Annotated in this window: 43 protein-coding genes (1 of these 43 running past the window's edge); 24 read left to right on the forward strand and 19 right to left on the reverse strand. The window is 64.1% G+C overall.

The window, feature by feature from the left end; all coding sequences use genetic code 11:
* The coding region (locus tag F6X61_RS08980) for a type 1 glutamine amidotransferase domain-containing protein (RefSeq protein WP_153786305.1) at positions 1-687 on the reverse strand (687 nt) is incomplete at its 3' end.
* 144 nt (positions 688-831) lie between these two features.
* On the opposite strand from F6X61_RS08980, the gene F6X61_RS08985 reads away from it, so the two are divergent.
* Positions 832-1,275, forward strand: coding sequence for a nucleoside deaminase (locus F6X61_RS08985; protein ID WP_153786306.1), 444 nt, complete (start codon positions 832-834; stop codon positions 1,273-1,275).
* Positions 1,276-1,300: 25 nt separating this feature from the next.
* A complete protein-coding gene (locus F6X61_RS08990) occupies positions 1,301-3,316 on the forward strand; it encodes an ATP-binding protein (RefSeq protein ID WP_153786398.1) in 2,016 nt (671 codons plus the stop codon).
* Positions 3,317-3,322: 6 nt separating this feature from the next.
* Here the strand turns inward: F6X61_RS08990 and F6X61_RS08995 are convergent, their stop codons facing one another.
* Together F6X61_RS08995 and F6X61_RS09000 are read right to left on the reverse strand one after the other, a co-directional pair.
* Complete coding sequence (locus F6X61_RS08995) at positions 3,323-4,903, reverse strand: response regulator (RefSeq protein WP_153786307.1); 1,581 nt, start codon at positions 4,901-4,903, stop codon at positions 3,323-3,325.
* Between the two features lie 108 nt (positions 4,904-5,011).
* A complete protein-coding gene (locus F6X61_RS09000; RefSeq protein ID WP_153786308.1) occupies positions 5,012-6,067 on the reverse strand; it encodes a HEAT repeat domain-containing protein in 1,056 nt (351 codons plus the stop codon).
* Positions 6,068-6,178: 111 nt separating this feature from the next.
* Here F6X61_RS09000 and hisN point away from each other — a divergent pair, with 111 nt between their 5' ends.
* The 3 genes from hisN (at position 6,179) to F6X61_RS09015 (ending at position 8,995) form a co-directional block, all read left to right on the forward strand.
* Positions 6,179-6,970, forward strand: coding sequence for a histidinol-phosphatase (gene hisN / locus F6X61_RS09005; protein ID WP_153786309.1), 792 nt, complete (start codon positions 6,179-6,181; stop codon positions 6,968-6,970).
* Between the two features lie 96 nt (positions 6,971-7,066).
* Entirely contained in the window at positions 7,067-7,801 is a 735-nt protein-coding gene (locus tag F6X61_RS09010; protein ID WP_153786310.1) for a hypothetical protein, read from the forward strand.
* A 237-nt stretch (positions 7,802-8,038) separates the two neighbouring features.
* A complete protein-coding gene (locus F6X61_RS09015) occupies positions 8,039-8,995 on the forward strand; it encodes an AraC family transcriptional regulator (protein WP_153786311.1) in 957 nt (318 codons plus the stop codon).
* A gap of 46 nt (positions 8,996-9,041) precedes the next feature.
* On the opposite strand, the gene F6X61_RS09020 is transcribed toward F6X61_RS09015, so the two are convergent.
* Positions 9,042-9,740, reverse strand: a complete 699-nt coding sequence (locus F6X61_RS09020; protein ID WP_153786312.1) for a pirin family protein — start codon at positions 9,738-9,740, stop codon at positions 9,042-9,044.
* Positions 9,741-9,927: 187 nt separating this feature from the next.
* Here F6X61_RS09020 and F6X61_RS09025 point away from each other — a divergent pair, with 187 nt between their 5' ends.
* Positions 9,928-12,432, forward strand: a complete 2,505-nt coding sequence (locus tag F6X61_RS09025) for a UvrD-helicase domain-containing protein (RefSeq protein WP_153786313.1) — start codon at positions 9,928-9,930, stop codon at positions 12,430-12,432.
* Between the two features lie 3 nt (positions 12,433-12,435).
* Here F6X61_RS09025 and F6X61_RS09030 read toward each other — a convergent pair whose 3' ends face one another.
* On the reverse strand, positions 12,436-17,403 hold the full coding sequence (locus F6X61_RS09030; protein ID WP_178125793.1) for a dermonecrotic toxin domain-containing protein: 4,968 nt from the start codon (positions 17,401-17,403) through the stop codon (positions 12,436-12,438).
* Between the two features lie 231 nt (positions 17,404-17,634).
* Between F6X61_RS09030 and F6X61_RS09035 the strand changes: the two genes are divergently transcribed.
* The 4 genes from F6X61_RS09035 to F6X61_RS09050 all read left to right on the forward strand — a co-directional run bounded on the left by F6X61_RS09035 (position 17,635) and on the right by F6X61_RS09050 (position 21,816).
* Positions 17,635-18,561, forward strand: coding sequence for an alpha/beta fold hydrolase (locus F6X61_RS09035; RefSeq protein WP_153786315.1), 927 nt, complete (start codon positions 17,635-17,637; stop codon positions 18,559-18,561).
* A gap of 48 nt (positions 18,562-18,609) precedes the next feature.
* Positions 18,610-19,032 carry a VOC family protein gene (locus F6X61_RS09040; RefSeq protein WP_153786316.1) on the forward strand — a complete coding sequence of 141 codons (423 nt, stop codon included), beginning with the start codon at positions 18,610-18,612 and terminating at the stop codon, positions 19,030-19,032.
* Between the two features lie 91 nt (positions 19,033-19,123).
* Positions 19,124-19,903, forward strand: a complete 780-nt coding sequence (locus F6X61_RS09045; protein ID WP_153786317.1) for an alpha/beta fold hydrolase — start codon at positions 19,124-19,126, stop codon at positions 19,901-19,903.
* 227 nt (positions 19,904-20,130) lie between these two features.
* Positions 20,131-21,816 (forward strand): MFS transporter, encoded by a 1,686-nt coding sequence (locus F6X61_RS09050; protein WP_153786318.1) that lies wholly within the window; start codon positions 20,131-20,133, stop codon positions 21,814-21,816.
* A 109-nt stretch (positions 21,817-21,925) separates the two neighbouring features.
* On the opposite strand, the gene F6X61_RS09055 is transcribed toward F6X61_RS09050, so the two are convergent.
* From F6X61_RS09055 to F6X61_RS09100, 10 genes are all read right to left on the reverse strand, one after another.
* Positions 21,926-22,495 (reverse strand): hypothetical protein, encoded by a 570-nt coding sequence (locus F6X61_RS09055; RefSeq protein ID WP_153786319.1) that lies wholly within the window; start codon positions 22,493-22,495, stop codon positions 21,926-21,928.
* 96 nt (positions 22,496-22,591) lie between these two features.
* On the reverse strand, positions 22,592-22,978 hold the full coding sequence (locus F6X61_RS09060; RefSeq protein ID WP_153786320.1) for a VOC family protein: 387 nt from the start codon (positions 22,976-22,978) through the stop codon (positions 22,592-22,594).
* 82 nt (positions 22,979-23,060) lie between these two features.
* A complete protein-coding gene (gene alkB, locus F6X61_RS09065; protein WP_153786321.1) occupies positions 23,061-23,705 on the reverse strand; it encodes a DNA oxidative demethylase AlkB in 645 nt (214 codons plus the stop codon).
* Positions 23,706-23,819: 114 nt separating this feature from the next.
* A complete protein-coding gene (locus F6X61_RS09070) occupies positions 23,820-25,265 on the reverse strand; it encodes a curlin (protein WP_153786322.1) in 1,446 nt (481 codons plus the stop codon).
* 28 nt (positions 25,266-25,293) lie between these two features.
* A complete protein-coding gene (locus F6X61_RS09075; protein ID WP_153786323.1) occupies positions 25,294-25,764 on the reverse strand; it encodes a curlin in 471 nt (156 codons plus the stop codon).
* 16 nt (positions 25,765-25,780) lie between these two features.
* Positions 25,781-28,021 carry an Ig-like domain-containing protein gene (locus F6X61_RS09080; protein WP_153786324.1) on the reverse strand — a complete coding sequence of 747 codons (2,241 nt, stop codon included), beginning with the start codon at positions 28,019-28,021 and terminating at the stop codon, positions 25,781-25,783.
* A 20-nt stretch (positions 28,022-28,041) separates the two neighbouring features.
* On the reverse strand, positions 28,042-29,391 hold the full coding sequence (locus F6X61_RS09085) for a hypothetical protein (protein ID WP_153786325.1): 1,350 nt from the start codon (positions 29,389-29,391) through the stop codon (positions 28,042-28,044).
* Positions 29,392-29,793: 402 nt separating this feature from the next.
* A complete protein-coding gene (locus tag F6X61_RS09090) occupies positions 29,794-30,990 on the reverse strand; it encodes a hypothetical protein (RefSeq protein WP_153786326.1) in 1,197 nt (398 codons plus the stop codon).
* A gap of 87 nt (positions 30,991-31,077) precedes the next feature.
* Positions 31,078-31,545: a VOC family protein gene (locus F6X61_RS09095; RefSeq protein ID WP_153786327.1), complete on the reverse strand. Its 468-nt coding sequence runs from the start codon at positions 31,543-31,545 to the stop codon at positions 31,078-31,080.
* Positions 31,546-31,705: 160 nt separating this feature from the next.
* On the reverse strand, positions 31,706-33,325 hold the full coding sequence (locus tag F6X61_RS09100; RefSeq protein ID WP_153786328.1) for an NADP-dependent glyceraldehyde-3-phosphate dehydrogenase: 1,620 nt from the start codon (positions 33,323-33,325) through the stop codon (positions 31,706-31,708).
* A 139-nt stretch (positions 33,326-33,464) separates the two neighbouring features.
* Here F6X61_RS09100 and F6X61_RS09105 point away from each other — a divergent pair, with 139 nt between their 5' ends.
* Positions 33,465-35,708 (forward strand): bifunctional diguanylate cyclase/phosphodiesterase, encoded by a 2,244-nt coding sequence (locus tag F6X61_RS09105; protein WP_153786329.1) that lies wholly within the window; start codon positions 33,465-33,467, stop codon positions 35,706-35,708.
* A gap of 21 nt (positions 35,709-35,729) precedes the next feature.
* Here F6X61_RS09105 and F6X61_RS09110 read toward each other — a convergent pair whose 3' ends face one another.
* A complete protein-coding gene (locus F6X61_RS09110; RefSeq protein ID WP_153786330.1) occupies positions 35,730-39,569 on the reverse strand; it encodes a leucine-rich repeat domain-containing protein in 3,840 nt (1,279 codons plus the stop codon).
* 324 nt (positions 39,570-39,893) lie between these two features.
* On the opposite strand from F6X61_RS09110, the gene F6X61_RS09115 reads away from it, so the two are divergent.
* The 7 genes from F6X61_RS09115 (at position 39,894) to F6X61_RS09140 (ending at position 47,222) form a co-directional block, all read left to right on the forward strand.
* Positions 39,894-41,048, forward strand: coding sequence for a hypothetical protein (locus tag F6X61_RS09115; protein ID WP_153786331.1), 1,155 nt, complete (start codon positions 39,894-39,896; stop codon positions 41,046-41,048).
* A 63-nt stretch (positions 41,049-41,111) separates the two neighbouring features.
* Entirely contained in the window at positions 41,112-42,227 is a 1,116-nt protein-coding gene (locus F6X61_RS09120) for a glycosyltransferase 61 family protein (RefSeq protein WP_153786332.1), read from the forward strand.
* Between the two features lie 395 nt (positions 42,228-42,622).
* Positions 42,623-42,799, forward strand: a complete 177-nt coding sequence (gene eppA, locus F6X61_RS26965; RefSeq protein WP_178125794.1) for an EPS-associated small membrane protein EppA — start codon at positions 42,623-42,625, stop codon at positions 42,797-42,799.
* A 323-nt stretch (positions 42,800-43,122) separates the two neighbouring features.
* Complete coding sequence (locus F6X61_RS09125) at positions 43,123-43,683, forward strand: polysaccharide biosynthesis/export family protein (protein ID WP_153786333.1); 561 nt, start codon at positions 43,123-43,125, stop codon at positions 43,681-43,683.
* Between the two features lie 74 nt (positions 43,684-43,757).
* On the forward strand, positions 43,758-44,828 hold the full coding sequence (locus tag F6X61_RS09130; protein WP_371923681.1) for a hypothetical protein: 1,071 nt from the start codon (positions 43,758-43,760) through the stop codon (positions 44,826-44,828).
* 19 nt (positions 44,829-44,847) lie between these two features.
* Positions 44,848-46,413, forward strand: coding sequence for a lipopolysaccharide biosynthesis protein (locus F6X61_RS09135; protein WP_153786335.1), 1,566 nt, complete (start codon positions 44,848-44,850; stop codon positions 46,411-46,413).
* An 11-nt stretch (positions 46,414-46,424) separates the two neighbouring features.
* The gene (locus tag F6X61_RS09140) at positions 46,425-47,222 is read left to right on the forward strand and encodes a CpsD/CapB family tyrosine-protein kinase (RefSeq protein ID WP_153786336.1); all 798 of its coding nucleotides are present in this window, start codon (positions 46,425-46,427) and stop codon (positions 47,220-47,222) included.
* A 27-nt stretch (positions 47,223-47,249) separates the two neighbouring features.
* On the opposite strand, the gene galE is transcribed toward F6X61_RS09140, so the two are convergent.
* From galE to F6X61_RS09155, 3 genes are all read right to left on the reverse strand, one after another.
* Positions 47,250-48,212: a UDP-glucose 4-epimerase GalE gene (galE, locus tag F6X61_RS09145; protein WP_153786337.1), complete on the reverse strand. Its 963-nt coding sequence runs from the start codon at positions 48,210-48,212 to the stop codon at positions 47,250-47,252.
* Between the two features lie 94 nt (positions 48,213-48,306).
* Positions 48,307-50,907: a cellulase family glycosylhydrolase gene (locus F6X61_RS09150; RefSeq protein WP_153786338.1), complete on the reverse strand. Its 2,601-nt coding sequence runs from the start codon at positions 50,905-50,907 to the stop codon at positions 48,307-48,309.
* 5 nt (positions 50,908-50,912) lie between these two features.
* Complete coding sequence (locus F6X61_RS09155; RefSeq protein ID WP_153786339.1) at positions 50,913-52,439, reverse strand: O-antigen ligase; 1,527 nt, start codon at positions 52,437-52,439, stop codon at positions 50,913-50,915.
* Positions 52,440-52,534: 95 nt separating this feature from the next.
* Here F6X61_RS09155 and F6X61_RS09160 point away from each other — a divergent pair, with 95 nt between their 5' ends.
* From F6X61_RS09160 to F6X61_RS09185, 6 genes are all read left to right on the forward strand, one after another.
* Positions 52,535-53,911: an oligosaccharide flippase family protein gene (locus F6X61_RS09160; RefSeq protein ID WP_153786340.1), complete on the forward strand. Its 1,377-nt coding sequence runs from the start codon at positions 52,535-52,537 to the stop codon at positions 53,909-53,911.
* Positions 53,912-53,993: 82 nt separating this feature from the next.
* Positions 53,994-54,212, forward strand: coding sequence for a hypothetical protein (locus F6X61_RS09165; RefSeq protein ID WP_153786341.1), 219 nt, complete (start codon positions 53,994-53,996; stop codon positions 54,210-54,212).
* Positions 54,209-55,675, forward strand: coding sequence for an FAD-dependent oxidoreductase (locus F6X61_RS09170; protein ID WP_153786342.1), 1,467 nt, complete (start codon positions 54,209-54,211; stop codon positions 55,673-55,675). Before F6X61_RS09165 ends, F6X61_RS09170 begins: the two co-directional genes overlap by 4 nt.
* A 132-nt stretch (positions 55,676-55,807) precedes the next feature.
* Complete coding sequence (locus F6X61_RS09175; protein WP_153786343.1) at positions 55,808-56,425, forward strand: DapH/DapD/GlmU-related protein; 618 nt, start codon at positions 55,808-55,810, stop codon at positions 56,423-56,425.
* Positions 56,418-57,374, forward strand: a complete 957-nt coding sequence (locus F6X61_RS09180) for a glycosyltransferase family 2 protein (RefSeq protein ID WP_153786344.1) — start codon at positions 56,418-56,420, stop codon at positions 57,372-57,374. Before F6X61_RS09175 ends, F6X61_RS09180 begins: the two co-directional genes overlap by 8 nt.
* 8 nt (positions 57,375-57,382) lie before the next feature.
* Positions 57,383-57,671, forward strand: the 5' portion of a protein-coding gene (locus F6X61_RS09185; RefSeq protein ID WP_153786345.1) for a serine O-acetyltransferase. It continues 236 nt past the right edge of the window; only the first 289 of its 525 coding nucleotides appear in the window; the start codon lies at positions 57,383-57,385; its stop codon lies beyond the right edge, outside the window.

The raw sequence follows: 57,671 nt of genomic DNA on the forward strand, positions 1-57,671 counted from the left end.
CTTCGCTTTGCCCAGGAACTTGAGCACCGCCTGAGCCACGCCCGCAGTGGACGCCGGGTTCTGCCCGGTGATCAGGCCTTTGTCTTCAACCACGAAGGGTGCCCACACATCCTCCGCTTTCTGGTACTCACCACCTCGTGCGCCGAGTTCGTTCTCGGTGAGGAACGGCACCTCCTTGTCCAGCTCTGCCAGTTTCTCTTCGGTATTGGAGAAGCCAGTCACCTTCCGACCTCTGAGCAGCAGGGTGTTGTCGCTGAGTTTCACATTCAGCAGCCCCACGGCACCGTGGCAGACCGATGCCACAACCCCGCCACGTTCGTGAATGCGCCGCGCCAGGTCCTGCAGCGGCTGGTTGTCGGGGAAGTCCCACATCACGCCATGACCACCGGTGTAATAGATGGCGCTGTACTGCTCGGCCTTGACTTCGCCGGGGCTGAGGGTGGCGCCCAGGCGCTTCATGAAGGCCTTGTCGTCGTACCATTGCCAGTCAAGGTCCGGGGCCATTTGCAGGCTGTGCGGGTCGATTGGTACGTAGCCGCCCGCCGGGCTGACATAGTCGACCGTGAAGCCAGCCTGCTGCACGGGGTCGACGAAATGCACGGCTTCACCCAGCCACAGGCCTGTGGCGCGTTTGATGTTGGGGTACTTGGCGGTATTGGTCAGCACGACCAGGATCTTCTTGTTCATGTGCGCATGCCCATCCAACCCGAGGGGGCCGGTTGCCCGGCGAAGGGGAAAAACCCTCTGAGCATAGCCGTCGCTGGGCGTGGCGCCATCGCCGGCTGGCACTGTGCTAGTCTCGATCCAATCATGTGCAGCCAGGAAGTCACCATGACAACGGACAAATTCATGCAAGCGGCCATCGACGAAGCCCGCAAGGGGCTGGCGGAAGGCGGCATTCCAATTGGCTCGGTGCTGGTGCACGACGGCAAGATCATCGGCCGTGGCCACAACCGCCGGGTACAACAAGGCAGCGCCATCCTGCATGGTGAAATGGATGCCCTGGAAAACGCCGGTCGGCAGCCTGCCAGTGTCTATAAGGAGGCCACGCTTTATACCACCCTGTCGCCCTGTGCCATGTGCAGTGGCGCGATCCTGCTGTATGGGATAAAGCAGGTGATCATCGGCGAAAACACCACTTTTCTTGGCGAAGAGCAGTTGCTGGCCAGCCGAGGCGTAGCGCTGGACGTGCGCCACGATGAGGACTGCCAAAAGATGATGCGTGATTTCATCGAGGCCAAGCCGCAACTGTGGAATGAAGACATTGGCCGCTGACCATGCTGCGCAAGGGGATGCGCAGATGATTCACCTGGCGCCGATTTCGAGCGCCGAAAGCGTGGGACGTTCCCAGATCAGTAGCTTCAACTGGGAAGCAACGCCTTTGGGGCCCCTGACACGATGGCCGCCGGCCTTGCGCATCGCCGTCGACATGCTGCTGCTTTCTGCTTACCCCTGTGCCCTGGTCTGGGGCCCGGCGCTGACGGTGATTCACAACGAGGCCTATCCCGTCCCCCTGGGCGAGCGCGCCCATGCCCTGGGCGACAGTTTCGACACGCTCTGGGCGACGGCCTGGGACGAGATGGGGGCTGCTGTTTTCCAGGCATTGGAAGGGCACGGCAGCCTGGCCGAGAACAGCCTGCTGACGGTCAACCGCGACGGGCGCCCCTTCCAGGCCTGGTTCACCTGCAGCTATTCGCCCATCCGCGACGACCAGGGCGCGGTGGCGGGGTTCCTGCACGCGCTGGTCGAAACCACCGCCAGTGTCGAACGCACCCGCGAATGGCGCGAGCTGGCGCAATCTTTCGAGGCACAACTTTCGCGCTACATGGCCGAGAGTGAGCACACCTGGCAGTTGTCGCCCGACGTGATGTTGATGCTCGACACCGAGTTGCGCGTGCGCCTGGCCAATCCGGCCTGGCATCGGTTGTCGGGTTGGACGGATGAGCAGCAAACACCGGTCCCGCTGCTGGAGCTGATCCACCCAGCCGAGCGTACCGAGGCCAGGTTGGCCCTGATGGCACTGATGCAGGGGCATGACACCCCGGCCTTCGAGGCCCGCGTGCGCCAGGGTGAAGGGCATTATTGCTGGTTACGCTGGCATGCTGTATCGGGCCAGGCGCTGCCGATCCTGATTGGCCACAACATCACCGAGGAGCGCCACTCCGTCCAGCGCATGGCCGAAGCAGCAGTGCGCGACAGCCAGCGCATGGAGTCGGTGATCAAGGTGGCAGGCGGCCTGGCCCATGAAATGAACAACGTCCTGTCCGGGGTCGGCAGCAGCCTGGAGCTGCTTGAGCGGCGCCTGGCCCAGGGGCGGCTTGAGCGCTTGGACAGCTACGTGCAGATGGCCCGCGAATGCGCCCAGCGGGCCATCGGCCTGACCCAGAACTTGCTGGCATTCGCCCGCAGCCAGCCGTTGTCGCCCAACCCACTGGACATCAACCAGCTGATACGCAAGGCACAACCGATGCTCGAGCAGTGCACCGGCGCCGAGATGCACCTGCACTGGGAGCTGGACATCGCCCCCTGGCCCGTCCAGCTCGACCCCGACCAACTGCGCAACGCCTTGCTGCACCTGTGTGCCAACGCCCGCGATGCCTGCCTGGGGCGGGGCAGCCTGTCGATCCGTACCAGCAACGAGCGCCTGGCCGACGCGACTGCCGGGCTGCCGGCGGGCGACTATGTGATGGTCCAGGTCGAGGACAATGGCCATGGCATGTCGGCTGAAGATGAAGCGCGTGCATTCGAGCCCTTTTTCACCACCAAGCCCCTCGGGCAGGGCTCGGGCCTGGGGTTGCCCATGGTCCATGGCTTCGTGCGCCAGTCCGGTGGCCAGGTGTGGATCGAGTCCAGGCTGCAGCACGGCACCCAGGTCGTGCTGATGTTCCCTCGTTATACGGGCAGCCAGCCGATACCCGAAGCTCCGATGATCACAAGGGAGGCCAGGCAGGGCGAGCGTGTACTGTTGATCGATGACGAGCTCAACCTGCGCGGGTTGATCAAGGAAATACTGGTCGAGCGCGGTTTCGAGGTGTGCGATGTGACCGATGCCAACAGCGCGCTGGGGCAGTACCGTCATGCCGGCCCATTCGATCTGGTGATTACCGACATCGGCTTGCCGGGCGGTTTCAACGGGCGTCAGGTGGCCCGGGCGATGCGCATGATCAATCCCGATCAGAAAGTCCTGTTCATCACTGGCTACACTGCGGATCCGGTGGAGCAGCAACTGCTCGACGAGCCTGGTACCGCCTTGCTGCTCAAACCGTTTTCACTGCAGAGCCTAGTCATGCAAGTCGACCGCATGCTGCAGGCCTGATCCGGCTCAGGGCGCCACCAGCATTCGCGCGACCTGCTTGCGCAACTGCTCCAGAGCGAAAGGCTTGCGCAACAACTGCATCCCTGTGGCCAAAAATGCATCGCGAGCCATCGCGGTTTGCGCGAAACCCGTTATGAACAGCACCGGCAGCCCGGGGCGCAGGCGACGTGCGATTTCCGCCAATTGCCGGCCGTTCATGCCCGGTAGCCCGACGTCGCTGATGAGCAAACCGAATGGCTGTGCCGAATGCAGCCAGCGCAGCGCTTCACTGGCATTTTGCGCTGCACGGCAGGGGTAGCCTTCTTCGAGCAGGCTCCGTTCGACCAGTTCGCGCACATCCGGGTCGTCCTCCACCAGCAGGATGTCCTGGCAATCACCGGCAGCTTGCACGGCAGCGGCTTTGAGCGGTGGTGGGCTGTCGGTATGGCGTGGCAGATACAGGCGCACCTGGGTCCCTTTGCCGATCTGGCTGTCGAGCGCCAGGTAACCCCGTGACTGCCTGCTGAAGCCATACACCATCGATAGCCCGAGCCCGACACCCTGGCCAGTCGGCTTGGTGGTGAAGAACGGCTCGATGGCATGCTCCAGGGTGGCTTGCGACATTCCCTGGCCGCTGTCGCGGATGCTCAGGCACAGATAGTCACCGTGCGCCAGGCCGACGTTGGCGAGCTGCCCGTTGGCGACCTGGACGTTGTCCGCCTCGATAGTCAGCACTCCGCCGCTGGGCATGGCCTCGCAGGCGTTGAGCAAGAGGTTGTCCAGGGACGCCTGGAGTTGCTCGCCATCGGCGCTGGCTTGCCACAGTTGTGTGGCCAGGCGCACCTGCAGCTCGATGCCGGTACCCAGCTTGGCGGCCAGGGCATCGGGTGCCAGCAGCGTGCGCAGGTCGATTGCCTGGCTCTGCAGTGACTGGCGAGCGGAGAACGCCAATAGACGATGGGTCAACAGGGCCGCGCGGGCCACGGCTTGCTGGCCCAGGCGCAAGGGTGGTTCCAGGCCCTCGCTGCGGCCTTGGCGCAGGCGTTTGTCGATCAGCTCCAGGCTGCCGCCGATGCTGGTCAGCAGATTGTTGAAGTCATGGGCCACGCCGCCAGCCAGTTGACCGATGGCTTCCATCTTGCGTGTTTGCTGCAGTGCCTGGTCGTCGGCCTGTTGTTGCCGGGCCAGGGCTTCGAGCTGTTCGCACAGGTCTCGCGCCTGATATTGCCGGCGGCGAGCCCTCAGCGCCCACAGTGCCAGGCTCAGCAGTTGCTCGTCAGGGTAGGGTGGGGCGAGGGGCAGCAGGTTGCCTGGCACTGCGCTGGTGTCGGCCTCGGCGCGGCTGGTGAGCAGCACCACAGGCAGGTCGGACCAGCCAGGCTGCTGCTCGAGGTAGCGGTGCAGGGCGGATTGCTGGTTGCGCGGCAGCGCCTGTTCGATCACCACCAGCAACCCTGCGCCTTCACTGAGCCAGCGGCCAAGGCGCCCCACATCGGCGGTGCGGCGGCTGTGGATGCCGGCTTGCCGGAGTAATCTGCAGGTGCTTGTCCCCACCTGGGCAGGCGCCAGGACCAGGGCGCGTTCTTCCACAGCCAGGCATGCGGCCAAGAGCATTCTCCTGTGACGATGGGCACGCCGAGATGGCGTTACCGCCTTCCTTCTCCTATCACTGGACCTTCTGCGCGGGCCAGGGGTTCAACCGGATTGTGGAAGGTGTCAAAGGCCTTGTTGCAGCAACGGGTCGTCCGGGTTCTGGCGCTCGAGCTCGGCCAGCAGTACCTGGACGTTCTGCAGTTGCCCGGTCTCCTTCCAGTACTCGATCAGCAGTACCCGCGCCCGGCGGTTGGCGGGCTGGCGGCTGAGCAGCGTCTGCAGTTGTTGCTGCGCGGCCTGCACCTGCTCCAGCTGGTGCAGGGTGACGGCAAGGGTGTAGCGGTAGTCGCTGTTCTCCGGCTCCAGCTCGACCGCGCGCGACAGTGCCAGCAGGGCGTATTCGTGCTGGTCGTGGCGGGTCAGCCACAAACCCAGCTGGTACTGCAGGAAGGCCGAGTCCGGGCTAAGCGCCAAGGCCTTGCGCAGCACCTCGCGAGAGGTGTCGTGGTGGCCCTGGCGTTCCAGTAGGCGCACCTGGGTCGCCAGGGCGTCCAGGTTTTCGGGGGCCAGCGCCAGGGCACGGGCGAGCGCTGCGCCGGCGGCGTCATAGGCCTGCTCGTGCATGTACAGGCGCGCCAGGTGAATCTGTGCGTCGGCGTCGTCGGGTTGTTGTTCGAGGGTTTGCTGGTACTGCTCCAGCGCTTGCTGCAGCGGGCCGAAATAAAGGCCGATGGCATCCGGGTCGAGCCCGAGCAACGCGTCCACCGCGGCAAAGCGTACGCTCTGCTCGTCATCGTCGAGCAACGGCCCCAGCACCAGGCTGCGTTGGGCGGCCGGCAACAGCCGGCGGATGCTGGCAATGGCGGCGCGCCGCACCAGAGGATCGCTCTGTTCAAGATCCTGTTTTGCCAGTTTCAGCGCCTGGGGTGACGGGTAGTTGGGCAATTCGGCGTACAGGGCGGCGCGGCGAATCGCCGGCAGGTCGTTACGCTGCAGTTGCTGGTACAAAACCCGCGCGGCGCCCGGCTGGCCTTCATGGGCCTGGCGCAGGGCCTTGGCGTAACTGTGCGGCGGCAGCGCCGGCGTGGTGGATTGCGGGGTCCGCCACAGGTAAGCGAGCACGCCTGGCACCAGGATCAGCAGCAACAGGGCGATCAGGATAAGCGGGCGGCGTGGCATCGGGCAGTCCGTGGCGGCGGGAAGGCAGAGCTTGGGACAGCCGGCCAGTAAATGCAACGGGCGAGGAGTCGGGTATGATGCGTGCCTTTCCCAAGCATTGAGGCCTGATCCATGTCCCTGAGCGCTGAACAGACCGGCGAATTTCGCGCCTTCGCCGAACAGCTGGCCGATGCCGCGGCCATGGCGATCCAGCCGTACTTTCGCGCCAGCCTGGACGTCGAAGACAAGGGCGGGCGCCTGTACGACCCGGTGACCGTGGCCGACAAGGCCGCCGAAGATGCCATGCGTGAGCTGATCCAGGCGCGATACCCGGCGCATGGCATCCTCGGCGAAGAGCATGGCGCAGCCGTTGGCAGCAGCCCGCTGACCTGGGTGCTCGACCCGATCGACGGCACCCGTGCCTTCATCACCGGCCTGCCGCTGTGGGGCACGCTGATTGCGCTCAACGATGGCACACGCCCGGTCATCGGGGTGATGAACCAGCCGTTCACCGGCGAACGTTTCGTCGGTACCCCCGAAGGTGCATGGCGCAGCGGTACGCCCTTGAAAACCCGGGCCTGCGCCGACCTGTCGGCGGCCACGCTGATGTGCACTACACCAGACATGTTCGACAGCGCCGCGCGCAAGGCTGCCTTCGAGCACGTGGCCGGCCAGGCCAGGCTGATGCGTTATGGTGGCGACTGCTACGCCTACTGCATGCTCGCTTCGGGGTTTGTCGACGTGATTGTCGAGGCCAGCCTGCAACCCTACGACGTGCAGGCGCTGATGCCGATCATCGAAGGTGCCGGCGGGGTGATCACTGCCTGGGATGGCAGTACCGCACAGCACGGCGGCTGCGTGGTGGCCTGCGGCGACCCGGCGCTGCATGCGCAGGTGGTGGAGATGCTGCGCCACGCCATGTGACGGGCAGCGGCCACTGCACTTTTTCGCTTTTGCGCGCTCTATGCTTGGCCAGGCTACACCGACCCCCGGTGTAGCCATTGACCAGCTCCGGTGCCGATGGCCGCAAAACGACTCGATATTCTCCCGCGCGGCCTGCTGCTGGCAGGCGCCCTGACCTGCCTGGGGGCCTGCACCCAGCAGCAGGGCCGCGACATGCTCACGCAGATCGGCAACGGCAAGCCCGACGAGCTGTTCCAGACCAGTGTCGACCGCATGGCCACGCTGTCCATGCGCGACAACCTGCAAAGCCTGTACCTGCTGATGGACAAGCTGTACCTGCGCAACCCCAGCCAGTGGAAGCAGTCTGGCTACCTCGACGCCACCACCGCCGCCCGGCAGATCCGCATCGCCATCGAGCAGCGCCAGCCCTTGGCGCAACTCGGTGAGCGGCGTGACCTGGCAGCGCTCAGCTATGCCCTGAGCCCGGAATTCAGGGGCGATCGGGTCGGTGCCTTCATCTACGCCATCGGCAGCATGCTGGTCACCGCCCACGGCGGGCGCACCGAGTTCTACATGACCGACACCCTCGACCCGCTGTTCATCAACAACGCCGCGCGCAATATCGAAAAGGCCACCTGGATGCTTGGCCAGCGCCAGGACGCCAACGGCGTGCTGCTGCTGTTCTCCAACGAGATCTCCGAGCAGGGCAGCAACCTGAGCTTTGCCGTGGAGTTCGGCAAGGTGGTCGCGCGCCTCGACCTGCTGGCGCAGATGCTCGACGAGCGCTATCGGCGCATCGGGCTCAACTATGCGCAGAGCCTTTTGCTGCTGAACTTCCTGCCGGTGCAGTGAGTTGTGCGGTAATCGAACGCCGGGCCTGTGCCCGTGTCCGCTGTCCGCCCGCCGTTTGCCTTGGTCGCATTGCCCTCGATCCTGCTTTTTGCTTAGTGTGACGCTCAGCATCCGACCGTCGCCTGCCCCTGTACCCCGATGACGGTTGGTTAGAATGACCGTGAACGACGCGGCCACATGCCCACAAGGCAGTAGGCCGCGGCGCCCATAACAATAATGATGGCGAGTGCCTTGCCCATGGAAAGCCGCCTGTTGAGCGAGCAAAGCTGCGTGTTCCACCGCGCCGACCCGTACGCGGTGTCCGACTACGTCAACCAGCATGTGGGCCAGCATCACATTGGCCTGTCCCGTACGACCCACCCCCAGGCCAGCTTGAGCCATCGCAAGTTCGCCGAACTGGACCTGTGCCGTATCAGCTATGGCGGCAGCGTGAGGGTTACCTCGCCGGCGCTGGAAACCATCTTCCACCTGCAGGTGCTGCTCAACGGCAATTGCCTGTGGCGCGGCCACCAGCGCGAGCACCACCTGGTACCGGGCGAGCTGCTGCTGATCAACCCGGACGACCCGGTCGATCTCACCTATTCCGACGACTGCGAGAAGTTCATTCTCAAGGTGCCGGTGCATCTGCTCGACTCGATCTGCGACGAGCAGCGCTGGCAGCGCCCCAGCGGCGGCGTGCGCTTTGTACGCAACCACTACCGGCTGGAGGAACTGGACGGTTTCCTGAATCTGCTGGGGATGATCTGCAACGAAGCCGAGGTCAGCGATTCGCTGCCCAGGGTGCAGGGCCACTACAGCCAGATCGTCGCCAGCAAACTGCTGACGCTGATGAATACCAATGTGCGCAAGGACACCCTGGGTGGCACGCAGGCCAGCCTGGAGCGAATCCTTGAGCACATCGAGGGCAACCTTAAGCTTGAGTTGGCAGCTGAAACCCTGGCCGAGCAAGCCAACATGAGCCTGCGTTCGTTGTACGGCCTGTTCGACCGACAGCTGGGGACCACGCCCAAGCAGTACATCCGCCAGCGCAAGCTGGAGCGGGTCAACGCCTGCCTGAGCGACCCAAGATGCACGGTACGCAGCGTGACCGAACTGGCACTGGATTACGGTTTCCTGCACTTGGGACGCTTTGCCGAGAGTTACCGGCAGCGGTTTGGCGAGCTACCGTCTGAGACCTTCAGACGGCGGGTTTGATCAGGTACCACAAAGGGCTGCATGGCAGCCCCTTGCGATTTGCAGTTCACGCCATGTCAACCAGGACGATTTCACTGTCCTCCAGCGCCGTCACCGTCAGCACCGTTTCCTCCTCGATAGCCACGCCATCCCGGGCCTTGGCCTGCAACCCGTTGACCTCGACCCGGCCCTTGGCCGGCACCAGGTAGCCGCGCCGGCCCTGGTCGAAGCGGTACTCGGCGCTTTCCCCGGCGCGCAGGGTAGCGGCTACCAGGCGGGCGTCGGTGCGGATCTGCAGGCTGTCGCCATCACCTTGGCGACCGCTGGCCAGGGTCACGAAACCTTCGCCACGTTCACCCTTGGGGAACGGACGCGTGCCCCAGGACGGCGCGTCACCGACTTTTTCCGGAATGATCCAGATCTGGAAGATCCGCGTATCGACCTTCTCCTGGTTGTATTCGCTGTGCACGATGCCGCTGCCGGCACTCATGACCTGCACGTCGCCCGCTTCGGTACGGCCCTTGTTGCCCAGGCTGTCCTGGTGGGTGATCGCGCCTTCACGGACATAGGTGATGATTTCCATGTCACGGTGCGGGTGCGACGGGAAGCCACTGCCGGCGGCGATCAGGTCGTCGTTCCATACCCGCAGGTTGCCCCAGTGCATGCGCGCCGGGTCGTAATACTCGGCGAAGGAGAAGTGGTGGTGGGCGTCGAGCCAGCCGTGATTGGCGTGGCCAAGGCTTTCGAAGGGTCGCAGTTGCAGCATGATGGTGCTCCTCTGAATTCGCTGGAATGGGGCCATGATCTGCGTTTTAAATATCGAAAAAAAGCGTAAATATCGACTTATTATCATCAACTAATCAGATGATTATTTTGCGATACAACATGCGATTCATCGCCTAATCCACTGATACAAAAGCATTCGCTGGCGCTTTTGGACGGATGAGGCGAACATGCCCGCTGTTTCGATTTTCAATGGAGTGACCGTGTCCCACGAGCAGCCCCAGGCCCCGGCCAACCTGACCCCACCTGCGCAGTTGCCCTGGTTGCGCCGCCTGGCCGCGCGCCTGCTTGGCCGTGGCCTGAGCCGCCTGCAGGCGCAGCACCGCGATTCATGGTTCCTTGGCCATGCGGTCGGCCAGCGCACTGGCCATGCCGACGGTTTGCGTGACGGCTACGAGCGTGGGCGCTCGGACGGCTACGAAGCGGGGCGGCAGGTCCTGGTGATTCGTGATACGCGCCCGGACGCCGCTGCGGTGCCTGGCCAGGACGACAAGCTGTTCGACGACTGGCGCCTGCCGCTGAGTGCCGAGCTGAAAAAACGCTTCAAGGCCGACGTGGCCCAGCGCCTGCCGGCCGAGGCACAACCCAGCGCCGCGCAGTGGAAGCTGATCCTCAGCGACACGCCGTCGACCTGCGTGGTGGCCGGTGCCGGTGCCGGCAAGTCGACCTCGCTGGTGCTGCGCATCCTGTTGCTGCGCCACTACCTGGGCTTCGAGCTCGATGCCATGACCGTGGTGACCTTCACCCGCGAGTCGCGCAAGGACTTCATCCAGCGCCTTTTGCAGGTGTTCGCGTTGTGGCAGGTCCAGCTGTCGCCGGCACAGGGCCGTGAGTTGGTACGCACCTTCCACTCGCGGATCCTGCCGCTGGTGCGCAGCCTGCCGGGCTTCTCCCAGGTGCGAGCCTTCGAAACCCTCGGCAACGAGATGCCGGCGGGCGGGGAGGCAAATGCCGACAGCAATCCCTTTGACCTGCGCCTGAATGACGCCCAGCGTCAGCAGTTGAACCTGTGCTACCGGGACCTGCTGGCAGAGAACCCGCGTTTCGCCGCGTTGATCGGCCAGTTGCGGCAGGAGGCGCTGCTGCTCAAGCCACTGGACCCGGATCACCCGGATGTGCAGAAGCGTGTGCAGGTCACCCAGCTGGCCGCGCAGCGCGACGAAGAACTGTGCGACGTGATCGAGGACCTGTGGTTCGCGGCCGGCGCCTGGCCGATCAAAGGCATTGAGCCGTGCCGCGACACGCTGCAGATCCGTGGCAGCCGTTTCCATGTGCACGGTCGCCTCGAGGGGCTGGATGCCTGGGTGGTGCTGGGCTTCGACCCCAGTGAGAGCGCCCAGTACCAGCGCCCTGGCGCAAAGCTCGCGGTGCGCGCGGAATGGGCGGTCAAGCGCACGCTGTTCCAGGCGTTCAGCGACAAACCCGTGATCTGGCTGGACAACTACGCCTCGGCCAGGCGCCTGGCGGCCTCGTTGGCAGGGGATGCCGTGGCCGGCCCCGGCTTCGAATACAAGGTCAAGGGTGAACTGGCCCCGGCGCCGCTGCTCGACGCTTTCGTCACCGCGGCCAGTTTCATCGAGAACCTGGGCCTGGACGTAAACGCCGCAGTGGCCGCCATGAGCTTCACGCCGGGTGACAGCGATGGGCCGTTCTTCGAGGCGCTGGCCCTGTACTGGAAGGCCTTTGAAACCCACCTGATGGCCCAGTCACCGCCGGTGATGACCTACAACCGCATGTTCGCCCTGTTCGGCGAGAACAACCCGGAAAACCTGCAGCTGTTGCCCGACCCATTGTTGCGGCCGCTGGCACACCTGATGATCGACGAGTTCCAGGATGTCTCACCGCAGATCGTCAGCTGGCTGCGCGCCTGCCTTGCGGAGATCCGCCGACGTGGGCCAGCCATGAACCATGGCCGGGTGGCGCAGCATTCGTCGCTGATGTGCGTGGGTGACGACTGGCAGTCGATTTACGGCTGGCGCGGCAGTTCGCCCAAGTACTTCATGGAGTTCACCAAGGTGTTCCCGTCACCCTCCAACACCCGGGTGATGCTGGTGGAAAACTACCGTAGCCAGCAGTCCATCATCGACGCCGCCGAGCATCTGGTGAAGGGAACGCCGACCATCAGCGGCAAGAAAGCCAAGGCCAGCGGGCAGGCGGCGGCGCTGCCACTGGCGCCCGTACGGGTGTTCGAGCGTGACGAGGCAGCGCTGGCACAGACGTTGATCGAACACTATGAACAGGGTGAAACAGTGATGATGTTGTTTCGAAAAAGTAGCGATAAGTCATTGATTGAGCAGCATTTATTACCGGTGCTTAAAGTGGATTCTAGTTTGCCTTCCGGGCAGCGCCGGCTCAAGCAGCTGACCTACCACAGCGCCAAAGGGCTGCAGGCCGATGCAGTGTTCATGCTCGGTGACTGCCAGTACCTGACTAGCTCACCGTACAAGAACCAGGTGTACCGCCTGGCCGGGCTGGGCAAACCGGGCGACGCCCAGGCGTTCGATACGGCGCAGCAGGAAGAAGTACAACGCCTGGCCTATGTGGCCGTTACACGGGCCATCAGCCACTGTTACTGGCATGTGGAAAAGCCCAACGGCGAGGCCGTGAATCAGCCTCGCGCGTCGAGCCAGGTACAGGGGCGGCAGGCCTTCTTCGAAGACCTGCGCGGACAGTGAGGGTCAGTCGTCGCTGTCCAGGGGCTTGGTCAGTTCCAGGCTCAGGCTGTCTTCGTCATCCTCCAGGCCCTGGGCCATGCGGTTCATGCCAGAGACGTACTGGTCGCCGTTGATTGCCAGGCGTAATGCCTGGCCATGCTCGTCCAACGGGCTCGCGCCCAATGCAGAGGTCAGGGCGTCGATCACCGGTGTCTCCAAGGTTCCCTCCATCGGGCTGCCATCATTGCACCATTCCAGGAAGTCGATGCCCACATCCCAGCGCGACCTCAACGCCTCGAACCGCGCCGGGAATTGCGCCCGCAGCACGCGCCTCCAGCTCGGCTGGCGCGAGACCCACTGACGCCTTGCCGGTAAATCGTTGTTGCGAGTGAGTACCTCCTGCAACACGGCATCCTCCGTCGGGCCGACAATGTGAGCGGCGTCGCGGTAGAGCATCTGCATTTGCGGCTCGGTGTAATCGAGTTCTTCGGCCAGGTTGGTGCGCAGGGCCAGGCGCATTTCGATCAAGTCCAGCCCTTGGTTTTCCAGCAGCAGGTTGTCGGGGATCCAGTCGAAGCGGTGCAACGTACTGACACTGGGCTGCAGACCGCGCTGCGTCGCTGGCAGCGATTCCCAGCGTTGCCTTGCCAGCAGGCCCGTGCGGCGGTGCAGGCGCGCGCTGTAGAGCTCCTGGGCCAGCGCGTTGACCTGGTCGCGCCGATACAGGCTTTGAAAGTAGGTGAACAATTCATGGGTCGCCTGAGGTTGGCCGGCGGTCATGCGCCAGACCCGCGCCTCGATCTGCAAGCTGCTCAGCACGTCGGCCCCGGCATCGCCGCAACTGACGGGAAACAGGGCCGCCACCTCGTTGAGGCGAGCGCACAGTTCGCTGTCTGCCGCGGCGTCCAACAGCAGGCGCCAGATCTGTCGGGTCATTGCGTGGGCATTGGCGTGCGCCGCGCTGGACAGCCCGGCCTGCTCCACGGCCTCGCGCAGGCTAGGGTTGGCATCGTCGGCGAACAGGCTGTCCCAGGTGGTGCGCTGTGCCTGGTCGGTCGGCTGTAGCCAATTACGCGGCCGCTCTCCCGGCAAGAGCGGCGCCTCAACGACAGGGCGCGCTACCACCACGCCTGCCGCGCGCAGTTGCCGGCGGGTGACTTCATCGAGCGGGTTGTAGTTGAAGCGCCAGCGCTCGCTGCCTCTACCCGTGAGCAGGGCTTCGACGAAGGGCGTCTCCAACAGGATGTCGAGATCAGGGACATGCTCGATCTGATTACGGCTCAGCTCGACCTGGCGCAAGGCATGGTTCGTGCGGCCCATCAACGTCTGCAGCCCCTCGGGCCAGTGGACCAGCTCGCAGTTTTCCAGGCTCAGGGCGCTCAGGCAGCGCAGGTTGCGCAAGTTTGGGCTGATACCCAGTGGATTGTTGCCGAGGTTCAGCTCGCGCAGCTCGGTCAGGGTGCCGAAGCGCGCTGCCATCCCTGGCGTCATTTCGATCCGGTTCTGGTACAGGTCCAGGAATCGTAGCTGGGGACTTGCGCTCAGCCGCACAAAGTCTTCGTCGGTCAAGGCCAGCTCGTTGCGACGCAGGGCCAGGAAGCGCAGCTGGGTCAGTGTTGGCAGGGCCTGATGAGCCTGTGCCGGCAACTGCCTCAGGCCGCTGCTTTCGATACTCAGCTCCACGAGCGCAGGCGTGTGGTGCAGCGCCTCGAACAGCGAGTCTATTCCCAGGGCAGGGCTGCTGATGACGCGCACGCGCCGCAGCGACGGAAACGACTGCAGGTAGTCGGCAGGAATCGTCGGCACGTCGAGGTTGTCCAGAAACAATGTCCTGACATGGTCGAAGCGCGTGCTCAGTGGCGGCAAGCTGTCCAGTTCCAGGTTGGCCAGCCTCAACGAGTCACCCTCCAGCCGATGCCAGGTTCTGATCAGCGTGCTGGCTACCTGGTTGGCGTGTCGCTGGTGGTGTGGCGCTTGCTGCGTGATCCAGTCGTCCAGGCCATCGCGCAGGATGCCAAGCTCCGTGCGATAGGCCTGGATCTGTTCAGTGACGTTGCCGCGTGCGCGCAAGGTGGCCAGCAATTGCCTGCGTTCCTGATCGTTCATGCCAGGGAACAACGTATGCAGCTCGCGCTCCTCCCGGGAGGCAAACACGCCCGGGCTCAGCGGATAGCCATAGCGCCCATCGCTCAGGCGCATGGGCGAGCGCAACCCCCGGCGCACAGGCTGTTGACCGATCAGGCGAGCGGCCTGGGCGCGATCGGCGATGGCAGCCTGGTACAGCTGTGGCTCGGTCCAGTCGGGGTGCAGGGCCAGCAGGCTGTCGCGAATCAGATGGGTGTCGGCGTTGGCGAGGCTTGGCCGGTACAGGCCGAGGAGCGCCCGGCCCAGCCGCACATTGGCCTGCATCGCGCGTGCCTCCTGGGCCACCCGCAAGGGTACGCGCCCATTCAGCAAGCGGGTGCGCTCGGCTTGGCTGGTAGCGCCGACGATTTCCTCCAGCGCATTGTCGGGCACGGCGGGGAATTGCCTGGCCAGTGCCCGGGCGGCAGGGCTCAACGGCGGTTGTTGGCTTTTGTAGAGGCTGTCGAACAGCGACGAGCGTCTGCTGCTCAAGTGATCGGCCAGCAGGTCCTGCAGGGCTTGCTGGCGTTGCTCCATGGCGGTACCCGCGGGTAGCAGGCGGGTGATCCTGGCTTCGTCGAGTTGTTCGAGCACCCGGTCTGCCAAGTCTCCGTTGTCCAGGTCGTTGCGGGTCAGCTCGATCACTTGGTCACCTGGATGTTCGCGGCCGTAGAGACTGAACCCACCCCAGGCTTCGGGGCCTTCGAACACCTTGAGCACCACGTCTTCGGGCCAGCCGGGCAGCTCGCCCAGGGCGGTGATGGCGAAACTCTTGTAGGCGGCCAGCGGGCGGCCATTGCGGGTACGCGCGATGATGTCGGTGACTTGCATGTCCTTGTTCAGGCGCAGCAGGGCATCATCCAACTGCGTCGGTACCGGTTCGCCATCGGCAAGTACCGGCTCCAGTACACCTTGTTCCAGCCCTGTACTGTCGAACGCTGCGGCCAGGTCGGCATCACTTTGCCCCTCGGTGACCGGGCCCATGCGCCGTAGCAGTCTGGTCCGGCCCCAGCCTCTGAGCTGTTCGTGAGGCAGACGCCAGGCACCTTTACCGTTGCCGTGAAGGACTGGGCGGTAACCTTGTTGGTCGCTTGCGTGCACCAGTTCCCAGGCGCCGGCAGCGTTCTTGTGGACTTCGCAAGTCTTGCCATCGAGGCGGACGTAATGCCGATCGTCTACCTCATAGATGCCTTCTGCGTCCGGTTCGAGGTTGGGGGAAAGCTCTACCTGGCTGTGGTAAGGCGTGATTTGCGGGTGCCACAGCAGTTCCTCGCCACCGAATGCCACGCGCTCCAGCCAGTCGACGAAGCCCGATGCCTTGACCACCTTGGCGGCCGCGCCAATGACCATAATGCTGCCGGCGGTCAGCGCCAGTGCCTTGAGCTGCGCCACTGCCTCGGCGTAATCGCCCTCCGACCAGGCCTCGTACGCGAGGTAGACGTTGTCCAGCACCTGCGCGGCGAACACCAGCAGCATCACGGCATCGAGCCCCGGTACCAGCATGGCGGCGACGTTGAGCAGGTTCAAGCCGGCTTCTTCCCAGAATGCCAAGCGCTCCTTGCGCAGCATGGCGTTCACGTCGGCGGTGGGCACGGCGATCGCCCTGGCATTGTCCTTGAGAAAGGCGACATGGTTGTCGTAAAGGCTGTTCCAGTACGGCAAATCGACTTGCCGCTGCCGGATGCCAAGGTCAGGTGAGGCCCTGGGCCCTTTCCCCTGCAGTGAGTAACCGGCAGCGGGCCAGAGCGGCTCCAGCGGGATCAGGCCGCCCACGCCGTGGAACTCGGTGTCGTCTTCGTAGAGCTGTTCAATCAGTTGTTCACTCATCTTCTTCTGGTCGCTGTGCGCGACATGCTCGACGAAGCGCTGGCAGTATTGCGCGTCCAGCAGTTGCCCGGCCAGATAGGTCTGCAGTTGCTGCAGGTTGGCGAACTCCTGCATCGGCCTTCGATCATCGAAGGGCAGGTAGGCGACGATTTCGGCGTCTGAGCCGGCAGGGCCGAGCAGCAGCACGCCATGCACCTTCTTGCCGAGCACCGTCAGGTTGCGCAGGGTCACGGGTTGACTGCCATAGCGCGGTGTCGCGCCATCGATGCAGAAGTGCCGCAGTGCCTGGTAGCCAAGGCTTGAGAGTTCGCCCCGAATCAAGGCGATGACGGCCTTCACCGTGAGCATCGCCCGATGTGCTTGAATCCAGGCGTCCTGCACCTGAACCTTGTGCTGGCCATTGAAGATGTTGTCCAGGTGCGCTTGATAGCGTTCGCCCAGGTCCAGGGCGCGGCAGCTGCTGACGAAGCGGGCCATGCTCAGGCCGGGCAGGGTGCTGGCGTCGTTGGCGTTGACCTGCAGGGTGCTGAATGGGCCGACCTCGGACAGACCCTCGAAGTTGTGCATGGCCGCTTCCAGCAGGCTGCGCGACTCGCTGGCGCCAACCGGTTCGCTGATCCATTGCGGCTCATAGGCACCCCCGCCCAAACCCAGTGATTCCAGGCCCTGCACGGTTTCAAGCGAGCCGCTGAGGTAGGTGACGAAGGGTTGGAAGCAGTACTGCGCCTGGGTGACCGGTACGTCGATGGCCAGTTGCTGTTGCAGCAGGGGTTCGCAGAACTGCGGCAGCGATCGCAGCTCAATCAGTGCCTGGCCCAGGGTTTTGCGCGTGGCTGTGCGCACCTTGATGGCGTCGCGCAGCAATTGCTGGTGTAGCGCCGAGGCTTTGGCGAACCACCCGGTCGGTGTTCCGTCTTCATCGACATGCTCGTTGTGAGCACTTTGCAGCACCCGGTCCAGGTGACGGGGGTGCAATTGTTTGGCCCAGGCCGGAATACGGCGCTGGATCTGGTTCTGATGGTACGGGGTGGCGTTTTCCATGTGTGTTGCCTGGCAGTTAGCGGAGCCGCCATCGAACATCGGCTGCGCGCCGTGGCTGCGGTACATAGTTGCCGGCGCCAGGGTGTCGCAGCAGGGAATGTGCGGTCGGTGACGCGCACGTCACAGTCGGTAACGGGCCAGCCTGCCAGGGCCACGTGGGCGATGGTGGGGTGTCGGCACCCTGCGGTGTCGAAGGAGCCGGCCCACTGGGCCCTGCCATGGAGTGAAGTGATGGCTGTATCGACGACTGCAAAAGACCATTTGCTCGACCTCAACGGCATCGAGATCGCCGTGCGCACCTGGGGCCCGGAAGGCGGCATTCCCGTGCTGGCGCTACATGGCTGGCTGGACAACGCCGCCTCGTTCGAGCGCCTGGCACCCTTGCTGGAGGGGTGTTTCGTAGTGGCGCCCGATCTGGTCGGCCACGGCCGCAGCGACCACCGCCGCGACGACAGTGGCTATTACCTGTGGGAGCACGCCGAGGACATGTTGGCGGTGGTCGAACGTCTTGGCTGGTCGCGCTTTCACGTCCTTGCCCACGGCATGGGCACGGGTGTCGCCTCGATCCTCGCGGCGTTGACCAGCGCTATTGCCAGCCTGCAGTTCCTCGATGGCATGGGCGTTCCGTTCACCGTGGCCGAGGGCGATCGGGTCGAACACATGGCCCGCGCTTTTCGCCTCAAGCGCATGCTGCTGCGCAGCCGCCAGCAGGGTTTTGCCGAACCCGAGGCGTTGTGTTTCGACAACCTTGAGCAAGCCCTTGGCCAGTGCCGTAAACGCTTCGCCTGCGATTTGCCGGCCGATGCCGCGCGGCTGCTGGCACTGCGCGACCTGTTGCAGGTGGGCGACGGCTATTGCTGGCGCCACGACCCGCGCCTGGACCTGCCCGAGCCGATGCCGCTGACCGAGCGCGAGGCCTGCGAGCTGTTGCAGCAGATCCGTTGCCCGTTGTATCTGCTGCTGGGGCAGCAAGGCGCTTTCGCGGGTGATGATTTTGCCCGGCGCCAGGCGGCGCTGCCTGGGCAGACGCGAGTGACCTGGCATCCTGGTGGGCACCACTTCCATCTGCAGGCGCAGGGCCGGGCGCTGGCGCAGCAGATCCTGCGTACCCTGGCGCGGCACGAAAAAGGCGGATTGCTGCGCTTGGTCAACGAATGAGCGCTGCCCCTGCTAAGGTGCACAGACGCCCGTTCATGGAGTAACGCCATGTTGCCTTCGCGCATCCTGCATATCGATCACATCGTGCTGCGTGTCAGCGACTTGCCGCGCAGCCTGGCCTTCTACCGCGACGTGCTCGGCTGCCCGGTCAGCCGTGAGCGCGAGTCGCTGGGGATGATCCACCTGGCCGCCGGCAGCAGCATGATCGACCTGGTGGCGGTCGATGGCCCACTGGGCCTCAAGGGCGGCCCGGCCCCTGGCCGTCAAGGGCACAATCTGGACCACCTGTGCCTGCGGGTCGAGCCCTTCGACGAACAGGCGCTCAGCGATTACCTGCAAGGGGCAGGGGTGCGTGTGGAACCGGCCGAAAAACGTTATGGCGCCGAAGGCGAAGGGTTGTCGCTGTACTGCTTCGACCCCGACGGCAACCGGGTGGAGCTCAAGGGCTCGAGCGTGGCCGCGTCGGCCTGAACGGCCCGGCGTTCAGCCAATTTCGCCCTCGCGCCACGCGGTGACCTGGCTTAGCATGCACAGCTTCGCTGAATAGCCAGGCGCCTGGACGATGACGAACATCACTCACACGCAACATTCGATCGACACGCCTGTGGGCACACTCCATGCCGAAAGCTGGTTGCCGGTGAATGCGCAGGGCGTACCCATTGTGCTGCTGCATGACTCGCTGGGCTGCGTGGCGCTCTGGCGCGATTTCCCCGCGCAGCTGGCGCAGGCCACCAGGCAGCGGGTGATCGCCTATGACCGGCTGGGCTTCGGGCGTTCCGCCGCGCACCCCGGTCAGTTGCGCCGGGGCTTCGTCGAGGCCGAGGCGCATGAGGGTTTTGCTGCGCTGCGCGGGCAGCTGGCCATCGATGACTTCATCGTCTTCGGCCACAGCGTTGGCGGTGGCATGGCGGTCGGCTGTGCGGCAGCCTTCGCCGAGCATTGCCGGGGGCTGGTGACCGAATCGGCCCAGGCCTTCGTTGAAGCCCGAACCCTCGAAGGTATCCGCGCCGCCGATCGCCAGTTCGCCGAGCCAGGGCAGCTCGAACGCCTGGCGCGTTACCACGGCGACAAGGCCGAATGGGTGCTGCGGGCCTGGGTCGATAACTGGCTGTCGGCCGATTTCGCCGACTGGCACCTAGACGGCCTGCTCGCGCAGCTACGTTGCCCGCTGCTCAGCTTGCACGGTGACAACGACGAGTTCGGCAGCCTGGCCCACCCCGAACGCTTCACACGCCTGGCAGGCGGCCCGAGCCGAATGCGCGTGCTGGCCGATTGCGGGCATGTGCCCCATCGTGAGCAGGCCGATCGGGTGCTCGAAGAAATGCTGCGTTTTCTCGGCTGAGCATCGCCGGCCAAGCGTCATGCTTATCCGTCTGCATGGCCGATCAGCTACGCGTCATGCAGGCGAATGGATATCCCGGCAAAGCCGATTATGCTTCTGATTACCTTGCCGCGATCCGGGGCAGTGCCTCGTCGTGCTTCGCCGCAACCTGTAAGCCCTGAGGCCCGGGTGCGCGTGTGACAACCTGTTGAGCAACCTGGCCTACCTGATCTTCACGGAGGCGACCCATGGCGGTCCTCGACAGCAGCGCATCCACGGGCAGTAGCGCGCCCCAACGTGGCATCACCCGGGAGGAGCGCAAGGTCATCTTCGCCTCTTCCCTGGGCACCGTGTTCGAATGGTACGACTTCTACCTTTACGGCTCTCTGGCGGCGATCATCGCCAAGCACTTCTTTGCCGGGGTAAACGAAACCACCGCGTTCATCTTCGCCTTGCTGGCATTCGCAGCCGGCTTTGCCGTGCGGCCGTTCGGCGCGATCGTGTTTGGCCGCCTGGGGGACATGATCGGACGCAAGCACACTTTCCTCATCACCATCGTGATCATGGGGCTGTCTACCGCGATCGTGGGCTTGCTGCCCAACTACGCCACCATCGGCGTGGCGGCGCCGATCATCCTGATCACCCTGCGCCTGCTGCAGGGGCTGGCGCTGGGCGGTGAATACGGCGGTGCGGCCACCTACGTGGCGGAACATGCACCGAAAGGACGGCGCGGCTTCTTCACTGCGTGGATCCAGACCACCGCCACCCTCGGGCTGTTCCTGTCGCTGCTGGTGATCCTCAGCTGCCGCACCCTCATGGGCAGCGAGGTGTTCGAGGACTGGGGCTGGCGGGTGCCGTTCCTGTTGTCGATCCTGCTGCTGGCGATATCGGTGTACATCCGCCTGCAGCTCAACGAATCGCCGGTGTTCCTCAAGATCAAGGCCGAGGGCAAGGCGAGCAAGGCGCCGCTGACCGAGTCGTTCGCCCGTTGGGACAACCTCAAGGTGGTGATCATGTCGCTGCTCGGCGGCACCGCCGGGCAGGCGGTGGTGTGGTACACCGGGCAGTTCTACGCGCTGTTCTTCCTGTTGCAGATGCTCAAGATCGACCCGCAGACCGCCAACTTGCTGATTGCAGGGTCGCTGCTGATCGGCACGCCGTTCTTCATTCTGTTTGGCAGCCTGTCCGACCGCATCGGCCGCAAGCCGATCATCATGGCGGGCTGCATCCTGGCTGCATTGACCTACTTCCCGATCTTCAAGGGCCTGACCGAGTACGGCAATCCGGATGTGTTCGTGGCCCAAGAGCAGAACCCGGTGGTGGTGGTCGCCGACCCTGCGCAGTGTTCGTTCCAGTTCGACCCGGTAGGCAAGGCCCGCTTCACCAGCTCGTGCGACATCGCCAAGAGCCTGTTGGCCAAGCGTGCCATCCCCTACGAAAACCAGGCCGCCGAGCCCGGCAGCGTGGCCCAGGTGCGCATTGGCGAGCGGGTGTTGCCCAGCTTCGATGGTCGCAGCCTGGCGGCGGCGGACTTCAAGGCGCAGAACGACGCCTTCACCGGCACCCTGGGCACGGCGCTGAAAGAGGCTGGTTACCCGGAAAAAGCCGACCCTGCGAAGATCCACTACCCGATGGTGTTGCTGCTACTGACCATCCTGGTGATCTACGTGACCATGGTCTACGGGCCGATCGCCGCCTGGCTGGTGGAGCTGTTCCCGGCGCACATCCGCTACACCTCGATGTCGCTGCCGTACCACATCGGCAATGGCTGGTTCGGCGGTTTCCTGCCGACCGTGGCCTTCGCCATGGTGGCGGCCACCGGAGATATCTACTACGGGCTCTGGTACCCGATCGTGGTCGCGGTGATGACGGCGGTGCTGGGCACCTTCTTCCTGCCGGAAACCAAGGACCGGGATATCACCCATACCGGCTGAGCATGGCTATCGCGGGGCAAGTCGCAGCGGCGCACCGCCGCTCCCACGAAGTACACAATACGTGGGAGCGGCGGTGCGCCGCTGCGACTTGCCCCGCGATGGCGTCCACTCAGTCGAAATACCCGCGCAGGCTGTAGCGATAGCCGGTATCGACCTCGGCGTTGCCGGCGTGGCTGTAGGTTTTCTTCAAGACGAATTCGAACGCCGGCTCGTACAGCCCGTCGCGCACCAGCGCCCCCGCCAGTACCTCCACCTCGTACAAGCCATTGTCCAGCTCGATGATCGGCCGCCCTGGCTCCTGGTAGCGGGCCAGCAGGTCGCCCAGGGTCTTGTTGGTGAAATGCTGCAGCACGCGCCAGGTGAACAGCATCAGTGCGCGGTTTTCCACCCGCAGCACATGGCCGCTACGGCGGTGCTTGAGGCGGCTGCCCGGTTCGAGCAGGGCCGGGGTGCCCCCGTCGAGGGTGAACAGGATGCGGTAAGGCAGATTGTCGATACCAGCCAAAGGCAGGATTACCCCCTCCTGCACCGCCAGGTCGCCACTGTCTCCGGTGGTGAAGGCGCGCGCCAGATCGTCGGGCAGATCGTGTTCGTGCTTGAAGTGCTCCAGCAGTTGAATGTCGCCGAGCAGGAAATAATCGACCAGGTCGTTGAGGACCTCGCTGAATTCGTAGCGCATGGTTTTTCCTTGTTGTGGCTGCGCTGAGCGGGATCGAGCAATGTAGCGGAGCGGGCAAGGGCAACGCCACCGCGGCGTTGCCCGACAGCGTCGAGGTCAGTGACGTTGCGCGATCTGGATGAGGTTGCCGCAGGTATCGTCGAATACCGCCACGGTGACCGGCCCCACATCCGTGGGTGGCTGGGTGAACTGCACGCCGGCCTTGCACAGCCGGGTGTATTCGCCCTGGATATCGCGCACGGCGAACGAGGTGGCCGGGATGCCATCCTGCTTCAGCGCGGTCTTGTAGGTCTTGGCTGCCGGATGGGCATCGGGTTCGAGCAGCAGCTCGACGCCATTGGGATCGTTGGGGGAGGTGAGGGTGAGCCAGCGATGCTTGCCCATGGGCACATCATGTTTGGGCTCGAAGCCGAGCACGTAGTGGTAGAACGCCAAGGCCTTGGCCTGGTCGTCGACGAGGATGCTGGTGACCACGATCTTCATAGGCGCACACCGTTGTGGGTGGGTGTTACAGCAAGTAAAGACGGTCGTCGGGCTTTGACCAGCGTGGGCCGCTAAAGTCCTCTCAGCCCGCTTTGCGCAAGGTCAGGTTGATGCGCCGCTCCCCCAGCCGTGGATGCACACCGGGCTTGACCGGCAGCACGCCGTGAAAGCGCAGGCGGTCCTCACCGCCCCAGACCAGCACGTCACCGTGGTTCAGCGCGATCCGCCGGGTGCGATCGGCGCGTTGCAGCCCGCCGAACAGGAACACCGCCGGCAGCCCCAGCGAAACCGACACGATCGGCTGACCGAAGTCGCGCTCGTCGCGGTCCTGGTGCAGGCTCAGCCGGGTGCCGGGCAGGTAGTGGTTGATCAGGCAGGCGTCCGGCACGAAACCTTCGAACCCGGCCTGTGCGGCAGCGCGACCGGCCAGCTCCAGTAGTACTGGCGGCAGGGCCGGCCAGGGCTGGCCGCTCAAGGGGTCGAGCGGGCTGTAGCGGTAGCCGCGCTCATCGCTGACCCAGCCCAGCTCCCCGCAGTTGCTCAGCGCCACCGCCATGCGCTGGCCGCCGGGGGTGTGCATGTGCCGCCAGGGCGCGGCGCGCAGCACCGGGCGCAAGGCATCGAGCAGGGCTTCGATCTCGCCCAGGGCGAAGCCAGGCAGCAGCACGGTATGGCTGGCCAGGCGCTGTGGCTGGGGGCCGAACAGGTCGAGGTCGGACTGGATCATCAGGCGGCGGCCGAGAAAGGGTCAGGCGGCCAGTTTAGCGCTGTTGCCAGGTGAGGGAAAAAGGAACCGCGGCGCCAGGGAGAGCGGACACCGCGGTTCAAAGGGGGGAGCGGGTCAGTGCTGGGTGACGGTAGCCGTGTTGGTGTTGCCGAACTGGGTGATGCTGGCGGTCTGGCTGGCACCGGCCTGGTCGACGAAGGCCTGGTTGGCGTTGCCGCCCTGGGTCACGTAGGCGACGTTGGCAATGTCGGTCTGCTTGATGGTGGCCTGGTTGCCGCTGCCGTACAGCTGGTAGGTGTAGCTCTGGTTGCCGCTGCCGGACTGGTCGATGTTGACCATGCCGCCGTTACCGGCGGAGATACCCTCGGCATAGTTGGCGGTGCCACGCTGGTCGGCAATCAGCAGGTTGTCGCTGCCGTTCTGCTCGAAATACAGCTCGTTGTTGGTATCGGCCTGTTTGGTTTCCATGGTGTTGCGGTTGCCGTTCTGGCTCAGCCTGGCGTACTGGCCGGTATCGTTCTGGTTGAGGTTGACGCTGTTCTGGTTGCCCACCTGGCTGATCTCGGCGCGCTGGTCGGTGCCGAACTGCCCACCGGATTTCTCGCCCTTCCAGTTGCTGGCCAGGATCTTGTTGCCGTTGCCCTGGGTAGTGATGGTCAGGCTGTGGTTGTCACCGGTCTGGTAGGTGAAGTGCAGGTTGTTGTTGCCGGTCTGCGAAATGCTGGTCACCGACTGGTTGGTCTCGAACTGGTCCGACCAGCTGGCGTTGGCGCGGCCGTTCTGGCTCAGGGTGGCACTGTTGCCCTCGCCGAAACTCTGGTCGATGTAGCCTTCGTTGAGCTGGCCGGTCTGGTAGACGCTGGCCTGGCTGGCGGTCTGATTGTCCTGCCACACCTCCACGGAGTTGCCGGTGCCGTACTGGTCGATGCCGATGGTGCCGCCATAGCCGTTGCGCTGGTCACCGTAGGCCCAGTTTTCCCGGCCCTGCTGGTAGATGGCGATGTCGCCGTCCTGGTGGGTGAGGTGCTCGGCGGCAGCCTGGTTGTCGTTGCCGCTCTGGTTGATCAGGCTGCGGTTGTTGCTGCCGCCGAACAGCTGCTCGATGGTGGCGTCGTTGCGCTGCCCCGATTGCTGGGTGGTGGCCTGGCTGCCGAGTTGGGTGTCCTGCCAGATCACCGAGCGGTTGCCGGTGCCTTCCTGCATCTGCAGGGCCTGGTTGTTCTCGCCCACCGACTGGCTGGCGAAGGCGTCGTTGAGGGTGCCGCCGGACAGCTGGGTGATCTGGCTGCCGTTCTCGAACAACTGCTCGGCGTAGCCGGCGTTGAGCGAGCCGGTGGCGATCTGCTGGATATCGCTGGTGCTGTTGTCCTGCACGGCCATGTGGTTGTGGTCGCGGCCGGTCTGGCTCTGGCTGGCCGAGGCGTACGAGGCCTGGGTCTGTTTCACTTCGGCGATGTTCTTGTTGCCCTGTTGGTTCTGGGTCGAAGTGCTGTCGTCGGCCATGGCCTGGCCGGCCAGCGCCAGGACAATGGCGGCGCTCAGAGGGGCGAGCTTGTACATGGTGAAGCCTCCTGCTGTATCGATGGCGTTAACGGTATTGGGTGATGTGCACTTGCTGGCCATTGCCGGCCTGGGTCACGGCGCTGTTCAGCCCCGTGCCGCTCTGCTCGATGGTGGCGTTGTTGTGGTTGCCGATCTGCTCGATGGCAGCCGTGTTGCCGCTGCCGTTCTGGCGGATCGACGCGTTGTTGCCGTAGCCCTGCTGGTTGATCGAGGCCATCAGGTCGCTGCCTTGCTGCAGGATGTACGCCTCCTGCGCGCCCCCGGCCTGGACGATCTGGCCCAGCAGGGCCACACCGTTCTGGTCGAGGGCGGCGCGGTTGCCGTTGCCCTGTTGCTCGATCACCGCCACCTGGCCGGCAGCGCTGGGCAGCAGCCGCAGCACCAGCGGCTCGCCCAGGTCGTTGCCGGCTGCGAGGTCGGCGTTGTCCATCAGGTCGTCGGCCCAGGCCTGGCCACTCAGGGCCAGGCACAGCAGCAGCGGGGACAGGCGTTTCATGGCGCACTCCTTCGGCTTACTGCACCACCACGTTGACGGTGCGCGTGGTGCCCTGGCTGCTGGTCACGGTTGCCGTTGGCGCCGCGGTCGGGACCGCCGTGGTGCTGTTGCTGACGGCCAGGCGCCAGCGGCCGGTGACCGGCACGGTGGTGGTGCCCAAGGTCTGCACGCCGGTGGTGGTGGTCACCCGCACGGTGATGGTGTTGCCGGTAGTCACCGAGGAGGTACCGCTGATGTCCCAGTTGTAACGGTTGTTGGAGCGCGCGGTGACGGTGGCCGCAGTGACCGCGAAGGTCTCCTGGGGTGGGCGTGGCGACACCTGCACGGTGACCGTGCCGGGAGTGGACAGGGCGCCGATAGAGTCACGCGCGATGTAGGTGAAGGTGGTGCTGAACGCGGCAGTGACCGTGGCCGGTGGGGTGTAGGTGATCACGTTGCCGTCGGTGCTCACCGTGCCGCGCCCGGCCGGGGTCGGCTGGGTGACGCTGGCGATGGTCAGCGGCAGGTTGCCCTCCGGATCGGTGTCGTTGGCCAGGGCGTTGATGGTCAGGGGTACGCCCAGGGTGGCGACGCTGTCGGCCACTGCCGTCGGAGCCCGGTTGGGCGCGACGTTGACGGTCACCGTGGCCGGTTCCGACTTCAGCCCCTTGGCATCCATGGCGCGGTAGCTGAAGGTCGCCACCAATGGGCTGGTGGCGCCGGTCGGTGGGGTATAGGTGACGGCGGTGGTGCCGTTCATCACCACGCCGCCCAGGCCGGTGCCGGGCTGGGTGAGGTCACTGATGGTCAATGGCAGGTTGCCGTCCGGGTCACTGTCGTTGGCCAGCAGGTTGAGGGTCACAGGAACCCCGACACTGGTGCTGCCGCTGTCGGCCTGGGCCAGTGGCGGTTGGTTGCCGGCCGAGATCGGCGCGTTGCCGACCACCACCACCGGCTCGACATCGCTGCCGCCATGGGCGGACTTGACGGTGATGCTGGCGGGTGGCTGGGTCAGGTCGTTGACCGTCAGGCTTTGCAGGACGCCGGCCTTGGACATGCGCCCGTAGCCCTGCACCACCAGGTCAGGCACTGCCACCTCGTCGCTGGAGCGGGCCTCGACCAGCAGGCGCTTGGTGACCCAGTCGTAGCGGGCGTTGGTGACCCGTACCACATCGCTGAGCTTGCTCGACACGGCCGTTGGCTTGGTGGCGCCGCCGCTGCTGCTGGCGGTGACCACCACCACCGGCGGTGGCGCGGTTTGGCTCAACTGCTGGATGAAGAACAGGCCGTTGTTGTCTGGCAGCAGGTTGAACTGGCAGGGCGAGGGTGGCGTGCCGACCAGCGCCAGGCCATTGCGCATGCACACGCTGGCGGTGTTCGGGGCTTTGGCAAAGACCTCGACGCGGGTGCCGACGCCGGTGCGCGAGTAGGTGGCGCGCTCGAGGGTGACCGGGGTCTGGGCGCGTTGGTCGAGGACCTTGCCGGAGACCGTGAAGACGTTGGTCTGGATCGTGCCCGCGGGGCCTTGGATGCGCACGAAGTTGGTATTGTTCGGGCTGCCGGTCACCGCCTCGGTGGTGTTGGGGTCGCCGACGAAGGTTTCGGTAGCGCCGGTGTCCGGATTGACTTCGGTGTACGGACCGCCGACACCGCGCAGGAACGGCCCGATATTGCCATTGAGCGCACCACTGAAGTTGCCCGGGGCACCGATGCCGATATCGCGGGTGATGTTGACCGCACGGCGGCCCACCTGGTTGGCGGCGACGGTGACGGTTTCCACGCCGTAGGGGTGGGTGATGGTGTAGGTGCCTGCTTGCGGGATGGAGGCGCGGATGCGGATGCGGGCAAAACTCTGCTGGTCGCCATCGACCGGGTTCTCGGCGGCGAAGGCCGCCTCTATGCCGGCCACATAGACTTCCAGCTCGTAGCCACTGTTGCCCACTGCGGGGATGTCGGTCTCGGCCAGGAACCAGAACATCTCCGGCGGCCAGTTGTCGGGGAACACCAGCGGCAAGGTGTCGTCATAGACACCCGGCTCTGGCAACAGGGTGCACATGTAGGCCGGGGCGCCTGGCCCACCGGGGAAGCGGGTACTGGTGGCACGCGACTGGCACAGCTCCAGCGACAGGTTGGTGGCGTCCTTGTACCACATGGGGTAGCCCCCGGTGGCGAAGGTGTAGGGGCCCGGGTCGACCTCGGTCAGCACGGCCCAGGCCGCGCTGCTCACGCTGAGGCTGAAACCGGCGGCGCACAGCGCCCGGCGTGACCAAGTATTCATGCTGCCTCCTGGAAGTCTGTTCATGGCACCAGCACCACGTCTTCGCTGTCGCTGCCGCCATGGGAGCTGCTGACCTGCACCCTGGCCGGCGGTATCGGAGTGAGCCCGGTGGTCATGGATTTCACCGCGCCGCTGCCGCTCAGGTTGCCGATCAGCGCACCATTGCCGGTGTGCGCGGTGAGGGCCGGCGGGCTGGTCTCGTCGCTGCTGCTGGCCACCAGGGTCAGCTGGCCGCTGGACAGGCTGTATTCGGCGCGGCTGATCACCACCAGGTCGGTCAAGGGCATCGACACGGTCGTTGGGGTGCTGGTAGCGATGGCCAGGCTGTTGTCGGCGGTGACCTGCAGGGTGAGGGGCAAGGTCGGATTGAGGGGCGACTGGGCATACCAGGCGCCAGTACCGTTGGCTTCGCTCAAGGCCAGGGCCGGGTTCTGGCTGCTCAGGTTGACGGTGGCCGGCGCCGGCGGGGCCATGACGAACACATCCTGCTGGGCGCGCAGGTCACCGTTCTCGGTATGCCGTGAATAGGTGCTGCGTTGGGGAATCACTGGGGTAGGGCGGTTGACCGTGGACAGCTTGCCGGACACGGCGAACAGATCGGTGCGGATGTCGAGGCCGTTGGGGCCCTCGATGCGCACGTAGTTGGTGTTGAATGGGCTGCCGGTTACACGCTCGTTCAAGTTGGGGTCGCCGATGAAGCGTTCACTGGCGCCGGTCGTAGGGTTGGTCTCGGTGTAGGGGCCGTTCACGCTGCGCAGGAAGGGCCCGAGGTCGCCCTTGAGCGCGCCGGTGAAGTCACCCGCGCCGGCGATGCCGATATCGCGGGTCATGTTGATTGCCCGACGCCCTGCGGCGGGTACGTCGAACACGTCCACACCGTAGGGGTGGGTAATGACGTAGGTGCCTGCCGCCGGGACATCGACGCGGATGCGCACGCGGGCGAAACTGACCTGATCGCCTGCCACCGGCTCTTCGGCGGCGAAGGCCGCTTCGATTGCCGAGACGTAGGTCAGGTCGATGCCGCGTGCGGCGTCGACGAGTGAGGTTTCGCCGGTGAACCAGAACGCTTCGTCGGGGAAGTTGCTGGGGAACACGATGGGTTGGGTGTCATCGAACACGCCGGGGGTGGGCAACAGCGTGCACATGTATGACGGCGCGCCGGGGGCGCCGGCGACCCTTGAACTCACGGCCTTGGTCAGGCACAGGTCGAGGGTGCGGCCATGACTGTCCTGATACCAGGCGGGAAAGCCGCCGTTGGGGGCTGTCGGGTAGGGACCGGGGTCGACCGCATACAACGCAGCCTGGGCCGGTAGCTGGAGCAGGCCAGCGACGATCGCGATGGCCAGCGGACGGGGTGTCGGTCGGTGCATGAGTCGATTCCTCCTGCAAACGGGCCCATGGGTTGGGGCGTCTGGGGAGGAGTCGGCAAGTGTTGTGCCAGGTTTGCCACAATGCTCTGCAGGCCGTTGACGGCGGGGCTTACAGCCTGTCTATCCATCTATACATTGGAAGATCCAGGTGGGCTGGTGGCCCCAGCTTTGGGGAATCGGGGCGGGCTCTGGCGATGCTTCGCAGGTCTTGAGACATGCACCAAGGCGGGCGCCACCTCTTTCACAGGACTACATCGCCCGAAACAGACTGTGGGAGCTGGCAAGTCGCAGCGGCGAACCGCAGCTCCCACATCTGTTTCGGGCCAGTTACTCCTGGTCTATCTCCAGTGTCCGCCTTGTTGGCATGGCGCTACATCGAGGTGGGCGCTGCTATTGAGCCTTTCAGCGCTCGCGCATGAAGAACCCGGCCACGTACTTGCGGAAGGTCTCCAGGCTCTTGAAGTCGGCGTAGCGCTTGAAATGTTCGGTATCCGGCTCCGGGCCGACCGGCTGCTCCAGCAACGACACCGACAGCACTCGGTCCTGGTCCGAGGTGAGCACCAGCTCGTCCATTACCTGGCCGCCGATCACCGGGCGGCGCATCAGCACCTTCACGCCTTTGCCGGCCATCCAGTCGATCAGCGACACCAGCGCCTTGAGTGGTTCGCGCTCTTCGTCGCGGTACACCGGGAACAGCTGCGCGCGCGACAGCACCGGCACGCTGGCCACGTGGATCATTTCGTAGAAGTGGCTGCCGGCGGTGGCCGGCGAATACAGCGCCAGGGCCAGCAGCGGGCCGCTGGTGCGGTTGCCACCCCAGTACTGGTGGTGGCCCTGGAAGTCGAAACCGTCCTCGCTGCGCGCATTGATCACCTTGCGCCCCTTGATCTGGTCCACGCAGTCGAGCAGCAGGCCATGGCGGCGGTGGTTGCCGAACACCGTGGCCTCGCGCAGGCGGGCCTTGAGCATCATCATGTGCTTCATGTCCAGGCGGGTTTCCAGGTAGTTGCTGGCCGGCACCCGCTCCAGCAACGGGTAGCGAGCGGCCACGCCACGCAGCTCGGCGAACTGGGTGGTGAGGTCCTTCTTCAGGTGGGTGGCGTACACGTTCAGGCCGCTGGCCTCGATCCAGGTCAGCAGCAGCGACAGCAGGCGCTGCTGTTCACGGCGCTCGCCGGGTGAGCGCGGGCTGGTTGCGCTCGCTTCGCGCTCATCGGTACGGCGGTAGTCGCCGATCAGCCGCAAGGGCGTATCCGGGGCCAACCAGGCGGCAGGTTGGTTGATTTCCTCGCTGCGCTCGGCGGCTTCGCGTTCATCCTTGCTGAACGGGCAGCCGGGGGCGTGCTCGGGGGTGTCGGGGTTGTTGCGCAGGAACAGCGTGCCGGTGCTGCCGTTCAACGAGATGTTGAGCACCGGCAAGGCGTCCTTGCGGCAGTCGCAGGCCAGCCATTGATTGGCGCCGCGCACCTTCATCAGCCACTGGTTGGCCTGCAGCAGGCGGGGGCCGGCGAGGGTTCCGTTGACGAAGCCGACCAACAGTTCTTCCTCGGCCGGGGTCAGGCTGCGCACCTGCGCGGCGGATTTTTCGATGATACGCATTGAGGGGCAGCTCCAAGCTACGAGCTGCAAGCTTCAAGCAAAGCCGCGTGGGTTTCAACTTGAAGCTTGCAGCTTGAGGCTTGCAGCTCAACTGCCGCCGAACATTTTCGCCGCGCGGGCGCGGATTTCCTCGACGCTCAGGTCTTCCTTGTGGGTCGAGATGAACCACATGTTGTTGAACGGATCTTTCAGCGTGCCGCTGCGGTCGCCATAGAACTGGTCCTTCACCTCGCTCAACGGCTTGGCGCCAGCGGCGATCGCCTGGGCGTAGACCTTGTCGCAGTCCTCGACGTACAGGTGCAGGCCGACGGCCGGGTGTTCGATGGTCTGGCTCGGTTTGAGGGTGTTCGGCATGTCGCAGGGGTCGCCGAGCATCAGCGAGGAATCGCCGATTTTCAGTTCGGCATGGCCGACGCGGCCTTGGGGGTCTTCAAGGCGGAACATCTCGACCGCGCCGAAGGCTTTCTTGTAGAACTCGATGGCCTTGGCGGCGTCCTTGATGCCGAGGTAGGGGGTGATGCTGTGCTGGCCTTCGGGGATGGGCTTGACTGCCATTTGCGTACTCTCCTTTCACCTGGGTGGGCCATGTGCGCGTTGCGCCACGGTGGTGACTTAGAGTCGTACAGGCGGGCAGGAAATCGACCTCAGGTTTAGATTGATTGCCTATAAAAAACGCGCCGCCCCGCGTTTTGCAAACGCGGGGCGGCGGCGTCGGTCAGAAGATGTAGTCGGTGGTCAGGAAGCTCGACTGCCGATTGCGGATGATCTCGCTGATCAGTTCCTTGTTCGCCTCCTGGAATTTGGTCGCCACCAGCGTGCGGATGGAGAACACCCGCAGCGCGTCATGCACCGACAGCGTGCCCTCGGCGCTGTTCTTGCGGCCATTGAACGGGTAGGTGTCCGGCCCGCGCTGGCACTGGGCATTGATGTTGATGCGGCCAACCTGGTTGGCGAAGGTGTCGACCAGCGCGCCGATGGTGGCGGGGTCGTTGCCGAACAGGCTAAGTTGCTGGCCGTAGTCCGAATCGAGCACGTAGTCGATCACGGTCTGCAGGTCACGATAGGGCACCACCGGCACCAGCGGGCCGAACTGCTCCTCATGGTAGATGCGCATGGCCTGGCTGACCGGGTAGAGCAGGGCGGGGTAGAAGAACGAACCACGGCTCAGGCCTCCGCCCTCATTGAGCACCTGCGCGCCCTTGCCGGTGGCATCGGCCACCAGGCCGTCGAGGTAGTCGAGCTTGCCCGGCTCGGGCAGTGGCGTCAGCGCCACGCCGGGCTCCCAGGGCATGCCGGGCTTGAGCGCGGCGAGCTTGCGCTGGAACTTGTCGAGGAATGGCTCGACCACGTCTTCATGGACGAACAGGATCTTCAGCGCGGTGCAGCGCTGGCCATTGAACGACAGGGCGCCGGTGACCGCCTCTTCGACGGCGTTGTCCAGGTCGACCTGGGGCAGGACGATGCCGGGGTTCTTGGCGTCCAGGCCAAGCGCTGCGCGCAGGCGGTGCGGGCGTGGGTGCAGTTTTTTCAGGTCGGCGGCGGCCTTGTGGGTGCCGATGAAGGCGAATACGTCGATCTTGCCGCTGGCCATCAGGGCGCTGACGGTTTCGCGGCCACGGCCATAGATCACGTTGATCACCCCGGCCGGGAAGCTGTCGCGGAAGGCTTCGAGCAGCGGGCGGATCAGCAGCACGCCGAACTTGGCTGGCTTGAACACCACGGTGTTGCCCATGATCAACGCCGGGATGAGCGTGGTGAAGGTCTCGTTGAGCGGGTAGTTGTAGGGGCCCATGCACAGCGCCACGCCCAGCGGGGCGCGGCGGATCTGGCCGAGGGTGCCTTGTTCCAGTTCGAAGCGGCTGGAGCGGCGGTCGAGATCCTTGAGGGCATTGATGGTATCGACGATGTAGTCGCAGGTGCGGTCGAACTCTTTTTCGGAGTCCTTGAGGTTCTTGCCGATCTCCCACATCAGCAGCTTGACCACCGCCGTGCGCTGTTCGCGCATACGCGCCAGGAAGGTTTCGACATGCTGGATGCGCTCGGCCACGCGCATCGTCGGCCAGGCGCCGCGGCCCTTGTCATAGGCCTGGACCGCGGCGTCCAGGGCGGTAAGGGCGGTGTCGGCGTCGAGCAGCGGCGCGCTGCCGAGGGTCACCTGGCGCTCGCCGTCAGCGTGCTTGAGCCACACCGGGCTGTGCACCGTGGCCAGCGGGCCGTCCCAGTGCCTGAGTTCACCGGCCACCAGGTAGTCGCGTTGCTCCAGGGGCTCGCCCAGGCGCCATTGCGCGGGGATGTCGTCAGGGGTGGGAAACAGCGAGTCGAGCAGACGTTCCATGGGGCTAGCACCTCTTGTATTTGGCTGGGTGAAACGCTTCAGCATCCGAGCATGCACCCCGCGCAGGAAAAAAACCAGTCTGGCTCAACATTGCCCGGGGCGCGCCGATACAGCATGAATCGACTCCGATGTCAGGCCTATGACCAGCAACAATCGCCCCGCACTCGATGACCCCTTGCCCGAACAGGGCGCCCTGCGCCGTACCCTCAATCGCCTGCTGCCGGTAGGTTTCGCCGTGGTCGGGATCGGCCTGTCCACGGTGCTCGGCCACCTTGACGCCCAACGCGAGCAGGCCGAGCAGGTGGCCAACCTTGCCGCGCGCCTGTCCGGTGTGCGCGGTGCGCTGGAGGCGCAGTTGCGCGCGGCGTTCAGCGAGGCCGAGGGCATCGCCCAACTGATCAGCGCCGACGGCAGCATCAGTGTCGAGCATTTTCACGGCATGGCCAGGGATGCCTTGGCTTCGGTGCCTTACATGCGCCATATCGCCCTGGCGCCGGGTGATGTGGTGAGCGATGTCTACCCGCTGGAGGGCAACGAGCGGCTGCTTGGCCTCGATTACCGGCTTTTGCCGCTGCAGTTTCCGCTGCTGGTGTCGGCGCGTGACCGGCAGGCTCCGGTACTGGCAGGCCCGCTGCAACTGTTGCAGGGCGGCCGGGGGCTGATTTACCGGCGGCCGATCTTCGTCACCGGCAAGCGCGGGGTGAAATTGTACTGGGGCAACCTCTCGGTCGTTGCCGATATCGACCGCCTGCTGCTCACCGCCGGGCTGCGCCCGGAGGCGGGTTTCGAACTGGCCGTGCGTGGCAGTGATGGCAAGGGCGCCGACGGCGAGGTGATCTGGGGGGATGCGCAGTTGTTCGAGGCGCCCCAGGTGAAGGTCAGCGTGGATGTGCCCGGCGGCCTCTGGCAACTGGTGGCCGCGCCGCGCGGCGGCTGGTCGGCGCTCAATCTGTTTGCCTCGCCGCTGTTCCTGTTTGCCTTGACCACCACCGGCCTGTTCAGCCTGTTCGTTGCACAGCTCAATCGCAAGCAGCGCCTGCTGGCACTGCGTAACCGCGAGCTGCGTCAATACCAGGCCCAGCTGGAGCGGCTGGCCCACTACGACACCATCACCGGGCTGCCCAACCGTGTGCTGTTCCTGCAGCAGTTGAATGCGGCCATCGAGCAGGGCCATGGCCTGGCGGTGCTGATGCTCGATATCGACGGCTTCAAGCAGGTGAACGACAGCCTCGGCCACCCCATGGGCGACCTGCTGCTGCAGCAGGCCACCGCGCGTTTCCTGCAGGAACTGGACACTCAGGATCGGGTCTGCCGGCTGGGCGGCGACGAGTTCGTGTTCATGCTGCAGGGCGCGCAAGGCCAGGTCAGCCACCAGATCCGCGCCGTGCTGCGTTGCCTGCAGCGCCCGTTCGACCTCAACGGCAATGCCAGCCTGGTCACCGGCAGCATTGGCCTGGCCTGGTGCCCGCAGCATGGCGAGGACGCCGACAGCTTGCTGCGCCACGCCGACACCGCCATGTATGCGGCCAAGGAGAGCGGCCGCAACGCCTGGCGGCCGTACCACCCGGACATGACCGAACGCCTGCAGCAGCGCCTGGAGCTGGAACGCAACCTGCGCCGGGCCCTGGAATACAACGAGTTCGAGCTGTGGTACCAGCCCAAGCTCGACCTGTTCAGTGGCTGCCTGGAAGGGGTCGAGGCGCTGCTACGCTGGCGCGACCCGCAACATGGCCTGGTGTCTCCGGGTGAGTTCATTCCGTTGGCCGAGCGCACCGGGCTGATCATTCCGCTGGGCGAGCGGGTGCTGGAACTGGCATGCGCGCAGCTGGCGCAGTGGCGAGCCCAGGACCTGCTGCCCGGGCCGCTGGCGATCAACGTGGCGGCGCTGCAGATCGAGCGCAGCGACTATGTCTGCGCCCTGGCCTGCGCCCTGGAGCTGCACGGGCTGCCGGCCAGCCTGCTGGAAGTGGAGATCACCGAGAGCCTGCTGATGGAGAGCCAGCAACAGGCCTGCGCGGTGCTGGCGCAGCTGCAGGCGATGGGCGTGGCCACTGCGGTGGACGACTTTGGCACGGGTTATTCGTCGCTGGCCTACCTGCGCGCGCTGCCGATCGACCATTTGAAGATCGACCGCGCCTTCATCAAGGACCTGCCTGGCGACGACGACGCGGTGGCCATCGCCCGGGCGATCATCGACCTGGGGCATGCCCTGGGGTTCAGGATTACCGCCGAAGGGATCGAAACTCAGGAACAGTACGATTTTCTGCGCAACGCCGGGTGTGACCAGGGGCAGGGCTTCTTGCTTGGCCGGCCGATGCCGGCGCCGGCCTTGCAGCACTGGCTGGCCGAGCACCGTGAACGGCGGCGCCCGGCCAGGGAGTGAGCGTCGCCGCTGCAGGTTGCGCTACATGGGCAGCTCGAGTATCCGCCAGGGCGCCTGGCTCATCGCATAGTCATGCATCACGGGTTCTGAATCGATGCGCTGCAGGCGCCGCCAGAGCTCCTGCCGTGCGGCATCCGGGTCATTCATGAAGGCATCGTTGACCAGAACGGCGCGCAGCCCGCGGCGGTAGGCAACGGGCAGCCGCTGCCAGATTGCCTGTTGGGCAACAGTAGTGCCCTCAAGGAGTTCTTCATACTGGTAGTCGGCCACCAGCAGGTCGATGCCATGCGCCTGGTAGTAGGCATCGATCTGGCCCCGCATCGCGGGCGTCAGCCAATCGCTCTCCAGCTCCATGGCCCGGGCGACGTGCTCCGGGAACACCACCCCCTGCGGCAGGGCCGTGAACTGGTTGTCGGATAGGTCCAGCACCGACAGACTTATGCCGTCGCTGGCTTCAGTAGGCGTTGGCAGGCTGTCCAGCCCCAGTGGCAACTGCGTGAGGCTGGTGTTGTCGAGGCTTACCAGTAACAGGTCACGCAGGTTGCCAAGGTCGGGCGCGCGCAGCAATGGATTATCCGAGAGGTCCAGGTGCAGCAGGTTGGGCGAGCGCTCCAGGCGCGCCTGGGCCAGGTCATCCCAGGTGATGCGGTTGCCTTGCAAGTCGAGCGAGATCAACCGCTCTGGCATGGCCAGCTCCGGTAAGGTGGCGAATCGGTTGTCCCGCAGGTGCAGGCGCTCCAGCAGTGGAAAACGCTCGAGGAACTCCGGGTGCAGCCAGCTCAACTCTGGGTTGCTGCTGAGCTCAAGCTCCTCGACGTGCCTGAAGTCGTCCGGCAGGGCGAGGCTGGCGATATCCTCGTTGGTCAGTTCGAGGCCCGCTAGGTCCAGCGCCTGGATGCCGTGCTGCGGGGTGATTGGGCTGGGTGAGTCGCGGTGCCAGGCATCGATGATCGGGCGCACTGCGCGCTGGCGCCTGGGGGAGCTGGCCGACCATTCGGCCAAGTCGTCGCGCAGACGTTGCAGGCGCGCTTCCAGCCTGCCCAGCGCGAACTCCGGGGTAATGCCCTGATGGTGCCAGCGCGACAGGTCGTCAAGGAACTGTTGGTCATCGGCGCTGGGGTACAGACGCCGGTAGCGTCCACGGGTGGCGTCACGCAGCAACGGCAGTGGGTAGCTGCCACCTGCATCGCCGCCGCGCAGTCCGCCCTGTCGCCTCCACGCGGGAGCGCCGCCCCAGAGCTGTCTGGCCAGGCCCTGCCGATCATCCTGGGCCAGGGCCAGCACCTGCTCGCGCAAACCTTCGGCGCCCTTGATGCGCAGCCCCAGCGCCTGTAGCCGGGCGCTGGAAAAAACCTGAACCAGTGCGCGGCACAGGTCTTGATCGACCGTGCCGGCTGCCGGGCGCTCACCACGGTAAGCCTCATACCCCTCGGCGGACTTGATCAGGGTGTAGCGCTCGGTTGCCTGGCTGGGGCCGATGGCACGCAGCACTGGTCCCTGGGGGCTGCCAGCGCGCAGTTCCAGGCGTAGCGTCGAGCGGCCGGACATCCGCTCCACGCACATGAGCACCAGGCGCTCGCTGTTGGCTGAGGCCAGTTGTGGTAACCACACGCCTTCCAGGGCACGGGTGAGGGGCAAGTCGCTTGCCACCTGGCGGGCGGCATTGTCGAGCCAGGCTGGCAGTTGGCTGCGCTCGGCGGCCGCCAGCCTGGCGACCAGGCGTGTGGCCAGCGGCCGGGTCAGGCGTGGGTGGTCGATCAGCAGTTGATCGACCAGTGGGTCAGCAGGGCGGGCTGGGTTGTAGTAACCCTCGAACAGTGGCGCGTGGGCGAGGTTGGCGTCCTGCGCCATCCGGGCCAGGGCCTGCTGCTCGGCACGCAGGCGTGCCAGGGTATCGGCCAGTAGCGGCGGGGTGGGCCTGGACCGCAGGTGAACGCGGCGCAGGGCGTCCTCGCTCAGGCCGCACACCTGCGTTGCCCGGCGCAGCTCGTCATCAGTGAAGCCCTCGAACTCCGGCCCCAAGCGCCGTATCAGGTAGACCAGGCCCCAGTCCTGAGGCTGTTCGTGCTCGGCATGCCAGGCGCCCTCGCCATTGTGCTCAAGCAGCGGCTGATAGGCGTCGTTGCGCTCCGGGTGAACGATGCGCCAGCGCTTGAGCTGTGGGTCTAGGCGCTGTTCATACAGATGCCCGTCGATGCGAATGAAATACCTGCCGTCATGCTCGAACTGCCCGCTGGCGTTGGCTTGCAGCGTCTCAGGCAGGGCCATCGGGCTGTGGTAGGGAGCAAGCTCCGGGCGCCACAACCGTCGGCTGCCGTCGGCCACGCGCACCTGGTCGAGGCTTTCCATCAGTGGGCTGTTGAACAGCTTCGGCAACACCTTGCCGGCCACATGCAGGCCTCCGATCAAGGCCAGGTTCAGCCCGACGGCCTCAAGGTGACGCAGAGCCAGGTGGCGATCGCCGATGCTCCATGCCTCATAGCCCTCGTAGACCTCGTCCAGCAGTTGGCAGGCGATGACGGCAAGCAGCAGGGTGCCGACCCCAGGGACAAAAAAGCCGGCAACGGTCAGTACATCCATGCCAAGGCTCAACCACTCGTCCAGACGGCGCCTGCGCGCCTGCGCGTCGGCATCGGCGGTCGGGACTGCCAGCAGACGCGCTTCGGCCTTGAGCCGCGCCAGGTGCCGATCCTGAAGAAAACCGAATAATTCGCCAGGTACTGGGGTGAGGGTCAGGTACAGGTTCGCCGGGCTGGAACTGACCCAGGTCTGGTCACTGAGACCGAGGCCGCTGGCGTCGAGGTTCTGGCGCAGCAAATCGAGGAACTGTGCGCGCTGGTCAAGTGGCAAGTAGGCCAGGAAGCGCTGGCGGGCTTGCGGGTCGATCAAGCGTTGCGCCAGCGCGGCCTCCACTGATGGCTGATCCTTGCACAGTTGCAATGCCGGGCTGTGGCCGGGAAGGTAAAGCAGCAGGCCGGCCTTGCCAGCGTCGATCAGCAGCACCTCATGCAAGGGGATGCCGAACAGCGCGAGCATCCAGCAGTGGCCGGGCTCACCGTTGAGCAGGCGCTCCACTGCATCGCGGGCGGTGCCGCTGAGGGCGTGGCGCAGGTAACCGACATCAGCCGCCACCCGCAAGCGGTCGCGTAGCACCGCCACGGCCAGGGCGCGCAAGCGTGCCCTGTCGCTGCCGTCGAAGATGTGCTGCAGGTGCTCCTGGTATCGCTGGCCCAGGTCAAGTTGCCTGCAGATGCTGGCAAAGGCCTGGGGCGTGAGGGGCAGGGCGCTGACCTGGTAGGCCTCGGATGTCATCTGAACGGTAGCGCCTGGGGTGTCGAAACCGATTGGCGCGAAACCTTCAACGGTGATCGGCTGCACGTTGATGTCGGCTGCAGCAGCAATTGCGCTGTGGCTGTCGAACGACTCATCGCCGCCAAAGTTGAGCAATGCCGCCTGCAGCAGGCTGTGCCGTTCGCTGCTGTACAGAAAGCGGGTGCCGAGCCAGGACCACTCGCGCTGCACATGCAACAGCTGGGTGTCACGTGCAGGTGCGAGGATGCCGTCTTGCGCCAGTTGTGCCTGCAGCAGGGGCTCGCAGAATTGGCTTATTTGCTGCAGCCCCTTGAGTGCGTGGGACAAGGCCTGTTGCGAGCGTGCCAGGCGGTCCTGGCTGGCGAGCAGGGTTTCGCGCAGGTCGGGGGCGGCATTGTTGAACCAGTCGGCCTCTGCCCCGGGCAGCCCTTGGGCGGGTTCCAGTACGCCGCGCAGGGTTTGCCAGTTTTCGGCTGGTAGCGCTTGGGTCCAGCCAGGAAGCTGTTGTTCGAGTAGCTGTTGATGCGGGTTGATATCCGGGTAGGGCATGCGGTGACTCCTGTTCTATCGAGCGAACAGCAGGCCCCGAAAAGACTCAGTGGGTGCGGTAGATAGCTAATGGCGGGGACGATAGGCAGGCAGACCTGATGACACTGTGCTTGGATATTAAATTGGCGCCAAGGAATACCTGGCCTTGATAGCAATGTGCCGCTTGCAAAGTGATTTTCCTGCACCTTTAATTGTTTCTGAATGTGAGTGCAGTTAATGACTTTATAAGTGTTGAATATCAGATGGTTAGGTTGGCGCTTCAAGCACTTAGGTGGTTTTATTCAGGTGTGTCCATCCGACAACAGCAAGGGACGTTGACGCGCGATGAAACAATACTTGGTGGCTGTTGCCCGTAGGTTCATATCACCCTCCATGCGCTATGAACTGAGGAATGTATCAAACAAGTTACGCGATTTTCTTGGGCGCGCCTGTTTCTGGCGCTGGGAAATAGCCAGGTTCCGTCTGCAACAGGAAAGCCCCTACGAAATTCTCTACATCGGTCGCAAGCAGGGCCGGGAGATGGCCAAGTTGCTCATCGGCGGCAAGGGGCAGGGCAATGCGTCCGCCGCCAACGAGCAGGTGCAGCCTGCAGCATCGGGGCACGTGGTGGTGGTGAGCGAGATGCCGACCACAGGCGCCTTGAACGTACCGCATTACCTGAGCGCCGTGGTGCCGTTGGGGCGCCCGCTGGAGGAGATCACCGCGCGTTACGACAGTGAGCTGCGCCGCAGTATCCGCAAGAACCGGCCGCTTTATCAGATGCGCCAGACCCTGGACGATGACGAGATCGCCATGGCCGATCGCGAGCTGCTGCGCCCGTACGCCTCGGCACGGCAGGGTATTCATGCCGCGCAGTTTCCCACCGACGATGTGTTCCGCCTGGCCAAGGGGGTCGGCCGGCTCGACCTGATCACGCTGGAGGGCGAGGTGGTTGCCTGCCACCTGGGTTGCGAGATCACCCGTGGCGGCAAACGTTACTGGAGCACCCTGCGCTTCGGTTATTGCGAAGCGGTGTTCGCCGACGCGAAACGCCTGCGTGAAGTCAACTCGATCACTACCTACATGGCCCTCGAGTGGGCCCTGGAGCAGGGCTACGACTATTACGACATCGGCCTGTGCGTGGCGCGACCGGATGACGGGCTGCTGAAGTGGAAAAGACGACGCGGTGGGGACATCGATGGCTTGAACAACCACGCGTACATGTTCGTCCGATTGCCCAAGGCGGGGGTTGCCCAGTTTCTCTGGGATACCCCCTTGTTCGCCGTCGAAGGCAACAAGCTGACACTGCACCTGGGTGTGCCCGACGGGCCAAGCGATGAGGAAGTCGCCAGTCGGTACCATGAAATGGTGTTCGGCGGCCTGCACAAGATCTACCTGTATGGCGCAAAAGGTGCGGGCGAGCAGTTTCTGGAGAACCTGCGCAGCCGCTACGCCAGCGTGCAGAAACCACCGACCATGGAGCGAGTCGTGTCCAGTTAAGGTTCAGGGTTTTTGGCGCATGTTGCACAAGCCAGTGACTCTGTGTTCAAGCAGGGGGACCCAATGGGAAGTGGAATTTCGAATTTCAGTGCGCCGCCAACACGTCGTAGTACCTGGACGCTGGCCGCTTACAAGAACATGGCCAGAAAGCGCCTTGGGCGCAAACCGGACATCGACCTTAAAAGTATTGCGGACAAAAGCTGGGACATTGCGCCTGGGGAGACCACGGTTTCGCCTGCGGCCTTCTATCTACCAGGCCAGCTGGAGCGGGTGACCGGCTGGGAGGGCAAGCGTTTCTATCCTTACGTCCACCCCGCACGGACCATGGAGGGCGGGGTGTGCATCGAGCAGGGCGCAACCCGTGGCTACCTGATCAAGGACGCCTGGCTGGTCGACGGCGCGCTCTACAAGGGCAATGCCAGCCATTGGTTATCGCGAAAACCCAGCACCTTCCCACGGATCAGCGTTGACCACGAGATCAAGCGTGGCGCCGTTTATTGCACGCAGAACGGCAATTCGTGGTTTGGTACCTGGCTGATGGAAGACTGCGTCACTTATGCCCTGGCCTGTGACGAAGGGGTGCCGGTGACCACCGCGCCGTCCGCGCGATTCCCGCTGTTCACCCAGGCCCCGGCCTATGAAGACTGGCTGGATATGCGACCGCTGCGGCTGCACAGTGCGTTTTTCCGCGAGCTGGTTTTATTCGACGACCACTGCAACAACCGCAGCCGGCATGCCCGCTACCGCGCGATGGGTCAGAAGTTGCTGGCGCATGTGAATGCAGCGCCCCACCCGGGGGTGTTCATCTTGCGTGGTGGCGATGGCGACTTGCGCTTGTTGCGCAATGAAATCGCGGTCGCCGAACACCTGGCCAAGACCCGAGGTTTTCGCATCATCGACCCGCTCCGGGCCGATGTGCCGAGTATCGTCGCCGCCTGCGCGGGGGCACAGGTGGTGATCGGCGTCGAGGGCAGCCAGCTGGTGCATGGCGTCAACGTGCTGCAGCCAGGTGGCTGCGTGCTGACCTTGCAGCCGCCGAACCGGTTTGTCAGTTACTACAAGTACCTGACCGATCGCGATCACCAGCATTTCGGCTTTGTGGTCGGTTTGCCGGAGGGTGATGGCTTTCGGATCGATGTGGCAGAAGTGGAGCGCACGCTGGACTTGATGCCATTGTGAACCTGGCCCTGCACTGATGCCGGTGGCCATGGAAGCGGGGCGTTGATGTTTTGACTGTAAGCCGAAGCATTAGCATTTGGCTTCTCATCAATGAAACACCCGAGCCGCTGCCTGGTCACTTCAGAAGTTTGATGGGCCTTTCAAGCGCTCTTGTGGTAAACCGAAAATGGCCGAAGATAAACACCTTTCGCAGCTATTCGCCCGGGCTGTATCAATGCCAAATCTCTGCATATTTCATCTGGCGAGAAATTGACATGAACAGAGGTCTTCGATTGAGATTTATTATGGTGCCGGATCGTTGACGTAGTGTCATTGTGCCCATAAGCTCAAATTCAACAGCGAAACAGTCTTTGTTCCCCAACAATAACGTTCATCCTCTTGTGCAGGAGGGGATTATGCGCTCGACACTCTTCATTAAATCGATTTTCCTGTTGGTCCTGTTGAGCGGCGCCGCAAGGGCAGCCGATTCCTATATGAGCCATGCCAGCGTTATTCCTTTGGCGACGGCGGGTTGGCTGTTCGCTTTTGCGGTGATCGGTTTTGTTGCTGTTGCCAACAGAAGTAAAATTTGAAGTGCGTCAATGAGTTGTGTGAGCGTTCAAAGGCTGTCTTAAAAGTTGCAATGCTTTTTGGTAATAAGCCAGTAAATTGACAGGTGAAATCTGTTGTTGGCGGCCCTGGCATCCTACAGAAGCTTGTCAATTTTCCTACCATTGCTATATTCCAGTAGCCGGCGGGCCTGACGCTGAGGTGTCAGCGTTCAGGCGCAAGACGGTACTGGCTTCCAGGATGATCGGGGCCATCGCGGCGGTGGTTTTCGTCGCGACCAGAGCGAGATGTAGTGCGTTGTTCTCAATCAGTGCTCTTTGCAGGCCATCAGGCCGGAGGGACCCCCATGGTACGTCTAATGTCTGCTGTGCTGTGCGTGCTGATGCTGTGGTCCGGTGCCAGCCGTGCTGATGACCCATCCGCTACCCCCTATCTGCTGAGCCCTGGCGACCGAGTGATGATCTCGGTCTGGCAGGAAGAAACCCTGCGCCAGGAAACCACCGTCCTGCCTGATGGCAGCATCACCTTCCCGTTGGCGGGACGAGTCAATGTGGCCGGGCTCGACCCGACCGCTGCCGCGCAGAAAATCAGTGCCGGTTTGAAGGCATACCTCGCCGAGCCCAATGTCAGCGTCGTGGTAACCGGTACCGCCGGCAACCTTGTCTATGTGCAGGGCAAGGTGATCAAGCCTGGCCCGGTGCCCATGGCTGGTCCTACCGCTGTGCTGCAGGCGTTGAGCATGTCGGGCGGCCTGGACAAGTTCGCCGATGAAAGCGCCATCAAGGTCATTCGCGGTACGGGCGCGACACAAAAGGTGCTGCCGGTGCGTTACAAGGATCTGGTTTCCGGGCGTGACCTGTCCACCAACTTCCAACTCCAGGCGGGCGACACACTGGTCGTTCCCTGATCTGTCTGACTCAATATTAAGACCGCATAGTGCCAATTATTCGAACAACAAGCGTTGCAACGGCAATCATGATGATGCCGTTTTCCGGCCTGGTACAGGCCGCCAACTGGCAGTCTTCGGTCGTGGTCCCCACGACCGTCGAGTACGACAGCAACCCGCTGTTGCTGACGTCTGACGAGAAGGGTGTTATGCGCACACTCATCGAGCCCACGTACAACCTTGTCGGCACCTACGGCCGCGACCAGGTAAACCTGGGGCTCGGCGTGCATGTGCTGCGCTCGTCCGACACCAATGTGATGGACAACCGTGAAGACCCCGATGTCAGCCTTGGCTGGCAACGCGATACCGACAAGGGGCGCTTCGGGCTCAAGGCGCAGTATGTCGAAAGCTCGACCTTGTCCGGCAGCGTTCTGGACACCGGCGTAGTGACCACCGACGGCACCCAGAAGATGACCTTGCTGACGGGCACCTGGACCCACGCCCTCACCGATCGCACCACCCTGGACAACCAGACCACCTACTCCCACGCCCGTTATGACATTACCACGCTGACGGGTTACGACGAGTATGCCAACGCCACTACCCTGACTTATGCCTGGAACGCCCGCACCGATGTGTTCACTGGCCTGCTGGTGCGTCGCTACGAACCCGAGCAGACCGATACGGCGCGGGCCACCAACAGCTATACCCCGACCGTCGGCGTGAAGTACCAGCTGACCGACCGGCTTGTAAGTACCGTGCACGCTGGCGTCAACCAGGTCTCCGGATCCGGGGGCGGGCGCCGTGGCGAGGGTGGGGTGGCGCTCGACTACAACGGTGAGCGTGCCGCTGCCAGCTTCAGTGCCGAGCGCAGTACCGTCGCCAGCGCCGAGGGTGGTTTCGCCGAACTCGACATGGTGCGCGGGCTGTGGAGCTATGCCGTGAGCGAGACCAACCGTGTGGGCCTCGAAGCGTCCTGGCAGGACAGCAAGGGCCAGACGCCGAACACCCTGCAGACCTACAGCGCCTGGGCCAGCCATGAGTTCTCGCCGTTCTGGGACCTGCGCCTGTCGATGATGTACAAGCAACGCCAGCAGGACGACGTGCCGGATGCAGAAGCTACGATCATTGGATTGACCCTGACCTACAGACTCCCAGACCTTTGACTTTCAGCGTGGGCCCGCCATGAAGACTGAATACGAGATGTCCGTCAAAGATTACCTCGCCATCATCAAGGACCGGGCCCTGCTGTTGGGGTTGAGCATGATCGTCATCCTGGCGGTGACGGTCGGGGTTGCCCTGACGGTGCCGCCCACCTTTCAGTCGACCGGCACCATCCTGGTGGAGTCACAGCAGATCTCGCCGGAGCTGGTCTCGGCGAACAACAACAGCTTTGCCGATGAGCGCATCGAGGTCATTCGCCAGCGCGTGATGACCCGCGAGAACCTGCTGCAGATCATGGACAAGTACGGCTTGTTCAACGACAAGGGTCACCAGCTCAGCGAGTCGGACAAGATCGACCAGATGCGCAACGCGATCCTGGTCACCACCCTCAGCACCTTCGTCAAGGGGCGCGGCGAGACCACGGTGGCGTTCAACGTCTCGTTCGAGCACAAACGCCCGGAAGTGGCCAAGGAAGTTGCCACCGAACTGGTCACCCTGTTCCTCAACGAGAACATGAAGCAACGCACCGAGCGGGCCAGTGAAACCACCGAGTTCCTCACCCAGGAAGCCAACAAGCTCGGCGCCGAGCTGGCCACCTTGGAGAACCAGCTTGCCGATTTCAAACAGGCCAATGCCAATGCCTTGCCGGAGAATCAGGCATTGCGCATGAGCATGCTGTCGCGCTCGGAATTGGAGTTCCGCGAAGTCGATCGCGACTACAAGAGCGCCCAGGAGGAGCTTCGCTACATGGAGCTGGAGCTGTCGGCGGCGAATGCGGGGGTTGCGACCAAGACCGATGGCGCACGTTCCGGTGCAGCCGACCAGATGCAGGACCTGCCCAGCCTCAAGGCAGAGTACGCCCGGCTGCTGACTCGCTACACGCCAGCGCATCCGGACGTGCTGGCGGTCAAGCGCAAGATCGATGCGCTGCAGGCCAGCGGCAGCAAAGCCAACGCCGCCTCGGGCGTGAGCCTCGACGTGGCCCGGGCCCGGGCCAAGCTGGTGGCGGCCCAGGACCGGATTGCCTCGCTGGCCGAGCAGAAGCGCCAGCTGAGCAGCAAGATCGAAGGTTACGAAGCGGAGATACTTCAGGCCCCGCAAGTCGAGCGCGGCCTGGTCACCCTGATGCGTGACCATGACAACGCACGCAAGAAGTACGAAGAGATCCGCGCCAAGGAAATGGGGGCGAAGATCACCGAAAGCCTGGAGCAGGAAAACAAAGCCGAGCGCTTCGTGTTGCTGGAGCCACCGCTGATGCCGGAGAAGCCGGTAAAACCCAACCGCAAGAAAATCGTCGCATTGGGCCTGGTGCTCGCACCTGCCGGTGGCGGGGCGTTGGTGATGCTGCTTGAGTTGCTCAATCAGCGGGTACGTGGTGTCGGCGCACTGGAGAGCGTGCTCGGCCGGCGCGTGCTGGTAGCCGTTCCGTTCATTTCCACCCAGGCCGAGCAGGCGCGACGCAAAAAAATGCGAGTGTGGGCGATCATTGGTGCGTTGGTGATGGCGTTGGTCCTGCTGCTGCTTGTGCATCTGTTCTACATGCCGCTGGATCTACTACTGTTTAAAACTATGGCGCGGTTTGGCTAGGGAGCGCAGCAATGGACAGGAATACGCCAGCAATCGGCAAAGGCCTTCATCAGGTTCCACCTGCCGAAAAACTGCCGGCACCGCTGGTTCAGCGAACCGACGTGCTTGGCCCGTTCGACTATGTGCAAACCAAGGTGGTACCGCTGCGCGCGGAGCACCTTGAGCGCCACCGGATCGTGGCCTACAACAAGAACTCGAACATGAACTGGGCGTTCGACCTGCTGCGCACCCAGGTGCTGCAGACCATGGAAGAGAACGGCTGGCGCACCCTGGCGATCACCTCGCCGACGCCCGCAGCGGGCAAGACGGTGCTGGCGATCAACCTGGCCATGAGCATTGCCCACCACACCAACAAGACGGCGCTGCTGGTCGACTTCGACCTGCGTCGGCCGCGGGTCGGCAGTACCCTTGGCCTGCCGATGGACCGGGCGCTCAATGACCTGCTGGCCGACAAGGCAGGGCTTGAGGAGGTGCTGGTGAACCCGACATTGCCACGTTTCGTGGTGCTGCCGACCCGGGAACCGATCCCGATGTCCACCGAGATGTTGTCTTCGGCCAAGGTGGGCAACTTGATCACCGACCTGCGTGATCGCTACGAATCGCGTATCTGCATCTTCGACCTGCCGCCTTTGCTCAGCTCGGATGACGCGATCACCGTGCTGCCCAAGATCGACTGCGTGCTGCTGGTGGTCGCCAATGGTGTGAACAGCAAGAAGGATATCGAAGACTGCCTGTACCACCTGGCCACCGCCAACATGATCGGCGCCGTGTTGAACAAGGCTGAGCCCGAGACCCGCGACTATTACTGAGTAAAGCGGTGAAGCGTGCCCCTGGGGTCAAGCCCAGGGGTATTTTTTTTCCCAGTTCCAGGCGTGGCGCACGATCGCCTCAAGCGAGCCATAGACCGGTTGCCAGCCGAGCACCTGCCTGGCCTTTCCGGCATCTGCCACCAGCCGCGGCGGGTCGCCGGCGCGGCGTGGCGCGTCCTCGACGCACACTTCACGCCCCGTCACATCACGCACGGTGTCGATCACCTGCTGCACGGAGAACCCGAGGCCGTTGCCCAAGTTGAACGCGGTGCTGGCGCCACCGGCAACCAGGTAGTCCACTGCCAGCGCATGGGCCGAGGCCAGGTCGGCTACATGGATATAGTCGCGAATACAGGTACCGTCGGGGGTGTCGTAGTCGCGGCCGAACACGGTGATGGCGGGGCGCCGCCCCGAGGCCGCTTGCAGGATCAGCGGGATCAGGTGGGTTTCCGGCTCGTGGCGCTCGCCACATTCACCCTCGGGGTCTGCCCCGGCGGCATTGAAGTAACGCAGGCACACCGAGCGCAAGCCGTAGGCGCGGTCGAAGTCCTGGAGAACCTGTTCCACCATCCATTTGCTGCAGCCATAGGGGTTGATCGGCGCCTTGGGGTGCTGCTCGTCGATCGGCACATACTGCGGGTCGCCATACACGGCGGCGGTGGAAGAGAAGATCAGCCGCTTGACCCCGGCGCGAACCATGGCCTGCAACAGCACCAGGGTCGCCGCCACGTTGTTCTGATAGTACCGGCCAGGCTCCGTGACCGACTCGCCCACCTGGATGAACGAGGCGAAATGGAACACTGCATCGAAGCTGTATTCGGCGAACAGGGCATCCAGTGCAGCTGCATCGGCGATGTCGAGTTCCACCCATTTGATCCGGGGCCGTGTGGGTGCAAGGTCAGCCACCACCACGTCATGCCCCTCGGCCAGCAAGTGCTTGACCATGTGCGAACCGATGTAGCCTGCACCACCGACCACCAAGAACTTCATGCAAACCTCCTGGAAGCTGCTGCCCGTACGGACGTCCCTTTGTGGCAACCGGGCGCGCCGGTTGCCGCAACAGGCCTTTGCAGACTCTAGATGGCTATTTGAGGAACAGCCAATTGGACATGCGCTGGCCATCGAGGCGGATGTTGTAGCGCCCATTGTCGTAGTCCGCAGGCAGCTGCGTTTCTTTCCCTGCGGCATTGCGCGCGAACAGTTTCAAGCCTGGCAAAGCCTTGACGCTGAGGGTGCCGGCGAGGGGCTCGACATGGAAGGGCGTCTTGTCATCCTCGCGGGGCACGGCGCGGGTGCCCAGCGAGATCAGCATCGTCCGCGACTGGCTCAATGGCTTGGCATCGAGGCTTTGCACCGCAACACTGGCATAGGGGGTCTGTATCTGGACCTGGATGTTGCTCAGTTGGACCGACTGGCCACCCAGCCAGCCGGTGGCGACCTGGGTCATGGCGGTATCGATGGTGTACAGCCCTTTTTGCCAGTTGCGTTTGAGCTCGCCGGTGTCGCTGGTGGACTCGCTGGCGGTGGCGTCCAGTAGTGACTGGTCTGGATCGCGCAGCACTTTCGCGTCACCCGGGATGACGCTGGGCTGCAACCACGGCAGCTGAGGCGTGGCAGGCATGGCGATCTGCAGCCGGCCTTTCTCCCAGGCCGTGCGCAGCAGGGCCGAGCTGTTCGGGCTGATAGCGCGGTTGTAGAGGGTCTCGGGCGTTGGCGCGAACACATAGCGCGTGGTGGCCTTGCGCACATCCCCGCGCCGGTAGAGCAGGGCCGCGGCGGGGAGGGTGGCGAGCAGCGCCGGGTCGTTGTAGGCGTGCCAGTTGTCGGCGGTGCGCCAACCTTCGATGAATTTTTGCTGGCTGTAGGCGTATTGCATCAGCCCGTCCCAGCCTTGGTGGCTGGCGGTGCCGGCGATGTACAGCGGCAATGAGTGGCGATCGGGGGTGGGAAAGGGCTCGGCGTTCCACTCGGTCACCGTCATCGGCTTGCCGACCACCTGGGCCGCTGCGAGCCAGTCGAGCATGCCGTCGCTGGTCAACGGATTGCGCTCCAACTGCCCGCCACCGCCATAACTGTGAGCGTCGATCACATCACCCGTGGTCAGCGCTGGCAGCGCGCTCAGGCCATTGCCACCCCAGGTGCTGGTGGTGACTATCGGCACCTTTACGCCAAGCCCGCGCAGGTGCTGGATCATGTCGATGTCGAAGCGGTGTTCCAGGTCGTTGAGGAATAGCTTTGATGGGCCTGGCAGCCAGGTCATCTGGACTTCGTCGGCATTCAGCTGTTGGCGCTGGGCGAAGGCCTTGGCCTCGCTCTCGAACAACTTGTAGTGCCTGGGCACGTTCTTGTCTTTCAACAGGGCATTGCCGAAGTGCTGGGTGATGTCGTTCTCGTTAGTGATCAGTACCGCGGCGACCGCCGGGTCGTCCTTGTAGGCCAGGCCGGTATAGCGGTTGACATGGGTCAGGTACTGCTCGGCGAAGGCTTTCATGGCCTGCTGCAGGGTGACGTTGACATAGGCGTAGCCCTTGAGCCCTGCGGCACCGTGGGTCTTGGGCAGCTCATCGAAGCCATAGATGTCATCCGCCGGGGTGACCGGACGCTCGACGTGCAGGTCCAGCCACACATAGATCCCTTCGTCCTTCAGGCTCTTGATCCACAGGTCAAGCTTGCGCAGCGACTCGGCATTGAGCTGGCGCGTGTCGCGCAGGCTGGTCATGTCGCCGAAGACGTTCGGGCTGACCCAGGGCGAGTCGTGATGATGCAGGCGCACCAGGTTGAAACCCAGGGCCGAGAGGCGCTTGGCCTGCACCTTGATCTCTTCGTCTGGGGTGCCGAACAAGGCGTAGGCCGTCAGGTTGGTGCCCCAGAAGCGTGCCGGCGTACCGTCGGCAAACTGCAACTGTTCGCCAACCGCCTTGACGAAGCCACGCTTGCCCGCCGGTATTTCCTGCGCGTTGAGAAACGACAGGTCGACCGGTGACGTGCGCCAGTCGAGCTGGTCGTCGGGCCAGCCGGCAGGGTCGACCATGCCGAAGCGTTCGGTGGGCGTCGGGCCGATGGCAATGTCGCCACTCACCTGCAGTTGTGCCTTGATCTGCTGGCGACCGGGCTCGATCGCCTCGCTGTAGAAGAACGCCCGGACTTCGCTGGGATTGCCGCGTTCGAAGTACACCTTGGCCAACGCCGGCTCGAAGCGCATTTCCAGCCGACGCCCCTGCGCATCGTTGCCCCATGACCAGCCACGATTGCCGGGCAACAGTTGCGGGGCGCCCATCTCCCCGGCAACCAGTGCCGGGTCGAAATGGAAGACCATGCCCCCCCCCATCACCTTGGTCTTTCGGCTATGGGCATCCAGGTCGAAGTTCCAGGCCAGGGTGCGTTCGCCGGGCTTGCTGATGTCCGCCTTGAGGTCGAAGTCCAGGTCCTTGTTCTTGCCCTCCAGGGTATAGCGGTAGGGCGCGTTGACCTTGAGCGCGGCATAGAAACCGGTCCAGTCCCAGTCAGCGCCCCAGAAATCGAACTTGGCGATCATCGCCGGCCCGCCACCGCGGGTCACGGTCGGCAAGCCGTTCTGTTCCTCCACCTTGACGGTCCAGGCCGCAGCCTGCGTTGCAAATGGCAGAATCATCAGGCCAGCAAGGAGCGAAACCCGCAGCAACGGGCGCAGTGCAGATGACTTCATTGTCGTTACCTGGGTTGAAGGCCGCGCTGGGGAAGGGGTGCGGGCTGGGCTGCACGTAGTCTGCGGACCATCTGCATGTAAGCCACGCTCAGCCCGGCAACTGACCAGTACACCACGGGGATCACCGTGATGCTGCTGACGGTGAAGATGATCACCAGGATGCCCACCAGGGTGGCCAGCAGCGCCCGCCCCAGTTGGCGTTGTTCGTCATCCTTGTCCGGGAAGGCCAGCATGGCCTTGCGAACCCCCCGCAGTACGCAGACGAAGAACGCCACGAACAGCCCCAGGCCCACCAGGCCAACCCTCAGCGCAAGGTTGAGGTAGGTGTTGACGATGTCGATGATGCCGTCGCCCTGGATCATCGACTGCATTTCCGGGGTATTGCGAAAATCGAACGAGCCGAACAGCGGGTTGCGCTGGATGACGATCCACGAGTTGTCGAGCAGGCGCTCGCGGTAGGTGATGTTCTCTTTTTCCAGGTTGCCGATGAACGGCAGCATGTCGAGCACCTTCTCGCCCCCCGGTACCACGGTCAGCAGCGGGATGGCCAGTACGCCGGCCACGGCCAACAGGGTGAGGCGCTTGACTGCACCCCTGCCGGTGGCGATGAACACCGCCACGATGATCGCCGCGCCGATCCACGGGCCGCGCGACAGTGGTGCGACCAGCCCGGCCGCCAGCAGCAGCGCGCCCATGGCACGTTGCAGGGGGCTGCGCACATAGCCCTGGACGAACAGGAACAGGCCGATCGCGACGCTGATCACATAGCCCAGGGCGATGGCCTGGCCGGTGGTGACGCTGGCTCGCAACGAGCCGCCGCGGCTCAGGTAGCTGGCCATGCTCCACTGCACGCCCATGGCCTCGAGCAGGGCGTTGTACAGCAGCCAATGGCGGACGAACTCGGCCACGCCGATCAGCGCCAGGACGAAGCCGGCCAGCACGAAGGCCAGCATGGCGTCCTTGAAGTCGCTGACCTCGCGCAGGGCGCGGCTGGCCACGTAGTACGGCAGGAATACGTCGATATACAGATACAGCGCCTGGCGCAGGGTGTCGGTGAGGGTGGTTTCGCGCAGGTACAGCGCGCCTATCAAGACAATGCTGGCGGCCAGCAGGCGGTCGGGCCACAGGCGCCCGAAGCCAGGTGTGTCGGCCTGCCTGCGCAAGGCCAGGGCGGCGGGCAGCAACACGCACAGGGTCAGCAGGCGGACGTGGTTCAGGTCGAACAGGTAGTTGATCACCCCGAAGCCGGGTATCGGCACCGTGGCGGGGGGCATCACGAACAGCAGCATGAAGAACAGCGCCATGATGTTGCGTTCGCGCCGTCCCGCCAGGTACATGATGACCGCCGCAGCCCCGGCGTATATCCAGAAGCTGTACGAGACGAAGGCCAGCAGTGTCAGGGCGAACCACAGGTTGCGTCGCCGCTTGAAATCGCGTTCGGGAATCAGGTCGCTGGCGGGGCCACGTGCGAGCACGAACACCACGGTGGCGAGGAACAGAATGACGACAAGCGCACGAAAATGTTCAGGCATTGGCAACGGCACCTATCCGCTGGTGGAGGACGGCTAGCATCATGGCTAATTGAAACTATAGTGACTTCTTAGACATCCAGTCAGGGATTGAAGCCATGCCGTCTGTTGAAGTGTCTGCATCGGTGAGTCTTCGCAAGCGCGCATTAGGGGCCGGGGCCTGGAACCTGGTGTCGTTGATCGCGTCGCAGGTGATGCGCCTGGGCGGCAACCTGATCATGGCGCGTTTGCTGTTACCGGAAATGTTCGGGGTGATGGTCATCGCCACCACCGTTTCGGTACTCCTTCACTTGCTCTCCGATGTCGGCCTGCGGCAGAACATCATCCAGAGCCACCGTGGCGACGACCCGCTGTTCCTCAATACCGCCTGGAGCGTGCAGATCGTCCGCGGTTTCGTGCTCTTCGCACTGACCCTGCTGCTGGCCCTGGCGGCCTGGTTCGCCCAGTTGGGCAACCTGTGGCCGGCAGACTCCACCTACGCTGCGCCCGAGCTGCCACTGGTGCTGGCGGTGACCGGTATTTCGGCGGTGATCTACGGTTTTCAATCAACCAACATAGATGTGGCGGTGCGCACTTTCCAGCAGAAGCGCGTGGTACTGGTGGAGCTGGCATCGCAGATCGTCGGGCTGATCGTCATGCTGGTGATCGGCTACTTCACCCGTTCCATCTGGTCGCTGGTGATTGCCGGCCTGGCGGGCGCCCTGACCGGTACGGTGCTGGGCCACCTGGTGTTCCAGGGCCCGAAAAACCGCCTGCAATGGGACCGCAGCGCGCTGAACGAACTGGTGGTGTTCGGCCGCTGGATCCTGTTGTCCTCGATCGTTGGCGTGCTGGCCATGTACGGCGACCGCATGTGGTTCGGCGCCAGCATGAGCGCTGCCGAGCTTGGGGTGTATTCGATCGCCGTGCTGATTCTGGGCTCGCTGCAGACCGGCTTGTTGAAACTGGTCGGCACGGTGGCGCTGCCGGCGTTCAGCGAGGCCGCCAGGACCGGTGACCATGATCGGCTCAGGGCGCTGTATTACCGTTTCAGGTTGCTGGTGGACCTGGCCATGCTGTTCACCTGTGGCGTATTCATTACCGCCAGCCCACTGCTGATTGGCTGGATGTACGACGAGCGCTATACGGCCGCAGGCACTATGCTCAGCATTCTGTCGCTGTCGTTCTTTACGCTGCGCTACACCCTGGCGCACCAGATCTGGATCGCCCAGGGGCTGACCAAGTACCAGGCCATGGACAACATCATCCGCCTCGTTGCGCTGTGGCTGGGGTTGCCGTTGCTGCTGGCCATCGGTGGCGTGCAATGGGCTATCTGGGGGGTTGCCCTGCACACGTTCCCGACCTTGGTACTGATTGTGTATGTCAATCGCAAGCTCGGTATCTTCAGTGTCTGGCGCGAGCTTATGGTGTTGCCGATGATCGCCGTCGGCGCGCTGTTCGGTGAGTTGGCAACGCGTTTCTTCAACTGGCTTTGAACCCCTTGCAACAACGCGCGGTGTCCAGGCGGCGACAGCGGTTTACCTGGTTTTGGCACAACAATGGTGGGGGCTGGGGATCATGGGCAAGCTTCTGTTCTTTACGCAGCTGTCGGGGCGCAGGGTGTTCCTGCGCAACTGTGCCGTGCTGGGTATCGGCGCGGTGGTGTTCGGCAAGGCGGTGGCCGAAGGGCCTGCCAGCTCTTCCCTTGAGCCTGTCGGCAGCAGTGCCCCGGGCGGGTTCGTGGTCATCAACGGCTGGGTCCTGCCTTCGAGCTATTTCCGGGACGGGCAGGCATGATCCGTGACTACCAGGCGCAGAAGACCCTGCGCGAGGATTATGACGTCTGCATCATCGGTGCCGGGCCCGCCGGCATCACACTGGCGCTGCGCCTGGCGCAGGCAGGCTGGAAAGTGGTGCTGGCCGAGGGCGGCGGGCACGACTACTCGCCGCGTTCGCAGGCGCTGTATCAGTGCACCTCGACCGGCCTTGAGCTGTACCCCCATGAAACCCGCCTGCGCTACCTTGGCGGCACGTCCAATCACTGGGCCGGCCGTTGCCGTCCGTTCACGCCCTCCGATTTCGCGGTCCCGCCCCCAGGCGAGCTGCCAGGCTGGCCCATCGCCTATGCCGAAGTGGAACCTTACCTGGCAGCGGCCATGGAGATTGTCGACCTGCCGCAGGGCGCACAATTCCAGGCAGAGAACGCTGGACTCAAGGGCGGTGATTTCGAGCCGGACAAGTTCCTGCTCAGCCCACCGACGCGTTTCGCGCAGAAATACGCCGCAGCGCTCAACGATACCTCCGGGCTGAATGTTTTCATCAACTGCAACTGCGTCGACCTCGAGTTTGACCAGGCCACGGGGCGTCTGGCGGCTGCGGTGGTATCCGACTATGACCGGCAGCGCCAGCGGCTGGTGGCCAGGCACTTCATCCTGGCGACAGGGGCCCTGGAGAACGCCCGGCAGTTGCTTAACAGCACGTCCCTGCGCAAGGCTGGCGTGGTCACTCAGGATGGGTTGGTGGGGCGCTGCCTGATGGAGCATCTCAACGTCGAGATGGGCACCTTCATCCTCGAGGACGGCCAGACTGGCGAGCCGCGCCAGTACTACACCAGCGATGCCTTCGTCAGCGAGTACAAGGCTGGCAAGGGCAATGTCTCGGCCACGGTGCTCGATGAAGTGCGCACCTTCGGCCGCACCGCCGAGGTCAAGCACTTCCTGGAGAACCTGCTTTGCGAGGTGAACCTCGCCCACAAGGTCAATTTCATCGCCAATTTCAGCTGCCCGGGCGAAGGGGTGCTCAGCACCATGATCGAACAGTACCCCAATGCGCAAAGCCGGCTCACGCTGCTCGAGGAGAAGGATGAGCTGGGTGTGTCCAAGGCCAACGTCAACTGGGTGCTTACCGCAAACGACCGCCACACCATCCAGTGCATCGGTAGCGAGCTGGCCAAACAGTTCGTCGATACAGGCCTTGGCTTCGTAAGGCTGAACGAGTACGTCTACGACGCCGCGATTCCGCTGAAGATGCAGCCTCACGCGCACCATATGGGCACCACGCGGATGGCCGCCTCGGCGCAGTACGGTGTGGTCGACCGCGACTGCAAGGTATTCGGCACCGACAATCTTTATGTCGCCGGCAGCAGCATATTCGCCACTGGTGGCGCCTCCAACCCGACCATGCCGCTGTTGCAGTTCGCCTTGCGGTTGGCGGATCACCTCGATCAAAGGCTGAAATCGGCGCGCGGGGCGCTCACCTGAGCAGCCAGCGCAGTGTCAGGGCAACAGCAGGGTAGGTAAGGGAGTGAGCGCGGGGCGGTCAGCATCAACAAGAACGAGACCGCATTCGCCTCAGGGACAGTCCAGGATCGCTTTATTTGCGAGGCTAGCAGCATGTATGGATGGATACGCAAAGCATTGGCCAACTACGCCAACTCGACCGGGCGCGCTGGCGGGACCTACAAGAAGTTCTGCAATCCGAATGCCCGCGACTGGGGCGCTTACCTGACCCGCTGGGGCAAGTTCTACTCCGTGGGCAGCAACGTTCATATCAACCCCGGGTGCAACGTCACCGACCCGCGCCTGGTGCGCCTTGGCAGCAACGTCGGGTTGTCGGACTGCACGCTGATCGGCCACGACGGCGTGGTTGCGCTGATCGAGATCTGCTACGGCAAACAACTCGACTCGGTCGGTTTCATCGACATCCGTGACAACTGTTTCATCGGCCACGGTGCGATCGTGATGCCGCGCGTGACCATCGGCCCCGACTCGGTGGTTGCCGCCGGGTCCGTGGTTACCAAGGATGTGCCGCCCGGTACCGTGGTCGGTGGTAATCCGGCGAAGTTCATCTGCACCACCGAGGCGCTGATCAAGCGCGTCGAGGAACGCTGCGCCGCGTACCCCTGGATAGACCTGGTCAAACAGCGCCAGGGTGCCTATGACCCGGCATTGGAGCCGAAACTGGCCGCTGCGCGAGGCCAGTACTTCTTTGGGGATGGCAGCCATGGCTAGCAAACCTGTCGATGTGATGGTGGTCAACTTCAATACCGCCGGCTTGCTCCAGCCGATGTTCGACGCCCTGCGCCAGGCCGACGGCGACAAGCTGGCGAGTTACCTGGTGGTGGACAACGCCTCGGTCGACGATTCGGTCGAGCGTCTGGCCAAGGTCTGCCCCGAGGCCGTACTGGTCAGCAACCAGAAGAACGTCGGTTTCGGCCGGGCCAACAACCAACTGCTTGCGCACCTGAACGGCAAGTACGCGCTGCTGCTCAACACCGATGCGTTCGTCGCCAGGGACACCCTGGACAAGACCCTCGAGTACATGGACGCGCACCCGGAATGCGGGGTGCTGGGCGTACGCCTGGAGGGGCGCGACGGCGACTTGCAACCCAGTTGTCGCTACTTCCCGACGCCCTTGAACGTGTTCGTGGCACGCACCGGGCTCGGGCGCCTGTTCCCGGGTTTGAAGATGGTCGACGAGATGGACTGGGACCACGGCTCGGTGCGCGAGTGCGACTGGTTGCCCGGCTGCTTCTACCTGGTGCGGCGCGAGGTGCTCGACCAGGTGGGCCTGTTCGACCCGCGCTACTTCCTTTACTACGAAGAAGTCGACCACTGCAAACGGGTCAAACAGGCCGGCTGGAAGGTGGTGTTCTATCCCCACACCACGGTGGTGCATATCGGTGGCGAAAGCTCCAAGTCGGTCGCTGAGCTCGAGGCGGCCAGCCGCCAGATCTCGGCCTACCAGATCGAAAGCGAACTGCTGTACTTCCGCAAGCATCATGGGCTGGCAGGGTTGATCCTGCACATGGCGCTGGTGACCCTCGGCGATCTGGTGCTGGCCCTGAAGGCCTTGTTGAAAGGGCGGGGGCGGGCAGCCATTACGGCGTGCTGGCGGCATTGCCGGGCCACCTGGGCGCTGTTGTTCGACACCCGTTTTGCAAGCCAACCCACACGGTAGGTGACGCCATGTTCGAGAATATTCGTGCCGATCTGCGGGCCCATGGTGGTGATTGGGGCGCCCAGGGCTTCTGGGTGTTGCTGGTCTATCGCTTCGGGCGCTGGCGCTACGGGGTGCGCCCGGCCTTGCTGCGCAAGCCGCTGTCGCTGGTCTACAAAGTGCTGTTCAAGTGGGTGCAGATACTGACCGGCGTCGAGCTGCCCTGTGAGGTGCAGATCGGCCGCAACTTCGTCATCGATCACTTCGGCGGCATCATCATCAGCGGCTATGCGCGTTTCGGCGATGATTGCCGGATCC

Origin of the sequence: Pseudomonas sp. EMN2, assembly GCF_009650555.1 — a bacterium.
In the GTDB taxonomy this organism is placed as follows: Bacteria; Pseudomonadota; Gammaproteobacteria; order Pseudomonadales; family Pseudomonadaceae; genus Aquipseudomonas; species Aquipseudomonas sichuanensis.

What these genes read in the sequence shown, in the direction of transcription:
- F6X61_RS09110 (WP_153786330.1), bottom strand. Translation starts at nt 39,569, where the DNA reads ATGCCCTACCCGGATATCAACCCGCATCAACAGCTACTCGAACAACAG.
- F6X61_RS09170 (WP_153786342.1), top strand. Translation starts at nt 54,209, where the DNA reads ATGATCCGTGACTACCAGGCGCAGAAGACCCTGCGCGAGGATTATGAC.
- alkB (WP_153786321.1), bottom strand. Translation starts at nt 23,705, where the DNA reads ATGATCCAGTCCGACCTCGACCTGTTCGGCCCCCAGCCACAGCGCCTG.
- F6X61_RS09105 (WP_153786329.1), top strand. Translation starts at nt 33,465, where the DNA reads ATGACCAGCAACAATCGCCCCGCACTCGATGACCCCTTGCCCGAACAG.
- eppA (WP_178125794.1), top strand. Translation starts at nt 42,623, where the DNA reads ATGCGCTCGACACTCTTCATTAAATCGATTTTCCTGTTGGTCCTGTTG.
- F6X61_RS09045 (WP_153786317.1), top strand. Translation starts at nt 19,124, where the DNA reads ATGACGAACATCACTCACACGCAACATTCGATCGACACGCCTGTGGGC.
- F6X61_RS09100 (WP_153786328.1), bottom strand. Translation starts at nt 33,325, where the DNA reads ATGGAACGTCTGCTCGACTCGCTGTTTCCCACCCCTGACGACATCCCC.
- F6X61_RS09000 (WP_153786308.1), bottom strand. Translation starts at nt 6,067, where the DNA reads ATGCCACGCCGCCCGCTTATCCTGATCGCCCTGTTGCTGCTGATCCTG.
- F6X61_RS09135 (WP_153786335.1), top strand. Translation starts at nt 44,848, where the DNA reads ATGAAGACTGAATACGAGATGTCCGTCAAAGATTACCTCGCCATCATC.
- F6X61_RS09015 (WP_153786311.1), top strand. Translation starts at nt 8,039, where the DNA reads ATGGAAAGCCGCCTGTTGAGCGAGCAAAGCTGCGTGTTCCACCGCGCC.
- F6X61_RS08990 (WP_153786398.1), top strand. Translation starts at nt 1,301, where the DNA reads ATGATTCACCTGGCGCCGATTTCGAGCGCCGAAAGCGTGGGACGTTCC.
- F6X61_RS09115 (WP_153786331.1), top strand. Translation starts at nt 39,894, where the DNA reads ATGAAACAATACTTGGTGGCTGTTGCCCGTAGGTTCATATCACCCTCC.
- F6X61_RS09075 (WP_153786323.1), bottom strand. Translation starts at nt 25,764, where the DNA reads ATGAAACGCCTGTCCCCGCTGCTGCTGTGCCTGGCCCTGAGTGGCCAG.
- F6X61_RS09175 (WP_153786343.1), top strand. Translation starts at nt 55,808, where the DNA reads ATGTATGGATGGATACGCAAAGCATTGGCCAACTACGCCAACTCGACC.
- F6X61_RS09035 (WP_153786315.1), top strand. Translation starts at nt 17,635, where the DNA reads ATGGCTGTATCGACGACTGCAAAAGACCATTTGCTCGACCTCAACGGC.
- F6X61_RS09085 (WP_153786325.1), bottom strand. Translation starts at nt 29,391, where the DNA reads ATGCACCGACCGACACCCCGTCCGCTGGCCATCGCGATCGTCGCTGGC.
- F6X61_RS09095 (WP_153786327.1), bottom strand. Translation starts at nt 31,545, where the DNA reads ATGGCAGTCAAGCCCATCCCCGAAGGCCAGCACAGCATCACCCCCTAC.
- F6X61_RS09140 (WP_153786336.1), top strand. Translation starts at nt 46,425, where the DNA reads ATGGACAGGAATACGCCAGCAATCGGCAAAGGCCTTCATCAGGTTCCA.
- F6X61_RS09040 (WP_153786316.1), top strand. Translation starts at nt 18,610, where the DNA reads ATGTTGCCTTCGCGCATCCTGCATATCGATCACATCGTGCTGCGTGTC.
- F6X61_RS09070 (WP_153786322.1), bottom strand. Translation starts at nt 25,265, where the DNA reads ATGTACAAGCTCGCCCCTCTGAGCGCCGCCATTGTCCTGGCGCTGGCC.
- F6X61_RS09120 (WP_153786332.1), top strand. Translation starts at nt 41,112, where the DNA reads ATGGGAAGTGGAATTTCGAATTTCAGTGCGCCGCCAACACGTCGTAGT.
- F6X61_RS09150 (WP_153786338.1), bottom strand. Translation starts at nt 50,907, where the DNA reads ATGAAGTCATCTGCACTGCGCCCGTTGCTGCGGGTTTCGCTCCTTGCT.
- F6X61_RS09180 (WP_153786344.1), top strand. Translation starts at nt 56,418, where the DNA reads ATGGCTAGCAAACCTGTCGATGTGATGGTGGTCAACTTCAATACCGCC.
- F6X61_RS09025 (WP_153786313.1), top strand. Translation starts at nt 9,928, where the DNA reads ATGCCCGCTGTTTCGATTTTCAATGGAGTGACCGTGTCCCACGAGCAG.
- F6X61_RS09165 (WP_153786341.1), top strand. Translation starts at nt 53,994, where the DNA reads ATGGGCAAGCTTCTGTTCTTTACGCAGCTGTCGGGGCGCAGGGTGTTC.
- F6X61_RS09130 (WP_371923681.1), top strand. Translation starts at nt 43,758, where the DNA reads ATGCCGTTTTCCGGCCTGGTACAGGCCGCCAACTGGCAGTCTTCGGTC.
- F6X61_RS09055 (WP_153786319.1), bottom strand. Translation starts at nt 22,495, where the DNA reads ATGCGCTACGAATTCAGCGAGGTCCTCAACGACCTGGTCGATTATTTC.
- F6X61_RS09060 (WP_153786320.1), bottom strand. Translation starts at nt 22,978, where the DNA reads ATGAAGATCGTGGTCACCAGCATCCTCGTCGACGACCAGGCCAAGGCC.
- F6X61_RS09030 (WP_178125793.1), bottom strand. Translation starts at nt 17,403, where the DNA reads ATGGAAAACGCCACCCCGTACCATCAGAACCAGATCCAGCGCCGTATT.
- galE (WP_153786337.1), bottom strand. Translation starts at nt 48,212, where the DNA reads ATGAAGTTCTTGGTGGTCGGTGGTGCAGGCTACATCGGTTCGCACATG.
- F6X61_RS09050 (WP_153786318.1), top strand. Translation starts at nt 20,131, where the DNA reads ATGGCGGTCCTCGACAGCAGCGCATCCACGGGCAGTAGCGCGCCCCAA.
- F6X61_RS09125 (WP_153786333.1), top strand. Translation starts at nt 43,123, where the DNA reads ATGGTACGTCTAATGTCTGCTGTGCTGTGCGTGCTGATGCTGTGGTCC.
- F6X61_RS09080 (WP_153786324.1), bottom strand. Translation starts at nt 28,021, where the DNA reads ATGAATACTTGGTCACGCCGGGCGCTGTGCGCCGCCGGTTTCAGCCTC.
- F6X61_RS09160 (WP_153786340.1), top strand. Translation starts at nt 52,535, where the DNA reads ATGCCGTCTGTTGAAGTGTCTGCATCGGTGAGTCTTCGCAAGCGCGCA.
- F6X61_RS09155 (WP_153786339.1), bottom strand. Translation starts at nt 52,439, where the DNA reads ATGCCTGAACATTTTCGTGCGCTTGTCGTCATTCTGTTCCTCGCCACC.
- hisN (WP_153786309.1), top strand. Translation starts at nt 6,179, where the DNA reads ATGTCCCTGAGCGCTGAACAGACCGGCGAATTTCGCGCCTTCGCCGAA.
- F6X61_RS09020 (WP_153786312.1), bottom strand. Translation starts at nt 9,740, where the DNA reads ATGCTGCAACTGCGACCCTTCGAAAGCCTTGGCCACGCCAATCACGGC.
- F6X61_RS08985 (WP_153786306.1), top strand. Translation starts at nt 832, where the DNA reads ATGACAACGGACAAATTCATGCAAGCGGCCATCGACGAAGCCCGCAAG.
- F6X61_RS09090 (WP_153786326.1), bottom strand. Translation starts at nt 30,990, where the DNA reads ATGCGTATCATCGAAAAATCCGCCGCGCAGGTGCGCAGCCTGACCCCG.
- F6X61_RS09010 (WP_153786310.1), top strand. Translation starts at nt 7,067, where the DNA reads ATGGCCGCAAAACGACTCGATATTCTCCCGCGCGGCCTGCTGCTGGCA.